The 56,481-nt window shown below is 54.9% G+C and carries 54 protein-coding genes and 7 tRNA genes (2 of these 61 cut by a window edge); 17 read left to right on the top strand and 44 right to left on the bottom strand.

Annotated features, from left to right (window positions below):
* Positions 1-39: the 3' end of a GNAT family N-acetyltransferase gene (locus tag PGH32_RS01935; RefSeq protein WP_337893046.1), read on the top strand. 1,029 nt of this gene lie to the left of the window's left edge; the window shows 39 of its 1,068 coding nt (coding positions 1,030-1,068); the start codon falls outside the window, past its left edge; the stop codon is at positions 37-39.
* The gene (locus PGH32_RS01940) at positions 15-965 is read left to right on the top strand and encodes an arginase family protein (protein WP_337893047.1); all 951 of its coding nucleotides are present in this window, start codon (positions 15-17) and stop codon (positions 963-965) included. The genes PGH32_RS01935 and PGH32_RS01940 overlap by 25 nt, the downstream gene beginning before the upstream one ends.
* On the opposite strand, the gene PGH32_RS01945 is transcribed toward PGH32_RS01940, so the two are convergent.
* The 5 genes from PGH32_RS01945 to PGH32_RS01965 are packed head-to-tail and all read right to left on the bottom strand — an operon-like array spanning position 869 to position 4,461.
* The gene (locus PGH32_RS01945; RefSeq protein ID WP_337893048.1) at positions 869-2,122 is read right to left on the bottom strand and encodes a DegT/DnrJ/EryC1/StrS family aminotransferase; all 1,254 of its coding nucleotides are present in this window, start codon (positions 2,120-2,122) and stop codon (positions 869-871) included. The two genes, PGH32_RS01940 and PGH32_RS01945, sit on opposite strands and share 97 nt — an antisense overlap.
* Complete coding sequence (locus tag PGH32_RS01950; protein ID WP_337893049.1) at positions 2,119-2,538, bottom strand: DMT family transporter; 420 nt, start codon at positions 2,536-2,538, stop codon at positions 2,119-2,121. The genes PGH32_RS01945 and PGH32_RS01950 overlap by 4 nt, the downstream gene beginning before the upstream one ends.
* Entirely contained in the window at positions 2,538-2,894 is a 357-nt protein-coding gene (locus PGH32_RS01955; RefSeq protein WP_314418242.1) for an EamA family transporter, read from the bottom strand. The genes PGH32_RS01950 and PGH32_RS01955 overlap by 1 nt, the downstream gene beginning before the upstream one ends.
* The gene (locus PGH32_RS01960) at positions 2,891-3,748 is read right to left on the bottom strand and encodes an alpha/beta hydrolase (protein WP_337893050.1); all 858 of its coding nucleotides are present in this window, start codon (positions 3,746-3,748) and stop codon (positions 2,891-2,893) included. Before PGH32_RS01960 ends, PGH32_RS01955 begins: the two co-directional genes overlap by 4 nt.
* Complete coding sequence (locus tag PGH32_RS01965; protein WP_337893051.1) at positions 3,745-4,461, bottom strand: MtnX-like HAD-IB family phosphatase; 717 nt, start codon at positions 4,459-4,461, stop codon at positions 3,745-3,747. Before PGH32_RS01965 ends, PGH32_RS01960 begins: the two co-directional genes overlap by 4 nt.
* Positions 4,462-5,503: 1,042 nt before the next feature.
* On the opposite strand from PGH32_RS01965, the gene pagP reads away from it, so the two are divergent.
* From pagP to tatE, 5 genes are all read left to right on the top strand, one after another.
* Positions 5,504-6,073 (top strand): lipid IV(A) palmitoyltransferase PagP, encoded by a 570-nt coding sequence (gene pagP / locus PGH32_RS01970; protein ID WP_337893052.1) that lies wholly within the window; start codon positions 5,504-5,506, stop codon positions 6,071-6,073.
* 150 nt (positions 6,074-6,223) lie between these two features.
* Positions 6,224-6,433 carry a transcription antiterminator/RNA stability regulator CspE gene (gene cspE, locus PGH32_RS01975; protein ID WP_004156612.1) on the top strand — a complete coding sequence of 70 codons (210 nt, stop codon included), beginning with the start codon at positions 6,224-6,226 and terminating at the stop codon, positions 6,431-6,433.
* Positions 6,434-6,914: 481 nt separating this feature from the next.
* Positions 6,915-7,340 (top strand): GNAT family N-acetyltransferase, encoded by a 426-nt coding sequence (locus PGH32_RS01980; protein WP_314418228.1) that lies wholly within the window; start codon positions 6,915-6,917, stop codon positions 7,338-7,340.
* Positions 7,341-7,343: 3 nt separating this feature from the next.
* Positions 7,344-8,144 (top strand): deaminated glutathione amidase, encoded by an 801-nt coding sequence (locus tag PGH32_RS01985; protein WP_314418226.1) that lies wholly within the window; start codon positions 7,344-7,346, stop codon positions 8,142-8,144.
* 108 nt (positions 8,145-8,252) lie between these two features.
* A complete protein-coding gene (gene tatE, locus PGH32_RS01990) occupies positions 8,253-8,456 on the top strand; it encodes a twin-arginine translocase subunit TatE (RefSeq protein WP_337893053.1) in 204 nt (67 codons plus the stop codon).
* Positions 8,457-8,519: 63 nt separating this feature from the next.
* Here the strand turns inward: tatE and lipA are convergent, their stop codons facing one another.
* The 13 genes from lipA to leuS all read right to left on the bottom strand — a co-directional run bounded on the left by lipA (position 8,520) and on the right by leuS (position 22,125).
* Positions 8,520-9,485 carry a lipoyl synthase gene (gene lipA, locus PGH32_RS01995; protein ID WP_314418222.1) on the bottom strand — a complete coding sequence of 322 codons (966 nt, stop codon included), beginning with the start codon at positions 9,483-9,485 and terminating at the stop codon, positions 8,520-8,522.
* 224 nt (positions 9,486-9,709) lie between these two features.
* Positions 9,710-10,378, bottom strand: a complete 669-nt coding sequence (lipB, locus tag PGH32_RS02000; protein ID WP_337893054.1) for a lipoyl(octanoyl) transferase LipB — start codon at positions 10,376-10,378, stop codon at positions 9,710-9,712.
* Positions 10,379-10,462: 84 nt separating this feature from the next.
* Entirely contained in the window at positions 10,463-10,726 is a 264-nt protein-coding gene (ybeD, locus tag PGH32_RS02005) for a DUF493 family protein YbeD (RefSeq protein WP_105591029.1), read from the bottom strand.
* A gap of 157 nt (positions 10,727-10,883) precedes the next feature.
* Entirely contained in the window at positions 10,884-12,095 is a 1,212-nt protein-coding gene (gene dacA, locus PGH32_RS02010) for a D-alanyl-D-alanine carboxypeptidase DacA (RefSeq protein ID WP_314418219.1), read from the bottom strand.
* 99 nt (positions 12,096-12,194) lie between these two features.
* Positions 12,195-13,322: an endolytic peptidoglycan transglycosylase RlpA gene (gene rlpA / locus PGH32_RS02015; RefSeq protein ID WP_337893055.1), complete on the bottom strand. Its 1,128-nt coding sequence runs from the start codon at positions 13,320-13,322 to the stop codon at positions 12,195-12,197.
* Positions 13,323-13,333: 11 nt separating this feature from the next.
* Positions 13,334-14,446 carry a peptidoglycan glycosyltransferase MrdB gene (gene mrdB, locus PGH32_RS02020; RefSeq protein ID WP_314418216.1) on the bottom strand — a complete coding sequence of 371 codons (1,113 nt, stop codon included), beginning with the start codon at positions 14,444-14,446 and terminating at the stop codon, positions 13,334-13,336.
* A gap of 5 nt (positions 14,447-14,451) precedes the next feature.
* Complete coding sequence (gene mrdA, locus PGH32_RS02025) at positions 14,452-16,356, bottom strand: peptidoglycan DD-transpeptidase MrdA (RefSeq protein ID WP_337893056.1); 1,905 nt, start codon at positions 16,354-16,356, stop codon at positions 14,452-14,454.
* Between the two features lie 33 nt (positions 16,357-16,389).
* Positions 16,390-16,860, bottom strand: a complete 471-nt coding sequence (rlmH, locus tag PGH32_RS02030; RefSeq protein WP_105591034.1) for a 23S rRNA (pseudouridine(1915)-N(3))-methyltransferase RlmH — start codon at positions 16,858-16,860, stop codon at positions 16,390-16,392.
* Positions 16,861-16,863: 3 nt separating this feature from the next.
* Entirely contained in the window at positions 16,864-17,181 is a 318-nt protein-coding gene (gene rsfS, locus PGH32_RS02035) for a ribosome silencing factor (protein WP_123336635.1), read from the bottom strand.
* A 49-nt stretch (positions 17,182-17,230) separates the two neighbouring features.
* Positions 17,231-17,911, bottom strand: coding sequence for a nicotinate-nucleotide adenylyltransferase (gene nadD, locus PGH32_RS02040; protein WP_337893057.1), 681 nt, complete (start codon positions 17,909-17,911; stop codon positions 17,231-17,233).
* Positions 17,901-18,935 (bottom strand): DNA polymerase III subunit delta, encoded by a 1,035-nt coding sequence (holA, locus tag PGH32_RS02045; RefSeq protein WP_337893058.1) that lies wholly within the window; start codon positions 18,933-18,935, stop codon positions 17,901-17,903. Before holA ends, nadD begins: the two co-directional genes overlap by 11 nt.
* Positions 18,932-19,528, bottom strand: a complete 597-nt coding sequence (lptE, locus tag PGH32_RS02050; protein WP_314418208.1) for an LPS assembly lipoprotein LptE — start codon at positions 19,526-19,528, stop codon at positions 18,932-18,934. Before lptE ends, holA begins: the two co-directional genes overlap by 4 nt.
* 14 nt (positions 19,529-19,542) lie before the next feature.
* A complete protein-coding gene (gene leuS, locus PGH32_RS02055) occupies positions 19,543-22,125 on the bottom strand; it encodes a leucine--tRNA ligase (protein ID WP_337893059.1) in 2,583 nt (860 codons plus the stop codon).
* A gap of 227 nt (positions 22,126-22,352) precedes the next feature.
* Between leuS and PGH32_RS02060 the strand changes: the two genes are divergently transcribed.
* Complete coding sequence (locus PGH32_RS02060; RefSeq protein ID WP_314418204.1) at positions 22,353-22,835, top strand: zinc ribbon-containing protein; 483 nt, start codon at positions 22,353-22,355, stop codon at positions 22,833-22,835.
* Positions 22,836-22,921: 86 nt separating this feature from the next.
* On the opposite strand, the gene PGH32_RS02065 is transcribed toward PGH32_RS02060, so the two are convergent.
* From PGH32_RS02065 to miaB, 9 genes are all read right to left on the bottom strand, one after another.
* The gene (locus PGH32_RS02065; RefSeq protein WP_314418202.1) at positions 22,922-23,647 is read right to left on the bottom strand and encodes an amino acid ABC transporter ATP-binding protein; all 726 of its coding nucleotides are present in this window, start codon (positions 23,645-23,647) and stop codon (positions 22,922-22,924) included.
* Positions 23,648-24,325, bottom strand: a complete 678-nt coding sequence (gene gltK / locus PGH32_RS02070) for a glutamate/aspartate ABC transporter permease GltK (protein WP_314418200.1) — start codon at positions 24,323-24,325, stop codon at positions 23,648-23,650.
* A complete protein-coding gene (locus tag PGH32_RS02075; RefSeq protein ID WP_337893060.1) occupies positions 24,325-25,065 on the bottom strand; it encodes an amino acid ABC transporter permease in 741 nt (246 codons plus the stop codon). Before PGH32_RS02075 ends, gltK begins: the two co-directional genes overlap by 1 nt.
* Positions 25,066-25,259: 194 nt before the next feature.
* Complete coding sequence (locus PGH32_RS02080) at positions 25,260-26,183, bottom strand: amino acid ABC transporter substrate-binding protein (protein WP_337893061.1); 924 nt, start codon at positions 26,181-26,183, stop codon at positions 25,260-25,262.
* A 458-nt stretch (positions 26,184-26,641) separates the two neighbouring features.
* Positions 26,642-28,183, bottom strand: a complete 1,542-nt coding sequence (lnt, locus tag PGH32_RS02085) for an apolipoprotein N-acyltransferase (protein ID WP_337893062.1) — start codon at positions 28,181-28,183, stop codon at positions 26,642-26,644.
* Between the two features lie 7 nt (positions 28,184-28,190).
* Positions 28,191-29,069, bottom strand: a complete 879-nt coding sequence (gene corC / locus PGH32_RS02090; protein ID WP_314418194.1) for a CNNM family magnesium/cobalt transport protein CorC — start codon at positions 29,067-29,069, stop codon at positions 28,191-28,193.
* A gap of 83 nt (positions 29,070-29,152) precedes the next feature.
* Complete coding sequence (ybeY, locus tag PGH32_RS02095) at positions 29,153-29,620, bottom strand: rRNA maturation RNase YbeY (RefSeq protein ID WP_314418192.1); 468 nt, start codon at positions 29,618-29,620, stop codon at positions 29,153-29,155.
* Positions 29,617-30,681 (bottom strand): PhoH family protein, encoded by a 1,065-nt coding sequence (locus tag PGH32_RS02100; protein ID WP_314418190.1) that lies wholly within the window; start codon positions 30,679-30,681, stop codon positions 29,617-29,619. The genes ybeY and PGH32_RS02100 overlap by 4 nt, the downstream gene beginning before the upstream one ends.
* Before the next feature lie 204 nt (positions 30,682-30,885).
* Complete coding sequence (gene miaB, locus PGH32_RS02105) at positions 30,886-32,310, bottom strand: tRNA (N6-isopentenyl adenosine(37)-C2)-methylthiotransferase MiaB (RefSeq protein WP_314418188.1); 1,425 nt, start codon at positions 32,308-32,310, stop codon at positions 30,886-30,888.
* A gap of 179 nt (positions 32,311-32,489) precedes the next feature.
* Here miaB and ubiF point away from each other — a divergent pair, with 179 nt between their 5' ends.
* On the top strand, positions 32,490-33,668 hold the full coding sequence (gene ubiF / locus PGH32_RS02110; RefSeq protein ID WP_337893063.1) for a 3-demethoxyubiquinol 3-hydroxylase: 1,179 nt from the start codon (positions 32,490-32,492) through the stop codon (positions 33,666-33,668).
* Between the two features lie 132 nt (positions 33,669-33,800).
* On the opposite strand, the gene PGH32_RS02115 is transcribed toward ubiF, so the two are convergent.
* From PGH32_RS02115 to nagB, 12 genes are all read right to left on the bottom strand, one after another.
* Positions 33,801-33,875: transfer RNA gene (locus PGH32_RS02115), tRNA-Gln, on the bottom strand.
* Positions 33,876-33,943: 68 nt separating this feature from the next.
* Positions 33,944-34,018: transfer RNA gene (locus tag PGH32_RS02120), tRNA-Gln, on the bottom strand.
* Between the two features lie 6 nt (positions 34,019-34,024).
* A tRNA-Met gene (locus tag PGH32_RS02125) sits at positions 34,025-34,101 on the bottom strand.
* 28 nt (positions 34,102-34,129) lie between these two features.
* Positions 34,130-34,204, bottom strand: a tRNA-Gln gene (locus PGH32_RS02130).
* A gap of 54 nt (positions 34,205-34,258) precedes the next feature.
* Positions 34,259-34,333: transfer RNA gene (locus tag PGH32_RS02135), tRNA-Gln, on the bottom strand.
* Positions 34,334-34,359: 26 nt separating this feature from the next.
* A tRNA-Leu gene (locus tag PGH32_RS02140) sits at positions 34,360-34,444 on the bottom strand.
* A gap of 11 nt (positions 34,445-34,455) precedes the next feature.
* Positions 34,456-34,532, bottom strand: a tRNA-Met gene (locus PGH32_RS02145).
* 219 nt (positions 34,533-34,751) lie between these two features.
* Positions 34,752-36,416: an asparagine synthase B gene (gene asnB / locus PGH32_RS02150; protein WP_314418184.1), complete on the bottom strand. Its 1,665-nt coding sequence runs from the start codon at positions 36,414-36,416 to the stop codon at positions 34,752-34,754.
* A gap of 266 nt (positions 36,417-36,682) precedes the next feature.
* Positions 36,683-37,435: an HAD-IIA family hydrolase gene (locus tag PGH32_RS02155; RefSeq protein ID WP_314418182.1), complete on the bottom strand. Its 753-nt coding sequence runs from the start codon at positions 37,433-37,435 to the stop codon at positions 36,683-36,685.
* 17 nt (positions 37,436-37,452) lie between these two features.
* Positions 37,453-38,673 carry a DNA-binding transcriptional regulator NagC gene (gene nagC / locus PGH32_RS02160; protein ID WP_337893064.1) on the bottom strand — a complete coding sequence of 407 codons (1,221 nt, stop codon included), beginning with the start codon at positions 38,671-38,673 and terminating at the stop codon, positions 37,453-37,455.
* 7 nt (positions 38,674-38,680) lie between these two features.
* Positions 38,681-39,829, bottom strand: coding sequence for an N-acetylglucosamine-6-phosphate deacetylase (gene nagA, locus PGH32_RS02165; protein ID WP_337893065.1), 1,149 nt, complete (start codon positions 39,827-39,829; stop codon positions 38,681-38,683).
* Positions 39,830-39,926: 97 nt separating this feature from the next.
* Positions 39,927-40,727 carry a glucosamine-6-phosphate deaminase gene (gene nagB / locus PGH32_RS02170; protein ID WP_314418177.1) on the bottom strand — a complete coding sequence of 267 codons (801 nt, stop codon included), beginning with the start codon at positions 40,725-40,727 and terminating at the stop codon, positions 39,927-39,929.
* 331 nt (positions 40,728-41,058) lie between these two features.
* Between nagB and nagE the strand changes: the two genes are divergently transcribed.
* The 4 genes from nagE to PGH32_RS02190 all read left to right on the top strand — a co-directional run bounded on the left by nagE (position 41,059) and on the right by PGH32_RS02190 (position 49,211).
* The gene (nagE, locus tag PGH32_RS02175; RefSeq protein ID WP_337893066.1) at positions 41,059-43,014 is read left to right on the top strand and encodes a PTS N-acetyl glucosamine transporter subunit IIABC; all 1,956 of its coding nucleotides are present in this window, start codon (positions 41,059-41,061) and stop codon (positions 43,012-43,014) included.
* Positions 43,015-43,171: 157 nt separating this feature from the next.
* Positions 43,172-44,839, top strand: a complete 1,668-nt coding sequence (gene glnS / locus PGH32_RS02180; protein WP_314418175.1) for a glutamine--tRNA ligase — start codon at positions 43,172-43,174, stop codon at positions 44,837-44,839.
* 260 nt (positions 44,840-45,099) lie between these two features.
* Positions 45,100-46,503 (top strand): chitoporin ChiP, encoded by a 1,404-nt coding sequence (gene chiP / locus PGH32_RS02185; RefSeq protein ID WP_337893067.1) that lies wholly within the window; start codon positions 45,100-45,102, stop codon positions 46,501-46,503.
* A 47-nt stretch (positions 46,504-46,550) separates the two neighbouring features.
* A complete protein-coding gene (locus PGH32_RS02190; protein ID WP_337893068.1) occupies positions 46,551-49,211 on the top strand; it encodes a beta-N-acetylhexosaminidase in 2,661 nt (886 codons plus the stop codon).
* Here the strand turns inward: PGH32_RS02190 and PGH32_RS02195 are convergent.
* On the bottom strand, positions 49,198-50,115 hold the full coding sequence (locus tag PGH32_RS02195) for a LysR family transcriptional regulator (RefSeq protein WP_314418170.1): 918 nt from the start codon (positions 50,113-50,115) through the stop codon (positions 49,198-49,200). The two genes, PGH32_RS02190 and PGH32_RS02195, sit on opposite strands and share 14 nt — an antisense overlap.
* A gap of 86 nt (positions 50,116-50,201) precedes the next feature.
* Between PGH32_RS02195 and PGH32_RS02200 the strand changes: the two genes are divergently transcribed.
* The 3 genes from PGH32_RS02200 (at position 50,202) to mtr (ending at position 53,307) form a co-directional block, all read left to right on the top strand.
* The gene (locus PGH32_RS02200) at positions 50,202-51,557 is read left to right on the top strand and encodes an MFS transporter (RefSeq protein WP_337893069.1); all 1,356 of its coding nucleotides are present in this window, start codon (positions 50,202-50,204) and stop codon (positions 51,555-51,557) included.
* A complete protein-coding gene (locus PGH32_RS02205) occupies positions 51,554-51,943 on the top strand; it encodes a hypothetical protein (RefSeq protein WP_337893070.1) in 390 nt (129 codons plus the stop codon). Before PGH32_RS02200 ends, PGH32_RS02205 begins: the two co-directional genes overlap by 4 nt.
* A gap of 116 nt (positions 51,944-52,059) precedes the next feature.
* Complete coding sequence (mtr, locus tag PGH32_RS02210; RefSeq protein ID WP_337893071.1) at positions 52,060-53,307, top strand: tryptophan permease; 1,248 nt, start codon at positions 52,060-52,062, stop codon at positions 53,305-53,307.
* A gap of 55 nt (positions 53,308-53,362) precedes the next feature.
* Here mtr and fur read toward each other — a convergent pair whose 3' ends face one another.
* From fur to ybfF, 4 genes are all read right to left on the bottom strand, one after another.
* Positions 53,363-53,809, bottom strand: coding sequence for a ferric iron uptake transcriptional regulator (fur, locus tag PGH32_RS02215; protein WP_314418163.1), 447 nt, complete (start codon positions 53,807-53,809; stop codon positions 53,363-53,365).
* Between the two features lie 393 nt (positions 53,810-54,202).
* Positions 54,203-54,733, bottom strand: a complete 531-nt coding sequence (gene fldA, locus PGH32_RS02220) for a flavodoxin FldA (RefSeq protein WP_123336569.1) — start codon at positions 54,731-54,733, stop codon at positions 54,203-54,205.
* A gap of 145 nt (positions 54,734-54,878) precedes the next feature.
* Entirely contained in the window at positions 54,879-55,160 is a 282-nt protein-coding gene (ybfE, locus tag PGH32_RS02225; RefSeq protein ID WP_123336567.1) for a LexA regulated protein, read from the bottom strand.
* A 146-nt stretch (positions 55,161-55,306) separates the two neighbouring features.
* Positions 55,307-56,071 carry an esterase gene (ybfF, locus tag PGH32_RS02230; RefSeq protein WP_337893072.1) on the bottom strand — a complete coding sequence of 255 codons (765 nt, stop codon included), beginning with the start codon at positions 56,069-56,071 and terminating at the stop codon, positions 55,307-55,309.
* 262 nt (positions 56,072-56,333) lie between these two features.
* On the opposite strand from ybfF, the gene seqA reads away from it, so the two are divergent.
* Positions 56,334-56,481, top strand: partial view of a replication initiation negative regulator SeqA gene (seqA, locus tag PGH32_RS02235; RefSeq protein ID WP_337893073.1) — the beginning only. Its footprint extends 395 nt past the window's final position; 148 of the gene's 543 nt are visible here — the first part of the coding sequence; the start codon lies at positions 56,334-56,336; its stop codon lies beyond the right edge, outside the window.

Below are 56,481 nucleotides of genomic sequence, written 5' to 3' on the forward strand. Positions count from 1 at the left end.
GAGAGCGATAACAAATGGGCCGGTTCTCCCCCTACCTGACGGCTGACGATCCGCCACTGGTGCTGGACTTTGATGGTTCGGTGGCGGATCTTGATGGCGCAACGGTACTGCCGCTTTCCCTCTGGCAGCAGCGTATTCGCTTTGGTGCCCGCTGGCCGCACTGGCGACAGTTAACGGCCGAGAGTCAAAAACTGCTGCCGGAACGCTACGGCTGCGTGTTTACCGGCAGCGGCGATTACCATCACCTCAGTTATCTGTTGCTGCAGCGCCTGAAGGTGGATCGGCCGGTGCAGCTGATTGTTTGTGATAATCATCCGGACAATATGATCTACCCGTTTGGCATTCACTGTGGGTCATGGGTTTACCATGCCAGCCGGCTGCCGCAGATTGATAAAATTCACGTGCTTGGCATTGGTTCACCGGACATTGGACTGGGGCACGCGTGGGAAAATCATCTGCGGCCCCTGCTGACAAAAAAGCTCCATTACTGGAGTATTGGTGTGGATACCCGCTGGCTCAACTGGCTGGGGGGGCGGGAATGTAACCATCGCTTTGATAATGCCGACGGCCTGATGTCGGCGTTTTTACGCCAGCTGGGGCGGGATCCTGTTTATCTTTCGCTGGATAAGGACGTTCTCAGCCCCCGTGTCGTACAAACCAACTGGGATCAGGGGAGTTTCGAGGTGAAACATCTCGAACTGCTGATTCAGGCCTGTGCCGACCGGCTGGTAGGGATGGACGTGACCGGGGAAGTCTCCTCCTGCAACTATCAGAGTCGCTTCAAACGCTGGCTGAGTGCAGCCGACGGCCAGCCGCTGGTTTCTGCCCGTGAGGCTGGCGAATGGCAGCGGGAACAAAATCGGCTCAATCAGCAGCTGTTAACCTTTCTGCGCGACACGCTGCGCGATAATGCATCCCTTAACACAGCGATAATCTGCTCAAAATCACGGTCTTCAACCCAGTGACTGTTGCTGATGCTCAGTGAACGTGCGGCGAAATCCTCCGCATTGGGTGTGGCTGTTGGCAGGCAAAAGGGCAGAACGGTCGGATAACCGGACAGCGCATGAATAAACAATCGGGTGACCCCCAGACCGGCAGACCACAGGCGCTGCATGGCGTAGTCTCGTGTGGTGCTGTCAGGCATCAGCACCAACAAAAACGGCCACACCCCCTGCTGTTGAGGACCATCCTGCAGTACCGTTACGCCCGGAAGCTGTTCGAGCTCACCGATGCGGCTTTGCGCGCGCAGGCGGTTCTCCTGCTGCCAGGCGGGGAATCGTGCCAGCGCGGCGGCGGCCACGTTCTGGCGATAGCCGCCTAAAGTATGCAGAGGAATATCGTTGACGGTGAAGTCGTCGCCAACGGCGGCAACCGCATCCCCCCGGCTCAAAGCACGGCGCTGCTGGCGGCCATACACCCAGTCCAGCCGATCGGGGTGGTACATCAGCCGGTATCCCCAGAGTTCAGCGATGCGGCGGAGTTCCCAGCCCCTGTGCGAGGGTAAATCGTCGGCGATCTGCCGGGCCATAGCGCGCTGTATTTCGGCAGAATGACTGAACAGGACGCCCCCTTCAACCGTCGTCAGGCCTTTACCCATTGCCAGGCTGAAGAACCCCATATCTCCCGCCAGGCCGACACTTTTCCCCGCATTTTTAGCCCCCATTGACTGCGCCGCATCCTCAATCACCGCAGCCCTTTGAGGCTTTGCGATGTTGAGAACCGCTTCCGTGTCGGCAATGCGCCCGGCAAGGTGAGTCACCACTACCGCCAGCGTTTGTGGGCCGCAGAGCTGCGAAAGCTGCTGCCGGTCAAAATTGATGCTGCCGAACGCCAGATCGCAGGGAACAATTTTAAGCGGCGGGCAATGATGGGCTGCCAGCGCCACCAGCGGGCAGGTCCATGCGGGGACGATAACCTGGCACCGATCGGGCTGCCGCTGCTGCAGCGTTCGCAGGGCAATAATCAGCGCAGCGGTGCCTGAGCAGGTCAGCAGCGGGGGAGGAATGCCGAGTTCCTGCGCCAGGCAAGCCGAAAAATCCGCGCGTTTGCCTGCAAGGTCGCGCCATTGCAGCGTTAATCCGGCAGTCGGTGGGAGCTGGCGTCGGGCGGAGAAGAGCGTCATCGGTTCGGGTGCCCACTCTCCGCGCCCGCCTCACTCTCAGCCGCAACGGCCGTCATTTCACCTTTTGCCAGGAAGAGGATACCGGCAAGGATCAGCAGCCCGCCCATCATTTTGGTCAGCGTCAGGGTATCGTCAAAGAGCCAGACTGAAAGCAGCGTGACGCTGATGATTTCGAGGTGTGAGGCGGCAAATGCCGGGCCGATCGGAGCGTACTTGAGCAGCGTCATCCAGGTGAAAAACGCGCCGATGTAACCCACGAATGCTCCATAAATCCACGGATGGCTGAATACGCGTGACAGCCACGCAGCGTCCATCGTCAGCGGCAATGCGTGAATAGCGGCCGATTTAAAGCTGATTTGCGCCAGCGTATCAAATACCATTAACGTCAGAAAACCAACAAGATAAAAACGCTTCATCAGTTAATCCCTATGATCCCTACGCCCAGCGTAATCAGCAAAATGCCGGTCAGACGCCAGCGGGTGAGTGATTCCTTAAACCAGATCCGGCCTGCCAGCATGATCGTCACGATGCTGGTGCAGCCCAGCAGCATGCCCACCGAGAGCGGAACGAGCGTGAGAAAAGCCAGCCAGAGCACAAACTCCAGGATGTAACAGGCCATCCCCAGCCATATCCACGGCCTCAGCAGCATGTACCGCCACTGCTGCATTCCCTGATAGTGTGCGCTGCCGCTGGCCGCAGCCTTAAATGACAGCTGGCCAAGGCTGTCAACGATCACATTTAGCAGCCAAAGTAGCAGGGTGAGGTTGCTCATAGCGCCTCGCTCAGTGCGGGGAAAATGTCTGATTCGATGCCGGAACTGTAGCGGCGGATAAAGGCAATCGAGCGCTCAAACAGCTCCTGGCGATCGTTGTCGATCGTAATCATGTGATAGCTGTTGGCCAGCAGGACCATCTCGACGGGACCGCCAACCCTGTCACGCACCAGTTCGGCATTACGACGGTGCGAAATATCGTCATCGGCAGCATGTAACAGCAGGCAGGGCGTGTGAATGTGGTGCAGCTTGCGTCGGACATTGCGCGACAGCAGCAGGAATTCGTTGAGTGAAGGCCACGGGTTGCCGGGCAGTCCGGCGGCGGCGCTGTTACCGCTGAGCATTTTGTCGGCTATTTTTTTGCGCAGCAGCTCATTTCGAATGCCGTAAGGCGGTTCTTCATTAAACATCTTACGACGGCCGACATTTAACATACCGGCCAGAGGGAGCAGCCAGGGTGCAGCAAAGCGTGACAGCGGTGGGATGCTCCATCCGTCGTAGCGAAAGGTGACGCTATAAGCCAGCACGCCGGCGACGTTATCGGGCCAGGAGGCGGCATATTTCAGGGCAAGAACGGCCCCCATCGAGAGACCACAAACGAAAAGCGAATCAACCTGCTTTAGAAGTTTTTCCGCACCGTCTACCACGCTCTGGTACCAGTCCTGCCAGCGGGTCGCGATGAGATCTTCCACGCTGCCGCAGTGCCCGGCTAGCTGTAGTGCGTAGACGGTACATCCTGCGCGATGAAATTCACGCGCCACGCCCCGCATTTCGTTAGGCGTTCCCGTCAGTCCGTGGATCAGCAGCACCCCAATACGCCCACCGGGCAACAGATAGTCGTGACGCGCGTTCATAACGTCTCCTGCGATGAAACACGCACGGCTTTCGCGATCTGTTTTTCAAGACAGGAACGGGCCTCAGCGAAACTTTCAAAAGGCGTGTGAGCAATACCGGCCCTGCGGCACTGCGCCAACAGCCCTTTCTTGGCCAGTACGTGGTCAGCCCTGGAGGCAACGCAGAAATCGGAGCGCCCGTCACCGATGACTAAAAAAGCGTGCGGGTTAAGTTTCTCTGCCACCCGACACTTGCAGGTGCCGCTTGCAAACCGACAGTCGGGGTTAAAATGCGGAAAGCTGATGTGCCAGCGTCGTTCACCGACCTGTTCGAGATGGTTCGCAATCACCGGCAGGCCTGCGATATTATTGTTGCGTAAAATTCGCTCGATGGCGTAATCAAGGCCATCGCTAACGATATAAAGTGGGATTGACTGAGCTTTAGCCCAGCGAGCAAAATCACAAAATGCCTGGTCAATTTTAATCTGATCCAGGCAGGCATCCAGTTGCTGGCGTGTTGCATCAAGTAATGATATTTGACCACTCAGGCAGTCACGGGACCCTATTTTTCCTTTTTCCCAGCGCGACTCCAGTAATTTCCAGTCAGGATGACCAAACTCTTCCATTAATGTATCAGTGACATCGGCACAACTAATTGTGCCGTCAAAATCACATACAATAATCCAGCGTGAATCTGCGTGCTTGATAATGCCGGATAATCCTTGCTGTTCCATATATAGCGTCCGACGAGTGAGTAGCGAAATAAGCCATTAAACAGGATGGCAAATTTCAACATATAATGAGAAGGTTATTTTATAAGGAATAAGATAAATAAGATGTAAACGGAGTCCGGGCATTAACTCTTCCCCGCAGAATCACGCGTCAAAAGGCACAAATTGCATTTTTAGTGGGAGCGGATTGAGAAGTTTGGAATGATAATTTCCGTGCGTGACGAAACGCGGGTGTGGGAATAGCATGGCCAGCCTGAAATCTTAACGCCCCATCCAGTCCTTACCGCACGGGGATAACCTGGAAGGAGGATTATTTCTTTCTCATACGGTTGAGAATTTTTTCAGCAATCACGGCCGGTAGTGCGTTAGAAAGTGCGGATAAGCCTGTCCGCGCATCGTGGCAGTTAAGCCTTTTACGACAGCAGGCACAAATGGCACCGTGATGCCCACCGCCGTTGTTTCCCATAGTAAAGATGAACTTTGTACTTCCACATTGTCCGCACCTTAACATTTTAATCACCACAGCCTCCCTGTTTCCTCATGGGTAAGAATTATCTTATCAAATTCACACCGGAGATCCATAAATAATATTAACTGTTTTCAAGTTGCGTAATTTAAATGTAAATAATTGAAAAATATCAATAAATTATTTATTTTGCGTGTTTTTTGCCCCAGTGTAAGATGTCGATTCGTAAATTAATTGAGATTTATATGATTTGGCATAAATTTTGTTCATTTTGGCAATAAAAGTGATGGGAAATCACGAGGGTGAATGTCAATTACGACGTCTCTTACGGGTCTTTTCATCTTTGAGTATTTTTTGAGCTGAACGTTCGGCGGTTTTTTTTCATCAATATTTTCATAGGGTTTGATTTATCTGTGATACCGAAAAAGAGCCATAAAGTAAGAAAAAACCGGAGTTAATGAAGTGTTTAAGCGGAAACGCTATAATTAGCATTATTAGTCTAACGTTGACCTGGCCGAAGTTTTTGGCCCTTACAGGAAGTTGATTCTTAATCATTCCCGGGGAGAAGTGAGAATTATTATGGCAAGCCTGAAGAAATATCTCTTTTTACTGCTGCTCAATGGCCTTCTTTCGACAGGTGTGCAGGCCTCAAAGTTGAACGATGCGGTAGCGGAAGGGTGGCAATCGCTTACTGATAACGTCAGCCAGACCTGGCACGATCCGCAAACGGTGGACCTCTACATACCCGCGATTACCTGGCATAACCGCTGGACCTACGACAAAGAGAAAACCGATCGTTATAACGAACGGCCGTGGGGGGCGGGTTTTGGGATCAGTCACTACAACGAGCAGGGAAACTGGAACGGCCTCTACGTGATGGCATTCAAAGATTCCTATAACAAGTGGGAACCCATTGGGGGATACGGCTGGGAGAAAACCTGGCGGCCACTGGCCGATGACAATTTCCATCTGGGTGCCGGGTTTACGGCGGGCGTCACGATGCGTGACAACTGGAATTATATTCCTATTCCGCTGGTATTACCCCTTGCATCAGTAGGTTATGGACCCGCAACATTTCAGATGACCTATATTCCTGGTACCTACAATAACGGTAATGTTTATTTTGCCTGGCTTCGCTGGCAGTTCTAATGGAAGAAAAGTGCGAAAAAAATGAGGGAGGATAAAAAAAGTCGATATTTATCACTTTTTCATCATTGTCCACTGGACAAAAGCCTCCGCAATTGCTGTACTAGATACCGACACAGTTTAGTGTCCATTTTTCATGTAAAGGTAATATAGATGTCTAAGATCAAAGGTAGCGTTAAGTGGTTTAATGAGTCCAAAGGATTCGGTTTCATTACTCCTGAAGATGGTAGCAAAGATGTGTTCGTACACTTCTCTGCCATCCAGAGCAATGGTTTCAAAACTCTGGCTGAAGGTCAGCGCGTAGAGTTCGAAATCACCAACGGTGCCAAAGGCCCATCTGCTGCTAACGTTGCCGCTATTTAAGTTATCAGACAGAATTTTTAAAACCCGCCTCGTGAGGCGGGTTTTTTTTCGCCTGAAAAACGTGAATCACGTCTCAGGCAGCGGCACAGGCACTCTGACAGCACCCCGGCCGGGGGAACATCATGCCGCGGGCCACTATGTTAGTGCGCGAAGAACAGTACCAGCCAGGCGACAGCAGCGGTAAAGGTCAGCAGCGTAGCGAAGCTTTCAGTGGGAGTGCGGGGAAGCCAGTTCATCTTGAGCGCCTTTTACTGTGGGATAAACTGAGTCTGCCGTAAGAGTATTAAGGAAACATTAATCTGACGGCGCGCCGGCAATAAACGTGAGTGAATTCACTTAGGATTACACTTATCAGCATTTGTAACATTACCGTGTGATCTGGCCCCTTGCGAGGATAGCCTGGCTGAGGCTATAAACAATGACAGGAATTATTTCTGTTCGCGTTGATCGTATTAACCGCTGGCCTGTGTGGAGAGTGTGGATGAATATTCGTCTTGCCGAATCGAGAGATGCTTTTGCCCTGAGCGCGCTGCTGGCGGAGCTTGGCTATGAGGGCACCGCCCCGTTTATTGAACGCCGTCTGGCGCAGCTGATAGCAGATGATACGGAACGCCTGCTGATGGCAGAACATGGACACACGGTGTTGGGTTTCCTGTCGTTGCATTTTATTCCTCAGCTGGCGCTGTCCGGCGATTTCGCCCGTATCAGCTATTTTTGTATTGCTGAAGGAGAACGAAGTAAAGGAGCCGGTCAGCAGCTGCTGGCCTATGCTGAGAAGCTGGCCCGCGATCGCGGCTGTGACCGGATGGAAGTCCACTGCCACGAGCGACGCGAGAAAGCTAACGCGTTTTATCTGCGCGAAGGATTCACCGAATCACCGCGTTATCATATTAAGGAGCTGGACTGACGGATGAAAGTTGCTGCCGGGCAGTTTGCCGTGCGCCGCGAATGGCAGGAAAACGCGGCTATATGTATCGGCCTGATGATGGATGCCGCTCGTGAAGGCGCTCGCCTGCTGGTTTTACCGGAGGCCGTGCTGGCCCGGGACAACAGCGATCCCGACTGGGGGGTACGCTCCGCGCAGCCGCTGGACGGTCCGTTTGTCAGCCAGCTGCTGGCAGCCAGCCGGCAAAATACCCTGACGACTATTCTCACGCTGCACGTGCCGGATGGCGAAGGGCGGGTATTCAATGTGCTGATCGCCATCAGCAACGGGCAAATCATTGCGCGCTATAACAAACTGCATCTGTACGACGCTTTTGCCATGCAGGAGTCGCGTAACGTCAGTGCAGGAGATGAGCTGCCGCCGCTGCTTGATATCGACGGCATCAGGGTTGGACTGATGACCTGCTACGATCTCCGTTTTCCAGAGATGGCGCGCAGGCTGGTACTGGACGGTGCTTCGCTGCTGGTTCTGCCCGCTGCATGGGTCAGAGGCCCGCACAAGGAGATGCACTGGGACGTTCTGGTGACCGCCCGGGCGCTGGAAAATACCTGCTACGTGGTGGCGGTAGGGGAGTGTGGCCCGCGCAATATTGGCAACAGTCTGGTGGTGGACCCGTTAGGAATGGCGATTGCCCGAGCCGCTGAAGTCCCGGCACTGTTAACGGCGGAGGTCGACCCGCAGCGCATAGCCGCAGTACGCCAGGCCCTGCCGGTACTGGAAAACCGCCGTTTTTGTCGCCCCGAGCTTTCCGCTAAACGTGACTGAAAGTTCTTATCCTGTTACAGATTGCCGCTGCACTCCGGGCTTCCACGCGCGTTAAAATAAGTGGAACTGGGGTAGGTTACCCTGCTATTTAACGCAAAGAAGGTAGATATGGAAGGTTTAAGTATCGGCAAACTGCTGATTGTCGGCGCGCTGATCGTTCTGCTTTTTGGCACCAATAAATTACGCACGCTGGGCGGTGATTTAGGGGCGGCTATCAAAGGCTTTAAAAAAGCGATGAATGATGATGATGCAGCGGCGAAACCCTCAACGACCGATGAGAACTCTGCCGGTCAGCCCGCCCGTAAAGAGTAGGCTGGGCTTAGGCGAAAAAAAACGGATGACGACGGTCATCCGTTTTTTTTATGCCTGCCGGAATTACTTCACTTCCAGACCTTTTGCCTGCATGTCCGCATGATAAGACGAACGTACAAACGGGCCACAGGCGGCATGGGTAAAGCCCATATCCATGGCGGCGGCTTTCATTTCATCAAACTCAGCCGGGCTGACGTAGCGCTGAACCGCCAGGTGGTGACGGCTTGGCTGCAGATACTGGCCCAGCGTTAACATGGTTACGCCGTGGCGACGCAGATCGCGCATCACTTCAACGATTTCTTCGTTGGTTTCACCCAGTCCGACCATCAGGCCGGATTTGGTCGGAATATCGGGATGCGCTTCTTTAAAGCGTTCCAGCAGCTTGAGTGACCACTCATAGTTCGCCCCCGGACGAACCTGGCGGTAAACGCGCGGCACGTTCTCCAGGTTGTGGTTGAACACGTCAGGTGGGGAAGTGTTGAGGATCTCCAGCGCACGGTCCATACGACCGCGGAAATCCGGTACCAGCGTTTCGATTTTGATGTTCGGACTTTTTTCACGGATGGCCGTGATGCAGTCGGCAAAGTGCTGGGCACCGCCGTCGCGCAGATCGTCACGGTCAACGGAGGTAATCACCACGTAGCGCAGCGCCATATCGGCAATCGTCTGGGCCAGTTTACCCGGCTCGTTGCTGTCCGGGGTGACGGGACGACCGTGGGCAACGTCGCAGAACGGGCAGCGGCGCGTACAGATTGCCCCGAGGATCATAAAGGTCGCGGTACCGTGGTTAAAACATTCAGCAAGATTGGGACAGGAAGCCTCTTCGCAGACGGAATGCAGACCATTTTTACGCATTGCGGCTTTAATGCCCTGAATGCGGCTGGAATCTGCAGGGAGTTTGATTTTCATCCACTCTGGCTTACGCAGTATTTCAGTACGCTCGGTCATCACGGTTTTCACCGGGATCAACGCCATTTTGTCTGCATCGCGGTATTTAACACCGCGTTCCATCAGAATCGGTTTACTCATAGTCTTGCTAGTTCCAGGTTGGATTGCGGCGAAAATACCCGCTAAACACTAAATGAGTTTGTGGTACACCCTTTTAACTTTCGGACATCAGCCTGTCTGACCGTCTGCTCCGACGTAAAATTGTTTGGGTGAATTCAACTTTTTTTGAAAAAGCATAAAAATTATATCATCTCTCGTTTACAGAAACAGCCTGCCAGTGCGAGAAAGCGTTACAGAATTGTAAATCAGAGCGCACATTTTAGCGGTAAATCGCACTCTTTGCTCCACTGCACGTCGCTAATTGCCAGCTGGCGTGCAAAATTGTCAATCAGCAGCGGTTGAACCGATTCCAGGCTGACTTCCGGGCGCAGCGCGTGAATGTGCGTCATCTCCAGGCCAGCGTAGCCGCAGGGATTGATCCGCAGGAAGGGGGTGAGGTCCATATCAACATTTAGCGCCAGGCCGTGGAAAGAGCAGCCATTGCGGATCCGCAGACCCAGGGAGCAAATTTTTCTGCCGTCAACATACACACCGGGCGCATCAGGGCGCGCGCTGGCCACGATATCAAAGTGGGCAAGCGTGGTTATTATCGTTTCTTCAAGCGCGGTGACGAGCTGACGAACACCGACTTTGCGGCGTTTGAGGTTGATCATCACATACATCACCTGCTGACCCGGGCCGTGATAGGTCACCTGGCCGCCGCGATCGCTCTGCATCACCGGGATATCGCCCGGCATCAGCAGATGTTCAGTTTTCCCTGCCTGCCCCTGAGTAAAGACCGGCGAATGCTCTACCAGCCAGACTTCATCGGGCGTGTTTTCACTGCGCTGGTCGGTAAACTGATGCATAGCGTGGGAGACAGGCGCCCAGGGCTGGAGGCCCAGCTGGCGAATAATCAGAGTATCAGGAGACAAAACGCACGATCCGGTTAGAAAAGCAGGAGGGCAGTATAGCGCTGGTGCGGGGCAAGAACCAGTATGCCCGCACCAGATATGGGGTTACAGCACCATCCGAACAATTTCTATTTTGCCCAGCTCTTCGTACAGCGTTTCAACCTGCTCGATATGCGTGGCGGTAATGGTGATAGAAACGGAATGGAAGTTGCCTTTGCTGCTCGGTTTAACGTCCGGAGAGTAGTCGCCCGGCGCGTGACGTTGCACGACTTCAACCACTTGATCGACCAGCTCTGGCTGTGCCAGCCCCATTACTTTGTAGGTAAAGGAGGTTGGGAATTCGAGCAGGTCTTTAAGGTTGGTTTTCATATGGACTCCGGTAACACATACAAGGAACCCCGTCGCTGCGGGAGTTCACAGATACTTATAATATGGGGATATTGTGGGATAATTTCAAGAGACGAGCGTATGACCAGACTGCTGTCCCGCAGGGGCCGATCGACGATCGGCCCCTCAACGTGGGGAATTAACCGAACCAGTGGTGGAACATCAGTTTGATGTAGTCCACGAGGCGGCCGAAGATGCCACCTTCCGGTACCTCATTGAGCACCACCAGCGGATGCTGCTCAATGGTTTTCCCGTCGAGCTGGAAGTTAATGCTACCTACCACCTGATTTTTCTGTAATGGCGCATGCAGCTCGGTGTTAGTGAGCGTGTAGCTGGCTTTCAGGTCTTTCATCCGGCCGCGTGGGATGGTCAGATAAACGTCTTTTTCCACGCCCAGCTGGACGCGATCGCTGTTACCAAACCAGACCGGCTCGGAGGCGAACTCTTTCCCGGCCTTCAGCGGTGCGACGGTTTCAAAGAAACGGAAGCCCCAGGTGAGCAGTTTTTTACTTTCGGTTTCACGGCCTTTATAGGTACGGCCACCCATCACCGCAGAGATCAACCGCATCTGACCTTCGGTTGCTGAAGCCACCAGGTTGTAGCCTGCCGCATCGGTGTGGCCGGTCTTGATGCCGTCCACGTTGAGGCTGGTATCCCACAGCAGACCGTTACGGTTCATCTGACGGATATTGTTAAAGGTGAATTCTTTCTCGTGATAAACCGCATACTCATCCGGTACATCGCGGATCAGCGCGCGTCCAATCAGTGCCATGTCGCGCGGAGAGCTGTACTGACCTTCCGCATCCAGACCGTGCACCGTCTGGAAATGGGTATTCTGCAGGCCAAGCGCCTTAACGTAGTTATTCATCAGGCCAACGAACGCATCCTGGCTACCGGCAACGTAGTCGGCCATGGCAACACAGGCATCGTTACCCGACTGCAGCACGATGCCGCGGGTCAGCTGGGAAACCGGCACACGGTCACCGGGCTTGAGGAACATCAGCGAAGAGCCTTTGAACACCGGATTACCGGTGGCCCATGCGTCTTTACCGACGGTAACGATATCGTCCTGATGGATTTTACCCGCCTTAACGGCCTGTCCGATGACGTAGCTGGTCATCATCTTGGTCAGGCTGGCCGGATCGCGACGCGTATCGGCGTTTTTCTCCGCCAGCACCTTACCGGAGTTATAGTCGATCAGGACGTAGGCTTCAGCATCAATCTCCGGTACGCCCGGGATCATGGTTTTAATGTTTACATCATCAGCATAGGCGACAACGTTGAGGCTGAGGGCGATTAGCGATCCTACCGTCAGGCGTTTGATCAGTCGAGAAGGGGTCAGATTGCGCATGTTAAGAACGACAACATCCTGGCTAAGTTAAAAAAAGTGACTCACTATAGCAAAATCCTCTGGCAGCGACCCGCGCTAATTGTTGCGGGTCGGGCAGAATCACATTGCATTGGGTGCGACGGTAATAAACGACTGCTGGTTCGCTTCATTCGCCAGACGCTGCTGCAGTGCGGCGGCCTGCTGGCGTGAACTGAAGCGTCCAAGCTGTACGCGATAAACGTTGCCGCGGCTGTCAACCGAGCCACGGACGCCAAACTGTTTGCCCAGGCTGTTAGCAAGCTGCTGGGCGCGGGTGCCATCGCTCAGTGCGCCTACCTGCACCACGTAACTGCCGCTGCCGGAAGCGGCGGGCTGTGAGGCAGCCGCGGCGGCGACAATGGCCGGAGGGGCTGAAGACGCAGACGACGCGACCGGAGCGCTAACCGGTTCGCTGCCTTCCAGTACGCCGTTACGCAGTGGCTGGGCGGCACCCAGGAAACCACCGCCGCGCACCGGCGCACCGATAGTGTCGTCGCTGCTCAGCGTGCTGTTATCCACCGCGCGAACATTCTGCTGCTCGTTCTGCTCCACCGGCGCGACAGAGGTCTGCGGCTGCGACATCGCTGCACCACCACCCATCGTCATGCCCGCACCAATTTCCGGACGGGCAGGCAGGGCATAGCTTTGTTTTGCCACCGTGGTACCAATGGTACCCGGGCCAGAGAGCGTGCCATCAGGGGCAACGGCGATGTAGTCGAGGCGAACCCGGGTATTATTCGAGGTATTCAGGCGATCGGCCGCCGCACGCGACAGGTCGATAATGCGATCGGCAGTGTAAGGGCCGCGATCGTTAACGCGCACCACGATCATCCGGCCGTTTGCCAGGTTGGTTACGCGCACGTAGCTCGGCAGCGGCAGCGTGGGATGCGCCGCGGTGAGCGCGTTGGGATCAAAAGTTTCACCCGTTGCGGTACGATTGCCCCCGACTTCTTCACCATAGGAGGTGGCCAGTCCGACCTGGCTGAAGTTGGAGGGATCCTTGATCACTTTATAGGTTTTGCCATTGACCGAGTAGTCCTGGCTGGTGCCGGGATTGATCGGTTCATAGCGAGGTTCTGCCCCGCCGATTTCCACCACCGGACCATTATAAGCCTGCTGTTGTGGGGCAGGAGCCTGCTGTTCTGTATCGGTAGTACAGGCTGCCAGCATGGCTGATGCCAGGGCAATCCAAAGCCAATCCTTACGCATGTCTATGCCTCTTAAACGCTCTTCGACAACAGTTTTCGATGGGTGTGAATCGACATAATGATCCCGAACCCGGCCATCAATACAATCAGGGCCGATCCCCCGTAGCTTACCAGCGGTAACGGTACCCCTACCACCGGTAAAATACCGCTGACCATGCCAATGTTAACAAAAACATAGACAAAGAAGATCAGCATCAATCCTCCTGCCATCACGCGACCAAAGGTGGTCTGCGCCCGGGCGGCCATCATCAGCCCACGCATGATCAGCAGTACGTAGAGTATAAGCAGGACCAGCACGCCGACCAGTCCCAGCTCTTCTGCCAGCACGGCAAAAATAAAGTCAGTATGGCGTTCGGGCAGGAATTCCAGCTGTGACTGGGTGCCGTGCAGCCAGCCTTTGCCGCGCAGGCCACCGGAGCCGATAGCAATTTTCGACTGGATGATATGATAGCCGGCCCCAAGCGGATCGCTTTCGGGGTCCAGCAGCATCATGACGCGATCGCGCTGATAGTCATGCATCAGGAAGAACCACAGTACCGGAATAAAGGCCGCGACCAGCAGAACCGCAATAGCAATCAGACGCCAGCTCATTCCGGAAAGGAACAGCACGAACAGTCCGGAAGCCGCAATCAGAATGGATGTCCCCAGGTCAGGCTGAGCGGCAACCAGCAGCGTGGGCATAAAAATCAGCACCAGCGCGATAGCGGTATTTTTCAGCGTGGGCGGGCAGACGTCGCGGTTAATAAACCGCGCCACCATCAGCGGTACGGCAATCTTCGCAATTTCAGAGGGCTGGAAGCGCACAAAGCCCAGATCCAGCCAGCGCTGTGCGCCCTTACTGATATGGCCGAACGCATCCACGGCTATCAGCAGGATCACGCAGACAATATACAGGTAGGGTGCCCAGCCTTCGTAAACGCGCGGAGGGATCTGCGCCATCACCAGCATCACCAGGATGCCCATAGCGATTTGGCCGATTTTACGCTCCATCATGCCCGGATCCTGGCCGCTGGCGCTCCACATCACCAGCGCGCTGTAAATCAGCAGCGCGGCAATAATCAGACAAAATGTTGGGTCGATATGGATTCGGGTCCAGATTGACCGTTTCTGACGGCTATCATTCATACCGGTTATTCACCTTCATAGCCCGGCGGCGTAGGCGCAGCGTCAGGCAGGTTGGTATTGTTATCGCCCAGAATAATATGGTCGAGGATCTGGCGCATGATGGTGCCGACGGCCGGTCCTGCGCCGCCGTTCTCCAGGATCATAGCCACCGCAACGCGGGGGTGATCGTAAGGGGCAAAGGCGGTCATCAGCTTGTGGTCGCGCAGACGCTCGGTCAGCTTATGGGCGTTATACGTTTCATTGGCCTTCAGGCCGAAGACCTGAGCCGTACCGGACTTAGCGGCGATCTTATACGGCGCATCTTCAAAGCTTTTACGTGCGGTTCCGTTCGGGCGGTTTGCCACGCCGTACATACCGTCTTTGGCGATTTCCCAGTAGCCGGTATGAATATCGGCGATGGGAGGCTGAACGGGCTGCCGCCAGGGAACTTTCGTCTCACCCTGCATGGTATCCATCATCAGATGCGGCGTCTTAATCACCCCGTCGTTAATCAGGATCATCAGAGCCTTATTCATCTGCACCGGCGTAGCGGTCCAGTAGCCCTGGCCGATACCGACCGGAATGGTATCACCCTGGTACCAGGGTTTTTTAAAGCGTTTCATTTTCCAGTCGCGGGTTGGCATATTGCCCGCCGTCTCTTCCACCAGGTCAATGCCGGAGAGATGACCGTAGCCGAATTTACTCATCCATTCGCTCAGGCGATCGATGCCCATATCGTAGGCAACCTGATAGAAGAAGGTATCCGCCGACTCCTCCAGCGATTTCGTCACGTTCAGGCGACCGTGGCCCCAGCGCTTCCAGTCGCGGAAGCGTTTTTCAGAACCGGGCAGCTGCCACCAGCCGGGGTCAAACAGGCTGGTATTGCGGGTAATCACGCCTGCGGTCAGCGCCGATACGGCAATATAAGGTTTCACCGTTGAGGCCGGAGGATAAGCACCCTGGGTGGCCCGGTTAATCAGCGGACGGTTTTCATCATGCAGCAGGCCGTTGTAGTCCTTGCTGGAGATGCCGTCGACAAACAGGTTAGGGTCGTAGCTCGGCATGGAGACCATCGCCAGCAGCTCACCGTTGCGCGGATCGGACACCACGACCGCAGCTCGGCTTCCCGCCAGCAGCGTTTCAATGTACTGCTGTAGCTTGAGGTCGATAGTCAGATGAATATCGCGACCGGCCTGCGGCGACTGTTCGTGAAGCTGGCGGATAACCCGGCCACGGTTGTTCACCTCAACCTCTTCGTAACCGGTTTTTCCGTGCAGCACGTCCTCGTAATAGCGTTCGATACCCAGCTTGCCGATATCATGGGTCGCGGCGTAGTTTGGCCACTTGCCCTCTTTATCCAGGCGCTCGACATCGCGATCGTTAATCTTGGAAACGTAGCCGAGTACGTGCGTCAGTGCCGAACCATACGGGTAGTAGCGGCGCTGGTAGCCTTTAACCTCAACGCCGGGGAACCGGTACTGATTTACGGCAAAGCGTGCCACCTGGACATCGTTCAGCCCGGTTTTCAGGGCAATAGAGGTAAAGCGCCGCGAGCGCTTACGTTCTTTCTGGAAGGCTTCGATATCGTCGTCGGTGAGGTCAACGATTGGTTTTAACGCCTGCAGCGTCTGCAGCAGGTTATCAACTTTTTCCGGCACCAGTTCAATCTGATAAATGGTGCGGTTCAGGGCCAGCGGAATGCCGTTGCGATCGTAAATGATGCCGCGGCTGGGGGCGACCGGCACCAGCTTGATGCGGTTTTCATTAGAACGGGTGCTGTAATCTTCAAAGCGGACGATTTGCAGGTGGTAAAGATTCACCACCAGCACACCGGAGAGCACAAGGATGCCCAAAAATGCGATAAGCGCACGGCGAACAAACAGCGTCTGTTCGGCGGTATAGTCACGAAAGGAGTTACGTTGTAATTTCATCCGCTGCTTTGTTTGTCCGGTTAACCCAGTTCGTTATTCACGATGATAGGGGTGGTTCGCAGTAATGCTCCATGCACGATACAAACTCTCTGCAACCAAAACGCGTACCAGCGGATGGGGCAGGGTCAGCGCTGAGAGTGACCAGCTTTGTTCCGCCGCAGCCTTGCAGGCGGGTGACAGGCCTTCCGGTCCGCCGATCAGCAGACTGACATCGCGTCCGTCCTGCTTCCAGCGTTCCAGCTGACTGGCAAGCTGTGGGGTTTCCCACGGCTGGCCGGGTATGTCCAGCGTAACGATGCGGTTGCCTTTACCGGTAGCGGCCAGCATCATTTCACCTTCTTTTTCCAGAATGCGTTTGATGTCGGCATTCTTACCGCGCTTCCCGGCAGGAACCTCGACCAGCTCAAACGGCATATCTTTCGGAAAACGCCGCAGATATTCCATAAATCCAGTCTGTACCCAGTCGGGCATTTTTGTGCCGACGGCAACCAGCTGCAGCTTCACGGCTTAACTCCAGAGCTTTTCCAGTTCGTAGAGCTTGCGGCTCTCTTCCTGCATAACGTGAACAATAATTTCGCCCAGATCGACAACGACCCAGTCGGCTGCGGCGCGGCCATCAACGCTGAACGGGCGCAGACCTGCCAGGCGAGCTTCCTGCACAACGTGTTCTGCAATGGAAACCACGTGACGGGTTGAGGTGCCGGTGCAGATCACCATGCAGTCGGTGATGCTGGATTTGCCCTGGACGTCGATAGCAATGATGTCCTGGCCTTTCAGATCGTCAATTTTATCAATGACGAAGTCTTGGAGTGCTTTACCTTGCAAAAGGTTCCCCCTTGGGATTGAGTTCGGGTTGGGCTGATGCCCTGAAAAATTAGCGGCGAAGTATAGCATGCGGATTCGGGTTCCGATATAAACCCTCGCGCATGATAAATTCACTGACCGACGACGGTAGCAAATCGGCATCCGACCGGCCCTGATGGAGCCGTTCGCGGATTTCCGTCGCGGAAATGGAAACCAGCGGCGTGTCGGCAAGCAGAATGTGACCCGCCGGTTTTTGGTGTAGTTCCTCTGGCCGGTCGGTCAGATGCTGCTCCAGCCAGTGCTGCTGTTCCGGCGTGTCCATTGTCTGACTGTATCCCGGGCGTCTTAGTACCAGCAGATGGCACAGCGACAGCAAATCCTGCCAGCGATGCCACTTGTGCAGGGAAAGCAGGGAATCCTGTCCGATGATGAAGGCCAGCGGCTGGTCAGGTCCGCGCTCCTGACGAAGTTCGTCCAGCGTATCAACCGTAAACGAGGGCGTATCCCGCCGCATTTCCCGCAGATCGAGACTGAATAACGGATTGCCGGCAATCGCCAGCCTGACCATCTCGATTCGCTGCGCGGGAGACGCTTCCGGCTGCGGGCGATGGGGAGGAACGTTGTTGGGCAGCAGCGTCACGTTTTGCAGCCCGACCCGTGCCGCCAGAGCTTCAACGGGCTTCAGATGACCGTAGTGAATCGGGTCGAACGTGCCGCCGTACAGCGCATGAAGTTGACTGTTATCCGGCATCACAAAAGCTCGTCGGGAAGGCCGGATGACAAAGCAGCAGCGCCAGCGTTTCCAGTTCGGACCACACAGACTGGCCGTAATCCTGCTTGAGCGTGAGTTCGATGCGCGCCAGCAGATGAATGCCCTGAGTCAGGGTTGCGGGTGACAGCCGCTGTAGCGCCTCGCTGAACAGCGCCCGGCGGTTTTGCCACACGCGATGCTGATCGAACAGCGTGCGCATCGGGGTCTGCGCCATCTGGCGCTTCAGCGTTGCCAGCAGCAGCAGATCGCGCTGCAGGGTACGCAGCAGTATCACCGGCTCACTGTCTTCATTGCGCATCTGGCGCAAAATATGAAGTGCGCGCTTACTTTTCCCGGCAAGCAGGGCGTCAACCCAGTGATAAGGGGTGAAGTGCGCCGAATCGGTCACCGCCTGCTCAACCCGCGGCAGCGTCAGCTTTCCGTCCGGCCACAGCAGGGCCAGCCGCTCAAGCGCCTGCGAAAGCGCCAGCAGATTGCCTTCGTAGCAGTAGCAAAGCAGGTGGCTGGCGGCCTCGTCGAGCGTGAGCTGCATTTTTTTTGCCCGGGCGCTGACCCAGCGCGGCAGCTGCGCCTGTTCCGGCGTCTGGCAGGGGATCGTGGCACCCTGGTGGCTTAATGCCTTGTACCAGGCGCTGTTTTCCTGCGCTTTGGTGAGTTTTGCCGCGCGAAGTATCAGTAATATATCGCTGTGCAGCAGACCCGAGAGCGTCAGTAGCTGCTCGTTCATCGCCGCATTGGGACCGTTCTCCGGCAGGATCAACAGCAGCGTCTGGCGGGTAGAAAACAGGCTGAGTTCCTGACAGGTGGCAAAAATTGCCTGCCAGTCAGTACTGGTATCCAGCGTAGCACTGTGGTGCTCGGTAAAGCCCTGCTGCTGCGCGGCGTCACGGATGACATCCTGCGACTCCTGCAGCAACAGCGGCTCGTTACCGCTTAATAAGTAGCAGGCGCGCAGCCCTTCACGGAGCTGCGCGCCAAGCTGTTCAGGATAAATCCTGATCATCGGGTGTAGGAATCGTCCGACACTGCATTATTGGAATGCAGGTGATCAACCGATGACGGCGTATGATCCAGCGTGTTAATCGATGAATCATTCTCCGCCGCATGGACCGTCAGCAGCTTGCGAACCAGCTGCTGAGATGCCTGAGTACGCATTTCACTAATGATAATCTGCTGTTCTGAATCTTTTGCCAGTGCGGCCAGCGGGTTATCAAAGAATGAACGATAAACGGTTGTGCTGATCGGGTAGATACCTTTATTCGGTACCAGTACCTGAGCGCTCACGACCATCATCATCGAGTATTCAGCGGTTTTACCGTCCTGGAAGATAGACGCGGTATCACGAGTGATGCGTTCACCCTGAAGTCGCAGCGACGGCACTTCGGTATTATTGTCCGTGCTATCCAGGATCTTAACATCATTCAGACGCAGCTGTTCGCGCACCGAACGTGCCAGCGGACCGTAAGGATCTGACGTATCCAGCACCAGCGTTTTCATTTCCGCCGGAACCGATGTGGTACCGCGGAGATGGTAGCCACAGCCAGCGGTGATTAACACCGCCAGGCCAACAAGCAGAGAGACTATCGGATGTCGCACAATTCCTCCTGACATCAACCCACAACCAGGTTAAGCAGTTTACCCGGGACGTAAATAACTTTACGAATGGTAACGCCGTCGAGATATTTCGCCACCAGATGTTCCTGTGCCGCACGCGCCTGCACCTGCTCCTGGGTTGCGTCGGCGGCAACGGTAATTTTACCGCGAACCTTGCCGTTGACCTGCACAACCACCAGCAGCGAGTCTTCAACCATCGCTGACTCATCAGCCTGTGGCCACGGGGCATTGTCCACTTCGCCTTCACCGCCCAGCGCCTGCCACAGTTCGAAGCTGGCGTGCGGGGTAAACGGATACAGCATACGAACAACGGCCTGCAGCGCTTCCTGCATCAGTGCGCGGTCCTGTGCCGTTTCCTGCGGGGCGCGAGCCAGCTTGTTCATCAGCTCCATAATTGCGGCAATCGCGGTGTTAAAGGTCTGACGACGACCGATATCATCGCTGACTTTGCTGATGGTTTTATGCAGATCGCGACGCAGCGATTTCTGATCGTCGTTCAGTGAGTCGATATCCAGCGCTTCGGTGGCGCCTTTTTCACTGTGTTCGAAGGCCAGTTTCCAGACGCGCTTCAGGAAGCGGTTCGCCCCTTCAACGCCGGATTCCTGCCATTCCAGAGTCATATCCGCCGGAGAAGCAAACATCATAAACAGACGAACGGTATCCGCACCGTAGCGCTCAACCATCACCTGCGGGTCGATGCCGTTGTTTTTCGACTTCGACATCTTGCTCATGCCCGCGTAAATCAGTTCGCGGCCTGCGGCATCCGATGCTTTGGTAATACGACCTTTTTCGTCGCGCTCAACGGTCACATCGACCGGAGAAACCCAGTTACGCTCGCCGTTGTTGCCGGTGTAGTAGAAGGCATCGGCCAGCACCATACCCTGGCACAGCAGGCGTTTGGCCGGCTCGTCGGACGTCACCAGACCCGCATCGCGCAGCAGCTTGTGGAAGAAGCGGAAATAAAGCAGGTGCATGATAGCGTGCTCAATCCCCCCAACGTACTGATCGACCGGCAGCCAGTAGTTGGCAGCGGCCGGGTCCAGCATGCCTTTATCATAGTCCGGGCAGGTGTAGCGTGCGTAATACCAGGACGATTCCATAAAGGTGTCGAACGTGTCGGTTTCACGCAGCGCAGGCTGGCCGTTAACCGTAGTTTTGGCCCACTCAGGGTCCGCTTTAATTGGGCTGGTAATGCCATCCATCACCACGTCTTCCGGCAGGATAACCGGCAGCTGATCTTCCGGAGTTGGCATTACGGTGCCGTCTTCCAGCGTCACCATTGGAATTGGTGCACCCCAGTAACGCTGACGGGAGACGCCCCAGTCTCGCAGACGGTAGTTCACTTTACGCTCGCCGACGCCTTTCTCAGCCAGCTTGTTGGCAATGGCGTTAAAACCGTCTTCAAACGACAGACCGTCAAATTCGCCGGAGTTAAACAGCGTGCCTTTTTCGGTCATTGCCGCCGCGCTCAGGTCCGGCGCTGTGCCGTCTGCAGCCAGAATGACCGGCTTCACGGTCAGGCCGTATTTGGTAGCAAATTCCCAGTCGCGCTGGTCGTGGCCGGGGACCGCCATCACCGCACCGGTGCCGTATTCCATCAGCACAAAGTTTGCCACCCATACCGGAACCTGCTCGCCGGTCAGTGGATGCACCGCAAAGCGGCCGGTGGCCATGCCTTTTTTCTCCATGGTGGCCATATCCGCTTCGGCAACCTTGGTATTACGGCATTCAGCAATAAAGTCAGCCAGCGCCGGGTTAGTGGCCGCTGCTGCAGCCGCCAGCGGATGGCCCGCGGCCACGGCCAGGTAGGTCACACCCATGAAGGTATCAGGACGCGTGGTGTAAACGCTGAGTTTCTCTTCGCTGTCCGCAACGTTAAACTCGATTTCCACCCCTTCAGAGCGGCCAATCCAGTTACGCTGCATGGTTTTAACCTGCTCAGGCCAGCTTTCCAGCGTGTCGAGGTCGTTCAGCAGTTCGTCAGCGTAGGCGGTGATTTTCACAAACCACTGCGGGATCTCTTTACGCTCAACTTTGGTGTCGCAGCGCCAGCAGCAGCCATCAATCACCTGCTCGTTGGCCAGCACCGTCATATCGTTCGGGCACCAGTTCACTGCCGAGGTCTTTTTATAGACCAGACCTTTTTCGTACAGCTTGGTGAAGAACCACTGTTCCCAGCGGTAGTACTCAGGCTGGCAGGTTGCCAGTTCACGGCTCCAGTCGTAGCCAAAGCCCAGCAGCTTCAGCTGGTTCTTCATGTAATCGATGTTGGAGTAGGTCCACGGAGCCGGGGCGGTATTGTTTTTTACCGCTGCGCCTTCCGCAGGCAGACCAAATGCATCCCAGCCGATCGGCTGCAGCACGTTTTTACCCAGCATGCGCTGGTAGCGAGAAATCACATCACCGATGGTGTAGTTTCGCACGTGGCCCATATGTAGGCGGCCAGAAGGATAGGGCAGCATTGAGAGGCAGTAATACTTCTCTTTACCTTCCTCTTCGGTCACTTTGAACGTTTGCTTCTCATCCCAGTGTTTCTGGACGTGGGATTCTATCTCTTCCGGGCGGTATTGCTCTTGCATGGCTGCCAGTGGTCCTTTTTGAATAGCGCTAAGCTTATTTCTGATTTCATTAAGATCCGCATAGCATAGCTGATCCCCCCCCAACGCAACAACAGTAAGCGAGCGGCGAGGCGGCATTTCTCTTTAAGCTGGAAGCGCTGCGGCAAATTTGTACAATGAAAAGCCGGATCCTTTGTACAGGAACTAGAATGATAGGGAAATGCTTTCGTTATCAATAAGGAGAGTCTATGAACAAGGTTGCTCAGTACTATCGCGAGTTTATTTCATCCTTAACAAAGCGTCTGGAGCAGGGCGAGCGAGACATTGACGCCCTGGTAGACAGCGCGCGGCAGCGGATGAATAACCGTGGCGAACTGACCCGCAGCGAAATTGATGACGTGACGCGTGCGGTTCGCCGCGATCTGGAGGAGTTTGCCCGCAGCTACGCTGAAAACGAGCAGGAGCTTGGCGACAGCGTGTTTATGCGGGTGATCCGGCAGAGCCTGTGGAAAGAGCTGGCCGATATTACCGATAAAAGCCAGCTTGAGTGGCGTGAGGTGTTCCAGGATTTGAATCACCACGGGGTTTATCAAAGTGGTGAAGTGGTCGGGCTGGGAAATCTGGTCTGTGAGAAATGCCATTTTACCCGCGCGATTTATACTCCCGAGGTGTTAACCCGCTGTTCGTCGTGTGGGCACGATCAGTTCCAGCGCCAGCCTTTTGAGCCATAAGCGCCGGCCTGAACGGGGACAGGGCGGTATCCGGATAAAGTTAAAAGCGTTTTCCGGATACCGTTGTTTACTGATGAGAAGCCAGCTTAATGCAGGATTTTCGCCAGGAACTCTTTTGCGCGCTCAGACTGTGGGTTGTTGAAGAAGTCATCTTTCGGTGAATCTTCCACAATTTTACCTTCATCCATAAAGATCACCCGGTTGGCCACTTTGCGGGCAAAGCCCATCTCGTGGGTCACCACCATCATCGTCATTCCTTCGTTAGCCAGTTCAACCATCACATCCAGCACTTCGTTGATCATTTCAGGATCCAGTGCCGAGGTGGGTTCATCAAACAGCATGGCGATGGGATCCATACAGAGCGCACGGGCGATGGCCACGCGCTGCTGCTGACCGCCGGAGAGCTGTCCCGGGAATTTGTTGGCATGAGCCCCCAGACCGACGCGCTCCAGCAGCTTCAGCCCTTTCTGACGCGCCTCATCTTTATTACGCTTGAGCACTTTTACCTGCGCCAGAGTCAGGTTTTCAACGATGGACAGATGCGGGAACAGCTCGAAGTGCTGGAACACCATGCCAACGCGCGAACGCAGCTGTGCAAGATTGGTGCGTTTATCATTCACCGCCGTGCCGTTGACTTCAATTGTACCCTGCTGGATAGGTTCCAGACCGTTGACGGTTTTAATCAGGGTAGATTTGCCGGAGCCGGATGGGCCACAGACCACCACCACTTCACCTTTCGTCACTTCCGTTGAGCAGTCGGTCAGCACCTGAAATTGACCATACCACTTAGAAACATTTTTCAGGGTAATCATTTAAGCAGTCCTTTTTTTCTTTAAATAACTGACCAACAGCGAAGCACTGAGGCTGATAACGAAATAAACCGCTCCGGCAAACAGCACCATTTCAATTTCCGTACCGTTATTAATACCGATGGTATCCGCGGTACGGAAGAAATCGGCCAGGCTCAGAACGTAAACCAGCGAGGTATCCTGGAACAGGACGATGCCCTGAGTCAGCAGCAGCGGCACCATGGCGCGAAACGCCTGAGGCAGAATGATCAACTGCATTGACTGCCATTTTGTCATCCCCAGCGCCAGTGCGGCGTTGCCCTGACCACGGGCAATGCTGAGGATACCGGCGCGGATAATTTCAGAGTAGTACGCGGCTTCAAACAGGGAGAAGGCCACCATCGCGGATATCAGACGGATGTCCGTTTTTGGCGACAGCCCCAGCACCTGCTGCAGGAAGCTCGGCACAACCAGATAGAACCACAGCAGCACCATTACCAGCGGCACTGAACGGAACAGGTTGACGTACAGACGGGCAAACCAGCTGACCACGGTAATAGACGACAGCCGCATCACCGCCAGCAGCGTGCCCCAGATGATGCCAAAAATCACCGCGGTCACGGTGATTTTTAGCGTAACAAGCATACCGTTCCACAGATACGGCAGGTTAGGAACAATGGTGCTCCAGTCAAATTCGTACATTATTTTCCTCCCGTGTTGCCGGGCAGGCGCACTTTACGTTCAACCAGACTCATCAGCAGCATAATGACCGCATTAATCGCGATGTAGGCCAGGGTGATCGCCGTAAAGGATTCGTAGGCGTGCGCGGAGTAATCCAGTAGCTTGCCTGCCTGCGCCGCCATGTCTACCAGTCCGATGGTTGATGCGATCGCCGAGTTTTTCACCAGGTTCAACATCTCAGAGGTCATTGGCGGCACGATGACGCGATAGGCATTAGGCAGCAGGACGTAACGGTAGGTTTGCGGCAGCGTCAGCCCCATGGCGAGGCCGGCGTTTTTCTGCCCTGACGGCAAGGACTGAATGGCGGCGCGAACCTGCTCGCAGACGCGCGCGGCGGTAAACAGCCCCAGGCAGAGGACCGAACAGGTGAAGAACTGAATATTGGGGTCCAGCTCCGACTTGAACCACATGCCGATGCTTTCGGGCAGCAGTTCCGGAATAACCAGATACCAGATAAAGAACTGAACGATCAGCGGTACGTTACGGAAAAGCTCAACGTAGCAGGTGCCCAGCATAGACAGCCAGCGGTTTGGCACGGTGCGCAGAATGCCAAACAGTGAACCCACCAGCAGGGCGATTATCCAGGCGCAGACTGAGACGGCGACGGTGACCTGGAAACCAGACCATAGCCAGCCAAGGTAGGTGGTATTACCGAACGGGGCCTGTTGCAGGAAGATTCCCCAGTTCCAATCAATAGACATAAACGACTCCGGTAAAAAAAGGGTAGCGACTGCTACCCTGAAGATTGATGAGAGGCCCTGATGTATGCGACGGGGAACGACCGTTTTATACCTTAACCAGGCCGCGTGGCTTAACTGCCACATCGGGCTGGCCGTGTCTGTCCGGGCCTGTGTTCAACAATCGTAGGGCAGCAGGCTGCCCTTTATTTTCGTTATTAATTCATTGCCTTGTCGTTAGGAGACTTGAACAGCGCTTTCATGTCGTCTGACAAATCGAAGTCCATGGTCATGTTTTTTGGTGGGATTGGCTGCTTAAACCATTTATCGAACCATTTCGCCGCTTCGCCGGAAGTCTGCGCCTGCGCGATGGTGTCATCCATCAGCTTCTTAAATTCGCCATCACCCTTGCGCAGCATGCAGCCGTAGGCTTCGTGTGACTGCGGTGTACCGAGAATTTCCCAGTTAGACGGTTTCTTGGCTTTCGCACGTTCACCGGCCAGCAGAGCATCATCCATCATAAAGGCCACGGCACGCCCGCTTTCCAGCGTACGGAATGAGTCGCCGTGATCTTTGGCGCTGATGATGCGCATTTCCATTTTCTTCTCGTCATTCAGCTTGTTCAGCAGAATTTCAGAAGTGGTGCCGGAGGTGACTACGACGCTTTTCCCTTTCAGATCGGCGAAGTCTTTAATCGGGCCACCTTTTTTTACCAGCAGGCGGGTACCGACAACGAAGATGCTGTCAGAGAAGGCGGCCTGTTTCTGACGTTCCAGGTTATTGGTGGTTGAACCGCATTCGAAGTCATAGGTGCCGTTTTGCAGCAGCGGGATGCGGTTCTGAGAGGTGATTGGCAGCAGCTTAACCTGCAGGTCAGGCTTGTTGAGTTTCTTTTTGACCGCTTCAACGATGGCGTCGGAATACGCCTGAGAATAACCCACCACTTTTTGCTGATTATCGTAGTAGGAGAACGGGACGGATGATTCACGGTGGCCCACGACGATCACGCCGTTTTTAGCGATTTTTTCCAGGGTCTGAGTTTGTGCATCTGCTGCCTGCGGTGCCGCAGCTTCTTCAGCCTGGGCAATACCGGAGGCGAAACCCGCCAGTGCAAGGCAAAGCCCCAGTTTCCGTAATTTCATGTTCCAACTCCTTTGCTGTTGTGGCGTTAATTACACTACGCCTGCGTGATGTTGTGTGTATTTCCAGCTGTTTATCTGTTTTTTGTACAGCGGTTAACGTGGTCTTTCTCAAATAACATAGCCGAATGTTAACGGCAGGATACGAAAAAGTTTTCTTTTTGCGAGTCATGCCGCACCAATATGACGCTGAATATCTCCACTCGCCCCGTAAAGGTGCGCGAGGTGCGCCATTATGGTGCATTCGGTGTTTCATCATGACTTCACTGAGGGCGACGCACGTTTTCACGGAAATATTTTGCAATCATCGTGCCAACGGCGGCTTTTTAACAAAACTGCAGCATAAACGGCGAACCGCGTGAAGGACGCAGGGGCAGGGGGTAGGGAGCAGGGCAAAGAAAGAGAGCGGCCTGAATCAGGCAAAAAAAAGGAGCCAGCGCACAGGCTGGCTCCGGACTGGGTTAACGCACCGATCGGCGAGCACGCAAGCAGCACACGCCACCCACCGCGGCGAAGAGCAGCGAGATAAACCACACGCCCCAGTTACCAATACGCGCGTAAGGCGTCAGGCCGGAAGTCGGCGTGACGTTGGCAGACAGCACCTCAGCGGTAAATTGAGGAATCATCTGGCTGATATTCCCTTTGGCATCAACGATGGCCGTTACGCCATTATTGGTGCTGCGCAGCAGCGGGCGACCGAGTTCCAGCGCACGCATCTGCGCCATTTGCAGATGCTGCCATGGGCCAATGGAATGGCCAAACCAGGCATCGTTAGAGATAGTTAGCAGGAAGTTAGTATCCGGCCGGAAATTATCCCGCACCTGCTGGCCCAGTACGATCTCGTAGCAAATCGCGGCCGTCAGATTAAAGCCCGCCACTTTGAGCTGCGGCTGAACGTAACTGCCACGGCTGAAAGAGGACATCGGCAGGTCGAAGAACGGAGCCAGCGGGCGAAGCAGCGATTCCAGCGGGACGAACTCACCGAACGGCACCAGATGGTTCTTCTGGTAGCGGTTGCCGCTGAAGTAGTTGTAAGGCTCCGGTCCGCCCAGCACGATAATCGAGTTGTAGTCGTGGTAGCGATTATTTTCCAGCCGAGAGTCAACAATGCCGGTAATCAGGCTGCTGCCCCCGCTGCGAAGCTGCTCGTCAACCTCTTTCAGGAACGGCTGCTGGCGCGTTTCCAGATCGGGAATGGCCGACTCAGGCCAGATAATAATCGGCGCTTTACCAACGTAGGGGCGGCTGAGCGCGGTGTAGGTTTTTAGCGTATTAACCAGCTGGTTAGGATCCCACTTCATCGATTGCTCGATATTACCCTGCACCAGCGCAACATCGACAGCGCGCTCCGGTAAGGGCTGGAACCAGTTGATCAGGCGCAGCGGCCACGGCAGTAAAAGCAGAGCCAGCGCGATAATGCCGGCACTCCAGCGGCGCTGATGGACGGCGAAGACCAGCAGGCCTGCAATTACCATCAGCAGGAAGGTGATGCCTTCCACGCCGACCAGCGGGGCCAGCCCTTTAAGGGGGCCGTTGATCTGGCTGTAGCCGAACTGGAGCCACGGGAAGCCGGTTAAGATCCAGCCGCGCAAAAACTCCGTTGCCTGCCACAGAACCGGTGCCACCAGCACCAGACGCAGCAGCGTGGCCTGACGGAACAGGCGATTCAGCAGGGTGGTGAACAGCATCGGGTACAGCGACAGATAGGCCGCCAGCAGAACCACGAGGAAGATATTGACCGGGCCGGGCATACCGCCAAAGGTGGCGATGCTGACGTAGACCCAGTTAATCCCGCTGCCAAACAGGCCGAATCCCCAGACGAAACCAATTGCACAGGCCTGGCGCGTGGTGCGGTTCAGCGTCAGTGCCTGCAGTCCGATTAAGGACACAAGGGCGGCTGGCCAGAAGTCGTATGGGGAGAAAGAAAGGGTGCCAGCGGCACCCGTTAACAGCGCCAGCAGCAGGCGAACCCGCTGGCGCTGGAAAATTGAAGCAATTGCCATAAGGTCATTACTCTTCCAGAGTGGGCTGTGGCGAGTTTTCCGGAACCCTGACGTGGACCTGGATAATGCGGCGGCTGTCGGCCATCGCAACTTTAAACTGATAGCCGTCTATCTCGATGCTCTCTCCGCGTGCCGGGAGGTGGCCGAAGCCCTGCATCACCAGCCCACCAATGGTATCCACTTCTTCATCGCTAAAGTGGGTGCCGAAGACTTCATTAAAATCTTCAATCGGGGCCAGCGCGCGAACGGTATAGGTATGACGACTCAGCTGACGGATATCACGATCTTCTTCATCGTCATATTCATCCTCAATCTCACCGACAATCAGTTCGAGAATATCTTCGATGGTCACCAGGCCGGAAACGCCGCCAAACTCGTCAATGACGATGGCCATATGGTAGCGCTGGGAGCGGAATTCTTTCAGCATGCGGTCAACACGCTTACTTTCCGGCACCACAACGGCCTGGCGCAGGACTTTTTCAATACTGAACGGCTCGGACTCGCTGCTCATAAATGGCAGCAGATCCTTGGCCATCAGGATGCCTTCAACATGGTCCTTGTCTTCACTGATCACCGGGAAGCGCGAGTGGGCTGAGTCAATAATCACCGCCAGACACTCCTCAAGCGACATATTGCGCTTCAGGGTGACCATCTGGGAACGGGGGATCATAATGTCGCGTACACGCTGCTCGGCGATATCCATCACCCCCTCCAGCATGTCCCGGGTATCCGGATCGATCAGTTCGTTCTGCTCGGAATCGCGGATTAGCTCAAGCAGGTCATCACGGTTTTTAGGCTCACCGTGGAACAGCTGGTTGAGGATCAGGCTAAAAAATCCCTTTTTACTACTGGGACTGTCGTTATTCTGTGAATGGTCATCGCTCATGGCGTTTTTGAGTTAGTCTCTCTGTTAAGGGATCGGCTGCCCCCGCAGGGGCAAGGCGTACAGCAAGCTGGATACGCCAGGACTTATTCTTTCTCCGAAATGTACGGATCGGGATAGCCAAGAGCAAGCATTATCTCGGTCTCCAGCGATTCCATCTCTTCGGCTTCATCATCTTCGATGTGATCGTAACCTAATAAATGCAGGCTGCCGTGGATCACCATGTGCGCCCAGTGCGCCTCCAGCGCTTTCTCCTGCTCCTGCGCTTCCTGCTCAACAACCTGACGGCAAATAATCAGATCGCCCAGCAGGGGCAGTTCAATGCCCGGCGGCGCTTCAAACGGAAAAGACAGCACGTTGGTTGGCTTGTCCTTACCGCGATACGTATGGTTTAACTCATGGCTTTCCGCTTCATCCACCACGCGAATGGTGACTTCACTTTCCGGCTGGAACTGCGGCAGCACCGCTTCCAGCCAGCGGCGGAAATCAGCTTCAGCCGGTAATCCCTGTTCGCTTTCACAGGCTAACTGCAGGTCAAGAATGACTGTACTCATTTGCTCTCCTGTGAAGCGGCCTGCTGCAGGGCAAGCGCTTCACGTTTACGTTCTTCTGCCAGGGCATCGCGTCGTTTTTGATCGGCGCTTTCCCAGGCTTCATAGGCAATAACAATGCGGGCAACGACCGGATGGCGCACCACGTCTTCGCTGTGGAAGAAGTTGAAGCTCAGTTCCGGTACGTCAGATAACACTTCAATCGCATGGCGCAGGCCGGATTTCAGATTACGCGGCAGGTCGATCTGCGTAACGTCACCGGTGATCACCGCTCGCGAGTTGAAGCCGATACGGGTCAGGAACATCTTCATCTGTTCGATGGTGGTGTTCTGGCTCTCATCCAGAATGATAAAGGCATCGTTGAGCGTACGGCCGCGCATGTAGGCCAGCGGAGCCACTTCGATAACGTTGCGCTCAATCAGTTTCTCTACGCGCTCAAAGCCCAGCATCTCAAACAGGGCGTCATACAGCGGACGCAGGTAGGGATCGACCTTCTGGCTGAGATCGCCGGGAAGAAAGCCCAGCTTCTCGCCGGCTTCCACTGCCGGACGGGTCAGCAGAATACGGCGGATCTCCTGACGCTCAAGCGCATCTACCGCAGCGGCCACCGCCAGGTAGGTTTTACCGGTACCCGCAGGGCCAATGCCAAAGGTCACATCGTGGTCAAGAATGTTGGCAATGTACTGCGCCTGATTAGGCGTACGCGGCTTGATAACGCCACGCTTGGTCTTAATGTGAATCGCCTTGCCAAAATCGGGTACGCTCTCCGCGGTCTGCTCCAGCACCCGGCTCTCTTTAATTGCCAGATGAATCTGTTCCGGGTCGATATCCGGGATGTGGCCACGCACGGGGGCGGTATCCACATACAGATCGCGCAGGATATCCACGGCGGCATTAACGCAGAGTGCCCGGCCTACCAGCTTAAAGGCATTATCCCGGCGGTTTATTTCAATCCCAAGACGGCGCTCCAGCTGCTTAATATTGTCATCGAATGGGCCACAGAGGCTCAGCAGTCGGGTGTTATCGGCCGGGTCTAAGGTAATTTCACGTGTTTCAATATTCAAACTAATCCTTTGGGTCACTCAGGGCCAGGTTGAGAAAAGTGGATTTCACCGACTTAAACGCCAGTGCCATAAGGGAATTATTTATGGCGAGGCGCAAAGGTGCAAGCGTCTCAACCGATATTTGGGCTGAGATTTCAGAAACCAACCGTCGTTGCATGAAATAATGCGGCGAACTGGAAGCCTCGCCGCATTTTAAGAAGGGGATCAGGGCTGGAAAGATCCTACGCCCAGCTCGTTTTCTTTGCGGGTACGGGCAATGACCGAGGCAGGGGACTCATTGATGCGCAGGCCCATCTGTTCTTCACTGCGCAGCAGCACGCCGCGCAGAGAGTTGGCGTAAATATCGACAATTTCAACATCGACAAACTTGCCGATATGTTCAGGCGTGCCCTCAAAGTTGACCACTCGGTTGTTTTCCGTACGGCCGGACAGCTCCATCACATTTTTACGCGAGGTGCCTTCCACCAGAATCCGCTGAACGGTGCCGAGCATGCGGCGGCTCCACGCCATCGCCTGCTGGTTAATGCGGTCCTGCAAAATATACAGGCGCTGTTTCTTCTCTTCTTCCGATACATCGTCCGGCAGGTCGGCGGCGGGCGTACCGGGACGCGCAGAGTAGATAAAGCTGAAACTGACGTCGAAGTTGATATCGCCAACCAGCTTCATGGTCTGCTCAAAATCGGCCTGGGTTTCGCCAGGGAAGCCGATGATAAAGTCGGAACTCATCTGAATATCTGGACGGGCGGCCAACAGTTTACGCACGATCGCCTTATATTCCAGTGCGGTATGTGAACGCTTCATCAGCGTCAGGATGCGGTCCGCACCGCTCTGAACCGGCAGGTGCAGGAAACTGACCAGCTCCGGCGTATCGCGGTAGACGTCAATAATATCGTCGGTGAACTCGATCGGGTGGCTGGTGGTAAAACGAAGGCGATCGATACCATCAATGGCCGCTACCAGACGCAGCAGTTCGGCAAAAGTACAGATTCCGCCATCGTAAGTTTCGCCCCGGTAAGCGTTAACGTTTTGCCCCAGCAGATTCACTTCCCGCACGCCCTGCGCGGCCAGCTGGGCGATCTCAAAGAGAATATCATCCGACGGGCGGCTAACCTCTTCACCGCGCGTATAGGGCACCACGCAGAAGGTACAGTACTTGTTGCAGCCTTCCATAATTGACACAAACGCGGTAGGGCCGTCCGCGCGCGGTTCCGGCATGCGGTCAAACTTCTCGATTTCCGGGAAGCTGATGTCAACGACCGGACTTTTGGTGCCGCGAACGGTGTTGATCATTTCCGGCAGGCGGTGCAGGGTCTGCGGGCCAAACACAATATCCACGCAGCTGGCGCGCTGACGAATATGCTCGCCCTCCTGCGATGCCACACAGCCCCCGACGCCGATAATGACGTCAGGACGGGCTTCTTTCAGCTTTCGCCAACGGCCAAGCAGATTGAAAACTTTTTCCTGAGCCTTTTCGCGAATCGAACAGGTGTTGAGCAGCAGTACGTCAGCGTCTTCCGCCTCTTCGGTCAGGGTGTAACCGTGGGTGCTGTTTAACAGGTCTGCCATTTTGGATGAGTCATACTCATTCATTTGACAGCCCCAGGTTTTAATATGCAGTTTTTTTGTCATCGACTTGCCATTTGTCATGCAGAAAAGAGTGCTGGGCGCGTATCCTGTTGTTTCGCGACCAGTGAAACTGAGGTAACGGGGTTAAAATCCGGTACACTTACTAACTATCAGGATACCAGAATTCGCCCGGCGAGGTGTAGCCGTAGAGCATGATTGGCAACGTCGGTGAAGGAAAAATAATGACAGAAAATGAGCAGAGGGTAGATGTCGCCATCGTCGGTGGTGGCATGGTGGGGGCCGCGCTGGCCAGTGGTCTGGCGCAGCATGGATTTGAGGTAGCGGTACTGGAGCAGGAAGCCCCTGCGGCATTTGACCCGGCCAGCCCTCCTGACTTACGTATCTCGGCCATCGGTGCTGCCTCCGTCGCCTTACTCAGGCAGCTTGACGTCTGGCCTGCGGTCAGCGCTATGCGCTGCGTGCCTTATCGCCGGCTGGAAACCTGGGAGTGGCAGGCGGCTCAGGTTTCGTTTGATGCCGCCTCACTCGGGCTGCCGGAGCTCGGCTATATGGTGGAGAACAACGTGCTGCAGCGTGCGCTGTGGCAGCGTCTGCAGCAGCAGCCCGTGCGGATGATGTGCCCTGCACGGCTGCAGGGTCTGCAATCCGTCAACGGGGGCTGGCAGCTGACGCTGGACGATGGCCAGCGGCTGAATGCGCGCCTGGTCATTGGCGCCGACGGGGCCAATTCGCAGGTTCGCCAGATGGCCGGGATAGGGATTCGCGGCTGGAACTATGCCCAGTCGTGTATGCTGATCGGCGTGCGCTGTGAACAGGATGCGGGTGATACCACCTGGCAGCAGTTCACCCCACAGGGACCGCGTGCTTTCCTGCCGCTGTTTGATAACTGGGCATCGCTGGTCTGGTATGACAGCCCGGCGCGTATTCGCCAGCTGCAGGCGATGCCGCTCCCCCAGCTGCAAAAAGAAATTGCTGCACATTTCCCGGCGCGATTAGGCAAAGTGACCGCCGTGGCTGCCGGATCGTTCCCGCTGGTGCGCAGGCACGCCATCGACTACGTTAAGCCCGGCCTGGCGCTGGTGGGCGATGCGGCCCACACCATTAATCCGCTGGCCGGGCAGGGCGTGAATCTCGGCTATCGTGACGTCGATGCGCTGACTAACGTGCTGAGCGCATCGCGGCTGCGTGCGGAGGACTGGGCTTCTGAAGCGGTGCTGCTGCGCTATCAGCGTCAGCGCCAGAAAGATAATCTGCTGATGCAGAGCGGGATGGATCTGTTCTATTTCGCCTTCAGCAATCAGCTGGCTCCGTTAAAAATCGTTCGCAATCTGGGCCTGATGGCGGCACAGCATTCGGGCGGGCTGAAGCGTCAGGCCCTGCGTTACGCGCTGGGGCTGTAGGTCAAAACCGGGTAGGTTAACAGCCTGCCCGATAGGATCGTGGCGCGGCCCGTTTTGATTCCGGGGTGTGTGACTGGAATGAGATAATAAGCAGACGTAAAAAAGCCCGCTTTAGCGGGCTTTTTTACTATGTGGCTGGGGTGCAGGGATTCGAACCCCGGAATGCTGGTATCAGAAACCAGAGCCTTACCACTTGGCGACACCCCAATTTTTACTGCGACTGGCGAACCAGGCGACTTTTACTTTGCGACTTATAACAACCAGCCGTCTTTATATGGCTGGGGTGCAGGGATTCGAACCCCGGAATGCTGGTATCAGAAACCAGTGCCTTACCGCTTGGCGACACCCCAAAAATTTGGTGGCTACTACGGGAATCGAACCTGTGACCCCAGCATTATGAGTGCTGTGCTCTAACCAGCTGAGCTAAGTAGCCGTACTTTACTGCTTTACTACTTTCTGACTGGCTGGGATACCTGGATTCGAACCAGGGAATGCCGGTATCAAAAACCGGTGCCTTACCGCTTGGCGATATCCCAATGTCCGCATCACGATAACGTGACAGTCAGAACTAAACATCTTACTACAAAAACTGGCTGGGGTACCTGGATTCGAACCAGGGAATGCCGGTATCAAAAACCGGTGCCTTACCGCTTGGCGATACCCCATCCTTGCTGCAAACCTTTGTCGGAAATGGTGCGGGAGGCGAGACTTGAACTCGCACACCTTGCGGCGCCAGAACCTAAATCTGGTGCGTCTACCAATTTCGCCACTCCCGCGCAAAAAGAAGTGGTGGCTACTACGGGAATCGAACCTGTGACCCCAGCATTATGAGTGCTGTGCTCTAACCAGCTGAGCTAAGTAGCCTTCTTTTTTTGCGTAACCTTCATCGGCGTTGCGGGGCGCATTATGCGGAGTTAGCCCAAAAGCGTCAACTGGTTTTTTCCCGTTTTTTGCCATAAACGTGTTGTTTGCATGGCTTGTGACCATTATGTCGATAAAATCAACAAATTCTGAGGCTAAACAGCATTCTGGCAAAAAAAAACGGGCCATTAAGGCCCGTAAGTCGTTGTGAAACGGTAAGGATTAGTAGGCTGCCTGATGCACGCCAACGGCACGTCCTGACGGATCGTCCATGGTTTTGAACGCTTCGTCCCATTCGATGGCTTTAGCCGACGAGCAGGCTACTGATGGGCCGCCAGGCACGCATTCAGCCGCGCTTGGGACCGGGAACAGCTCTTCAAAGATTTCACGGTACAGATACGCTTCTTTAGAGGTCGGCGTGTTGTACGGGAAGCGGAAGTGCGCGGTTTGCAGCTGCTGGTCGGTAATCTGCTCTGCGGCCACTTCTTTCAGGGTATCAATCCAGCTGTAGCCCACACCGTCAGAGAACTGCTCTTTCTGGCGCCATGCAACGCTTGCCGGCAGGTAGGATTCAAAACACTCGCGCAGGATGTGTTTTTCCATTTTGCCGTTGCTACCGCACATTTTGTCTTCCGGGTTGATGCGCATCGCCACATCCAGAAATTTTTTGTCCAGGAACGGTACGCGAGCCTCAACGCCCCATGCGGACATCGCTTTGTTAGCACGCGCACAGTCAAACATGTGCAGGGCATGCAGTTTACGCACGTTCTCCTCATGGAATTCCTGCGCGTTCGGTGCCTTATGGAAGTACAGGTAGCCACCGAAGACCTCATCTGCGCCTTCGCCAGACAATACCATCTTGATGCCCATCGCTTTGATCTTGCGTGACATCAGATACATTGGGGTAGAGGCACGGATGGTCGTTACGTCATAGGTTTCAATGTGATAAATCACATCGCGAATCGCATCCAGACCTTCCTGCACGGTGAAATGAATTTCATGGTGCACGGTACCCAGATGTTCGGCCACCGCTTTTGCGGCTTTCAGATCCGGTGAACCTTCCAGACCCACAGCGAAAGAGTGCAGCTGTGGCCACCAGGCTTCGCTCTTGTCGTGATCTTCTACGCGCTTGGCGGCAAATTTCTTGGTTACCGCTGAAATGATGGAGGAGTCCAGACCGCCGGACAGCAGCACGCCATAAGGGACATCTGACATCAGGTGGCTTTTCACGGATTCTTCCAGCGCGCTTTTCAGAGCCGCTGCATCGGTGGTGTTGTTAGCCACGGCGGCATAGTCAAACCAGTCGCGCTGCCAGTAGCGTTTGATCTCACCGTCGGTGCTGGACATATAGCTGCCCGCCGGGAACTCTTTAATCGTGCGGCAAACCGGCACCAGCGCCTTCATTTCAGAAGCAACATACAGGTTGCCGTGCTCATCGTTGCCCATATACAGCGGAATGATACCGATGTGGTCACGGCCGATCAGCCAGGTTTTTTTCTCAGTGTCGTACAGAATGAAAGCGAACATTCCCTGCAGTTCATCCAGGAAGTCGATACCTTTTTCCTGATACAGGGCAAGGATCACTTCACAGTCGGAATCCGTCTGGAATTCGTAACGATCGCTCAGTTCAGCGCGCAGTGCCTGATGGTTGTAGATTTCGCCGTTAACCGCCAGTACGTGGGTGTGCGCGGCGTTGTACAGTGGCTGTGCGCCATTGTTAACGTCAACGATCGACAGACGCTCGTGGGCGAGGATGGCATAGTCATCGGCATAAATGCCGGACCAGTCCGGGCCACGGTGGCGCATCAGTCGAGAAAGCTCCAGCGCTTTCTTACGCAGTTCAGTAGGATCGGTTTTCAGATCGAGTACACCAAAAATAGAACACATACACAGCTCCCTAAACGACTACCTTGCGGTATTGATATTGGTTTGAGGCGAGAGTTGCCGCCTGATGTATAAGAAAATGCGCTAACAGAGCAGACTATGCAAGCAATTTAGCCAATACCTGAAAAATTGCCCGTCGACTTGGCTGGATCTTTAGAGAATATGCAATAAATTGGCGTTTTTATTGATGAATCATCAAAAAGTGGCAAAAATCGGCTGAATTTTGCGCGGTGCAGGAAGACAAAGCCCGGCGCTGGCCGGGCTGAGGATTAAAATATGTCGATATCCGCAACGGAGGGGTAAACCCAGGTAGGGCGGAACGGCATGGCATCAATATCGCTCAGGCTGGACACGCCGGAAAGGACCAGTATGGTTTCCAGCCCGGCCTGGAATCCGGCCAGAATATCGGTGCGCAGGTTGTCGCCAACGATAACCGTTTCCTCTGAATGGGCCTGCATCTTGTTCAGCGCGGCGCGCATAATCCACGGGCTGGGCTTACCCACGTAAAAAGGCTGCCGCCCGGAGATGCGCTCAATCCCCGCGCACAGCGCGCCGCAGGCAGGGGAGTGGCCGTGACCGTGGCTGTCCGGATTAGTGGCAATGAAACGCGCGCCGTTGGCCACGAAGAACGCGGCTTTATGCATCATGTCCCAGTTAAAGGAGCGCGTTTCTCCCACGATCACAAAGTCCGGGTTTATATCGGTAATGGTAAAACCTGCCTTGTACAGCTCATGGATCAGCGCACCTTCGCCCACGACGTAGGCTTTTTTCCCTTCCTGACGTTTCAGAAAATCGGCGGTCGCCATGGCGGAGGTGTAAAACACGCTGTCCGGGAGGTCGATCCCGGCAGACGCAAAGCGGTTGGCCAGATCCATCGCAGTTTGAGAAGGATAGTTAGTCAGCACCACCAGCGGCATATGATTTTCCATGATCCGCAGCAGGAACTCGCGCGCACCGGGCACGGCGGTATTGTCATGCATTAATACGCCGTCAATGTCACAGATTACGTTTTTAATCGTCATGCACTTACTGTCCTTCATTACGCTTCTAAAAGTCGCTGAAGCAGGATGCCATTCAGCATGGCCCGTTTTGCCAGCGCAAAAGCCCCAATTGCCGAGCGATGATCGATCTCTGAACGCACGACCGGCAGGTTTTTGCGGAACGCCTTCAGCGCCTGAGTATTAATGCAGCTTTCAATAGCGGGCAGCAGAACTTTATCGGCCTCGGTTATCTCACCGGCGATAACCACCTTCTGCGGATTAAACAGGTTAATCGCAATCGCAATCGCCTTACCCAGGTGGCGGCCCACATGCTCAATCACTTCGGCGGCCAGTGCATCACCCCGATTGGCGGCACTGCAGATATGCTGGATCTGGCAATTATCCAGGCTCAGGCTGCTGGGATAACCTTGCGTGAGCAGGTGACGTACGCGATTTTCAATCGCGCTGTTAGCGGCGATAGTTTCCAGGCAGCCGAAATTACCGCAGTGGCAGCGTTCTCCGAGTGGATCAACCTGAATGTGTCCCAACTCGCCGACGTTGCCGTTGCTGCCGAGGAAAATATGGCCGTTGGCAATAATCCCCGCCCCCGTTCCGCGATGAACGCGCACCAGAATGGAGTCTGCGCAGTCGCGAGAGGCACCAAAATAGTGCTCTGCCAGCGCCAGACTGCGAATGTCATGGCCCACAAAGCTGGTGACGTTGAAGCGTTTTTCAAGGTTAGCAACCAGCGGCCAGTGGCTGACGCTGATATGCGGCATATAGCGGATAACGCCGTTTGTCGGGTCGACCAGGCCGGGAAGGATGACCGAGATAGCGATGAGTTCGCGCAGCTTGCGCTGATGCTGCTCATGGAAGCTGGCAATCGCATTAAACAGCGCGTGCTCCAGCGTTTCCTGGCTGCGCTCTGGCAGAGGATAGTGCTCCTCCGCCAGGGATTTTCCACTGAGATCAAACAGGGTCAGCGTGGCATCATTGCGCCCGAGGCGAACGCCAATCGTATTGAATCCGCGGGTTTCGCTCACAATGGATATTGCCCGGCGACCGCCGGTGGAAGCCTGCTGCTCAACTTCTTTAATCAGCCCACGCTCAATTAACTGTCGGGTGATTTTGGTTACGCTGGCGGGTGCAAGCTGGCTGTGTTCAGCAATCTGAATGCGCGAGATGGGTCCCTGCTGATCGATAAGCCGGTAAACGGCCGCGCTGTTCAGTTGTTTAACAAGATCAACATTCCCAATTTGGGCCTGGCCGCCAGTGGTCATTAAATATCTACTCGCTAAAGACCTCGTTACCGTTAACGATGGTCCGGGTGATTTTATAATCGCGGGTGAATACCGTCAGGTTAGCCACTTTTCCGGCTTCAATTGAACCTAACTGGTTATCAACCCCCATTGCACGGGCCGGATAAAGCGTCGCCATACGCAGTGCCTCATCCAGGGCGATGCCAACATGTTCGACGCTGTTCTCAACAGCTTCAATCATTGTCAATGCAGAACCACTCAGTGTTCCGTTTTCATCCACGCACAGCCCGTTACGATAGTATATTGTTTTACCAGCAAAAATGAACTGGTCAATATCAGCCCCAGCCGGCGCGGTGGCATCGGTGACCAGCACCAGCTTGTCGCCTTTGATGCGTTTTGCGTTCCGAATATTGGCAAAATGAACGTGTAAACCGTCGGCAATGACGCCGCACCAGACGTCCGGAGAATCAAACAGCGCGCCAATTAAACCGGGTTCACGACCGGAGGTAGTTGGCATGGCGTTATAAAGGTGGGTGGCGAAGCTGACGCCCGCGGAGATGCCGCTGCGGGCTTCATCATAGGTGGCATGAGAGTGACCAGCGGAAACGACGATCCCGGCCGCGCGCAGCTGGCGGATGACTTCCGCTCCCACTTTCTCAGGGGCCAGCGTAATTTTGGTAATGACGTCCGCATTTTCGCAGAGGAAGTCGACCAGCGCTTTATCCGGGGCACGGATCAGGGCCGGATTATGCGTGCCCTTTTTCAGCGGATTCAGCCATGGCCCTTCCAGGTGCAGGCCCAGCGCCTGATTGCTGTTTTGCGCCAGCCAGGCTCGCATGACTTCAACCGCGCGCTTCATCAGCTCGTCGGTGCTGGTGATCAGCGTCGGCAGAAAGCTGGTACAGCCGGATTTTTCATTGGCCTTCTGCATGATGCTCAACGTTTCTACGCTGATTGCCGCAGGGTCGTCATTAAACTGCACGCCGCCGCAGCCGTTAAGCTGCAGGTCGATAAAACCCGGCGCAATAATGGCGCCGCGGACGTCGCGGATTTCAATGCCGGCAGGCAGCTCGCCCTGTGGGCAAATACGGTCGATCAGGCCATTTGCGATCACCACCGCATGCCCGTCGAGGACTTCATGGCCGGTGTAGATACGACCCTGAGTTAACGCATACATAGTCATTCTCCTGACTTTTGTTACTGATACCATCCGACCGGCGTAAAAACGTTACCCGGCCGGAGGCGATCGGTGAAGGGGGAGAAACCTCCCGGCCTCACAGACCGGTAATATTTTCCGCTTCCATTTCGCGGAAGTACTTCACGGTCTTCACTTTCAGTTCCATGGTGGCGGGCTCATCGCATACCACAACGGATTTAGCATGCAGCTGCAGACAGCTAATGGTCCACATATGATTCACGTTACCTTCAACCGCCGCACGCAGAGCGTGGGCCTTCAGGTGCCCGGTAACCAGAATCATCACTTCTTCCGCATCAAGCAGCGTACCGACGCCCACGGTCAGTGCGTATTTAGGCACCTGATCAACGTCACCGCCAAAGAAACGGGAGTTGGCGATACGGGTATCGTGGGTCAGCGTTTTAATACGGGTACGCGAAGCCAGAGAGGAAGCGGGTTCGTTAAAGGCGATATGCCCGTCGTTGCCCACGCCGCCCATAAACAAATGGATTTTGCCGTAGGCGCGGATTTTTTCCTCATACTGACGACATTCTGCGTCAATGTCCGGCGCATTACCATTCAGAAGGTTGATGTTTTCGCTTTGAATATCAACGTGATCAAAAAAGTTACGGTGCATGAAGCTGTGATAGCTTTCCGGGTGCTCTTTGGGCAGGCCAACATATTCGTCCATATTGAACGTGACGACATGTTTAAAGCTAACCTGGCCCGCTTTGTGCATCTCAATGAGGTACTTGTAGGCTTCCAGCGGCGTGCCACCGGTCGGCAGACCCAAAATGAACGGACGCTCTGCGGTGGGTTTGAAAGCGTTGATACGGTTAACGATATGGCGTGCCGCCCATTTGCCGACCTGAGGAGATGTTGCCAGTGGAATCAGTCTCATGATGAACCTCGTAAATTGAGCAATATAAAAGGGGTCTAAAACGTCACTCTGCTAACTAAGAATAATCGTAACGTGATTACGAACAGATAACAGAGGAATAAGTCCGTTTTGATTTTTCGTATCATAAAATAAGTTTGTTCTGTTGACCAGTATGACAGTAGAGAAAATGCTTTTTTTGGTGATTATGGTCACATAAGTAGCGATATAATTTGCGAAGCGAATTAATTTTTTTTTACACTTATGACTGTGGTGTATACTGTCACTCAGACTGCAGAAGACCGTAAAAAAACAAACGATTTCTGGCACCTTAACGGGTTCAAAGGGGGAAAAGGTGAATATTTTAGGATTCTTTCAACGACTGGGGCGCTCATTACAACTGCCCATAGCCGTACTGCCGGTTGCAGCGCTGATGCTACGCTTTGGTCAGCCTGACTTACTGAATATGCCGTTCATTGCTCAGGGCGGCGGTGCCATCTTCGATAACCTGGCGCTAATCTTTGCTATCGGCGTGGCGTCTACCTGGTCCAAAGACAATGCCGGTGCGGCTGCACTGGCCGGTGCAGTCGGTTACTTCATTCTTACCAAAGCGATGGTCACCATCAATCCCGCGATCAATATGGGTGTGCTGGCGGGGATCATCACCGGTCTGGTGGCGGGTGCAACCTACAACCGCTGGGCCGATATCAAACTGCCTGATTTCCTCAGCTTCTTTGGCGGCAAACGTTTTGTGCCGATCGCGACCGGCTTCTTCTGTCTGGTGCTGGCCGCTATTTTTGGCTACATCTGGCCGCCGGTGCAGAACGCCATCCATGCCGGTGGCGAATGGATTGTTGCTGAAGGTGCCTTTGGTGCGGGTGTGTTCGGCTTCGTTAACCGTCTGCTGATCCCAACCGGTCTGCATCAGGTGCTGAATACCATTGCCTGGTTCCAGATTGGTGAGTTCACCAACGCGGCGGGTACCGTCTTCCACGGCGACATCAACCGTTTCTACGCCGGTGACGGCACCGCAGGGATGTTCATGTCGGGCTTCTTCCCGATCATGATGTTCGGTCTGCCGGGTGCGGCGCTGGCGATGTATATGGCTGCCCCTAAAGCGCGTCGTCCGATGGTCGGCGGGATGCTGCTGTCCGTTGCGGTGACCGCTTTCCTGACCGGTGTGACCGAGCCGCTTGAATTCCTGTTCATGTTCCTGGCTCCGATGCTGTACCTGATCCACGCATTGCTGACCGGTATCAGCCTGTTTGTGGCAACCCTGCTGGGTATCCATGCCGGCTTCTCCTTCTCGGCGGGTGCTATCGACTATGTGTTGATGTATAACCTGCCGGCAGCCAGCCAGAATGTCTGGGTGCTACTGGTGATGGGCCTGGTTGCCTTTGTGGTGTACTTCGTGCTGTTCAGCGCGGTTATTCGCATGATGAACCTGAAAACGCCGGGCCGCGAGGATGCCGCTGACCTGGTGGTAAACGACGAAGCGAACAGCAACACCGAAGAGGGGATGGATCAGCTGTCCCGCCAGTACATTGTGGCGATTGGTGGCTCCGATAACCTTAACGTGATTGATGCCTGTATTACCCGTCTGCGCCTGTCGGTTAAGGATGCGGGACTGGTCAACGATGCGGCCTGTAAGCGTTTGGGTGCCTCGGGCATTGTCCGACTGAACAAACAGACGATTCAGGTGATCGTCGGTGCGAAAGCAGAATCTATCGCTGAAAGCATGAAAAAACTGATTGCCAAAGGGCCAATCGCGGCGGCAGCGCCTTCCGCGGCGCCGGTTGCTCCTGCTGCGCCCGTCGCGGCCCCGCAGGCGGTATCGAATGCCAGCAAAGGTATTGTCGGAACGCTGGTGGCGCCGGTAAGCGGCACCGTGGTGGCGATTGACCAGGTGCCTGATGAAGCCTTCGCCAGTAAAGCGGTCGGTGACGGCCTGGCGATTAAACCGACCAGCAGCACCGTCGTGGCTCCCGCAAGCGGCACGCTGGTGAAAATCTTTAACACCAATCACGCGTTCTGTCTGGAAACGGAAAAAGGCGCGGAAATTGTGGTGCACATGGGGCTGGATACCGTGGCGCTGCAGGGTAAAGGCTTTACCCGACTGGTGGAAGAGGGTGCCCAGGTGGTGGCCGGTCAGCCGGTGCTGGAGATGGACCTGGCCTTCCTTGAGGCCAATGCCCGCTCGATGATCAGCCCGGTTGTGGTCAGCAACATCGAGGATTTCTCGGGACTGACGCTGCTGGCGGGCGATACCGTGGTTGCCGGTGAGAGCCGTATCTACGAGATCAATGGCTAAAATACGATACTCACGGTAGCAGAAAGGGCGGCGAGCAATTCCCGCCCTTTTTTTATTGGATTTCCGTAACAAACGGTTGTCTCAGTCCCCCGCTTTGTGGATCATACTCCGTTATTTCGTAGCGAATTTATTCCAGGCATTAATTGAGGAAATTGAGATGAGTGAGGCTGAAGCCCGCCCAACGAACTTTATTCGTCAGATTATCGACGAAGATCTGGCGTCCGGTAAGCACAAGAGCGTGCATACCCGCTTCCCGCCTGAGCCAAATGGCTACCTGCACATTGGCCACGCTAAGTCGATCTGCCTGAACTTTGGTATCGCAAATGATTACCAGGGCCAGTGCAATCTGCGTTTTGATGACACCAACCCGGTGAAGGAAGACCTGGAGTTCGTTGAGTCAATCAAACGTGACGTGCAGTGGCTCGGCTTCGAGTGGAGCGGCGAGGTGCGTTACTCATCTGACTATTTCGACCAGCTGCATCACTATGCGGTAGAGCTGATTGAAAAAGGGCTGGCGTATGTGGATGAACTTTCCCCTGAGCAAATCCGCGAATACCGTGGCAGCCTGACCGCGCCGGGTAAAAACAGCCCTTACCGCGATCGTAGCGTGGAAGAGAACCTGGCCCTGTTCGAGAAAATGCGCAGCGGCGGATTCGAAGAAGGTAAGGCCTGTCTGCGTGCCAAAATCGATATGGCTTCCAACTTTATCGTGATGCGCGATCCGGTGCTGTATCGTATTAAGTTCGCTGACCACCACCAGACCGGTTCGAAGTGGTGCATCTATCCGATGTACGACTTTACCCACTGCATTTCCGATGCGCTGGAAGGGATCACCCATTCCCTGTGTACGCTGGAGTTCCAGGACAACCGTCGCCTGTATGACTGGGTGCTGGATAACATTACTATCCCGGTTCATCCGCGCCAGTACGAATTCTCCCGTCTGAATCTTGAATACGCCATTATGTCCAAGCGTAAGCTGAGCCAGCTGGTGAGCGAGAAAGTGGTTGAGGGCTGGGACGACCCGCGCATGCTGACCGTTTCCGGTCTGCGCCGTCGTGGCTACAGCGCGGAGTCCATCCGTGAGTTCTGCCGCCGCATCGGCGTGACCAAGCAGGACAACAACGTTGAGATGGCCGCACTGGAATCCTGTATTCGTGACGATCTCAATGAAAACGCGCCGCGCGCCATGGCGGTGCTGGACCCGGTTAAACTGGTGATTGAAAATCTGCCTGCTCATCATGAAGAAACGATCAGCATGCCCAATCATCCAAACAAGCCGGAAATGGGCACACGTGAAGTGCCGTTCAGCCGCGAAATCTATATCGATCGTGCTGACTTCCGCGAAGAAGCCAACAAGCAGTACAAGCGTCTGGTGCTGGGTAAAGAAGTCCGCCTGCGTAACGCCTATGTGATTAAGGCAGAGCGCGTGGCGAAGGATGAGGAAGGGAACATCACCTGCCTGTTCTGTACCTGCGACGTAGACACCCTGAGCAAAGATCCGGCCGACGGTCGTAAAGTGAAGGGCGTTATCCACTGGGTTTCCGCAGAACACGCGCTACCGGCCGAGTTCCGTCTTTACGACCGGCTGTTCAGCGTGCCAAATCCGGCGGCGGCGGAGGATTTCCTCGCCAGCATCAACCCTGAGTCGCTGGTGATTCGCCACGGTTTCGTGGAGCCGGGTATGCAGAGTGCTGAAGCTTCAGCGGCGTTTCAGTTTGAACGTGAAGGCTACTTCTGCGCTGACAGCGTGTATTCTTCAGCCAGCAATCTGGTATTTAACCGCACCGTTGGCCTGCGCGACACCTGGGCTAAAATCGGCGAATAAACCGATACCGTTTAATCTTTAATAAAAAGGGCGATGATTCGCCCTTTTTTTTCGCCTTATCACTCTGCAAATCCTTTTACATTCCTTAAATGTGCTGTCGATCATACTTTGCACTTTATGCATTATTTAGTGATTGATAATTCGCGACGCGAAAAATATTCTGGTCGGATAATGACGCAGTTAAGAATTTATCTGCGTGAGATTTTCCTGTCGTAATTAGCTGACAGAAATGGATTTTTTCTGGGATAAAAGGATTTTTTATGCAGCTCAAGCGAGTGCTCAGTCGGGCATTGACGACTTTTTTCGCCGTTTATACAGGGTTAAGTGCAACTCTGATAACTCTGCCCGCTGCGGCCAGCGGATTTATTGATGATTCCTCCCTGTCTGGCGGAGTGTATTACTGGCAGCGCCATCGCGAACGCAAAGATCTGCAGCCTGATAGCGAAAAATATAATCACTACACGTCAAACCTTCACCACTCCACAATCAATGCCAATCTTGATTTCTCCTCGGGCTTTGCCGGTGACTGGATTGGGATCGATCTGGCTGCCTTTACCGCCCTGGAAATCTCGAATAAAGGCCCGGGAGCACCGAACGAAATAGGTTTCAGCGACGGCGACAGCCGCTGGGACGAGCCGTGGAGCGGGGACCGAAATGGCCTGAGCCTCTATAAAGCCGCATTAAAACTGAAGTATAACGACAGCTGGTTACGGACCGGATATCTGCAGCCCAGCGGACAAACCCTGATGTCACCCCACTGGAGTTTACTGCCCGGTACCTATCGTGGAGTGGAGATCGGAACGGCGGGTCACTTTACGTCCGCAGGCGAACTGTCCGTTTCTTATATGTGGTCCGATAAATACAAGGCACCGTGGTATCAGCATATGTACGACTTCCGCAAGGCGGACGGGAAGACGAAACTGGACTACATGCATTCGCTGGGTGCTAAATTCTCGTCGGAAAATAAGTGGCAGCTGGAAGCGGCTGTGGGGCAGGCGGACAGCTATATGGACCAGTTTTTTACTAAGGCCAGCTATGCCGTCCCGCTGCTGGGGAACGATCTTGAAACCAGCTGGCAGTTTTATGGCGCACACGATCGCGAACACGGCGGCGCCGCGAACAGCAATGATGTGTATTCCGGGCTGGCCTGGCTACAGGCGTTGACGTTGGGTTACCGCAGCGGCCCGTTCCAGTTTCGGCTGGAAGGCACCTGGGTCAAAGCCGATGGCAATCAGGGATATTTTTTGCAGCGTATGACGCCCTCTTATGCCAGTTCAAACGGTCGCCTCGATGTCTGGTGGGACTCCCGTTCCGACTGGAATGCGAACGGCGAGAAAGCGGTGTTCGCCGGGGTGATGGCTGACCTGGACGGTCTGCACCTTCCCGGATGGCAGGCAGGCACCTCATTTGCCTGGGGGTGGGATGCTAAACCCAGCAGTAACCCGGCATTCAATCAAAATCAAAGGCTGCGTGAATCCGCGTGGAACCTGGACCTTCTCTATACCCTCCAGCAGGGCTGGGGAAAGGGGACGCAGTTTAAGCTGCACTACACCCACTACGACAACCACAGCACGATCCCAAGCTATGAAGGGGGTTACGGCAATATTTTTCAGGATGAAAAGGACGTGAAGTTTATTGTCACCGCCCCGTTTACCCTTTTTTAAACGGCGGCAGTGCACTCATGGATATGACAACATCAAAGGGGAACAGGATGAAGTTGATTGCAACAGCCATCGCGGCAGCCACTCTGGGTCTGACGGGATGCAGCAACGGTAATAACGACCAGCAGACGGTGCATCGTATCAGCCAGTTTGGCGTCAATTATCAGGTGACGCAGAATGATGCCGCGGCACACGGCGTTGACTGTGCCGCACTGGGGGCCGACTGGGCTGCCTGTAATCGAGCCACTATCACATTGACGAATCCCGGCCCGGCGCTTAACAGTAAAAACTGGGCGATCTGGATGAGCAATGTTCATCAGACCCTCAAAGTCGATAACGATCAATTCCGCATTGTACACATCGTAGGCGATCTCAGTCGTCTGGAACCTACCGCTCAGTTCAGGGGATTTGCCGCCGGTGAATCCGTTGAAATCCCGATTATTAACGAGTACTGGCAGCTGTTTATCACTGACATTATGCCGCGCTGGTATGTCACCGCCGGTCAGGCGAAGCCGGAAATTATCGCCAGCACCAATACGGAAGATCTGACGGCGTTTGTCGCGCCGTTTGGTGACAACTGGAAGCGCAGTGCCGCAGATAACAACGTGCTGATGACGGCGGAAAGCCGCTTTGCGAAAAATGCGGATGTGACTATGCTGCCGGCCGCCTCCCTGCGTACTGAAATCCTGCCAACGCCGCTGAAGTCGAACCGCTCAGGCGGAAATGCAGATCTCAGCCGGGGCGTATCGCTGCATACGGCAGGATTAAACGATCAAGAGGCGCGCGCCGCCGAACAGCGCTTTGCACTGATGGGCGTTCAGATTAATCCTCGCGGATACGCCATCTCTACCCGAGTTGATTCCCGTGGATTTAGCGGCAGCATGGCGGTATCCGGTGCCTACCGCCTGGATATTCAGCCGGGAGGAGCAAAGATTGTCGGCTATGACAGCGCCGGTATTTACTACGGGCTGATGTCCATTCTGTCCCTGGTTCCCGCTTCCGGGGCGCAGAACATCGCGGCGCTGAGGGTGGAAGATGCGCCGCGTTTCGCCTATCGCGGTCTGTTCCTGGATGTTGCGCGCAACTTCCACAGTAAGCAGGTTGTACTCACGATGCTGGATCAGATGGCGGCGATGAAAATGAATAAATTCCATTTTCATCTCTCCGATGACGAAGGCTGGCGTATTGAAATCCCCGGCCTGCCGGAGCTGACGCAGACCGGGGCTAAGCGTTGTCACGATCTCACCGAGCAGCAGTGCCTGCTGCCGCAGCTGGGCTCCGGTCCGTTTAGCGACAACAATGGCAGCGGCTATTTCACGCGTGCCGATTACATCGAAATCCTCAGGTATGCCAGGGCCAGAAATATTGAGGTGATCCCGGAAATTGATATGCCAGCCCATGCGCGTGCGGCGGTGATCGCCATGGAAGCCCGCTATCAACGGCTGATGCGGGAAGGTAAGCCGGAAGCGGCCAGCGAGTATCGTCTGCGCGATCCCAGCGACAGCTCAAATACCACCTCGGTACAGTTTTACGACCGCACCAGCTATCTGAACCCCTGCCTCGACTCGTCGCTGCGTTTTGCCGACAAGATCGTCACGGAATTCGATTTAATGCATCGTGAGGCCGGCGTTCCGCTGACCACCTGGCACTTTGGTGGGGATGAAGCGAAAAATATCCGCTTCGGTCCGGGCTATACCGACATCAGGCATCCTGAAGCCGGTAAGGGCATGAAGGAGATGAGCCGGGAAGACAAGCCCTGGGCAAAATCCCAGGTCTGTCAGCGCATAATCAGGGATGGCAAGGTTGAGGATCTCTCACATCTTCCCAGCTATTTCGGCCTGAAGGTCAGCAGGATCGTCGCAGAGAAGGGCATTGGCGATATGCAGGCCTGGCAGGACGGCCTGAAAGATGCCAGAAGCGCGGCGGATTTCGCAACGCAGCATGTGCGGGTGAATTTCTGGGATACCCTTTTCTGGGGCGGTGCTTCCAGCGTGAACGACTGGGCGAATAAGGGCTATCAGGTGGTGATCTCTAACCCGGATTATGTCTACCTGGATTTCCCTTCTGAGGTTAATCCGCTGGAGCGCGGTTATTACTGGGGCACCCGCTATAACGATGAACGTAAGATCTTCAGCTTTGCACCCGATAACCTGCCGCAGAATGCGGAAACGTCAGTTGACCGCGACGGCAATCCGTTCGACACGCAATCCGATCGCCCGTGGCCGGGGGCTTATGGGCTTTCGGCGCAGCTGTGGAGTGAAACGGTACGCACCGACGGGCAGGTTGAGTCGATGATCTTCCCTCGGGTCATGGCGGTTGCGGAGCGCAGCTGGCACCGCGCCGCCTGGGAGCAGGATTATCAGCAGGGAAGGGCATATCAGGGCGGTAAAACGCATCACGTTGACCGGCAGGAACTGCACCAGGACTGGCAGCGCTTTGCGAACCTGATGGGCCAGCGTGAACTGGCGAAGCTTGAGCTGGCCGGGATTGCTTATCGTTTACCCCAGCCGGGTGCGGTGATTGTCGATAGCTACCTGCAGGCGAATACGGCACTGCCGGGCGTTATGGTGGAATACTCCGTCGATGAAGGGCAACACTGGCAGCGCTACAGCGACAGCCGTCGCCCACGGATTAATGGCGAAGTCTGGGTGCGAACCCGCAGCGCGGACGGTAAGCGCTTCAGCCGGACGGAGCATGTTATGCCCCTGTAGGGACGATCTGGCCCGGCTGCGTCGACAGTTTCTGAGAGAGAAAGTCGATAAACAGCCGGGTTTTTCGCTGCATGTCCCCCTGTCCGGCAAACACGGCGCTGACCGGCTGCTCCGGTAACCGCCATCCCTGAAAAAGATGCTCCAGCCTGCCTGCGGCAATATCCTCGCGAACTAACCACTCCGGCAGCACGGCAACGCCCATCCCGGCCAGTGCCATCTGGCGAACGATTTCCGCGGCGTTGGCGGTAAAAGCAGCCTGGGACTTCAGTTCTGACCGGTGATTATCCGCTCCGTGAAAGGTCCAGCGGCCGGGGTGCGTCAGGTTGCTGTTGTGGATCCACGGCATGGCGGAGACATCCTGCAGCTGCTGTGGGCGGCAGCGGCTGACCAGCGAAGGCGCCGCCACCAGTAAAATGGCATAGTCTGCCAGCCTGCGGCTTTTCAGTGAAGAGTCGCGCAGCGCCCCCAGCCGTATCGCCACATCCAGCTTATTACTCACTAAATCATCCAGTGAAGCCCCGACGCTGTAGTTCAGCTTCAGCAACGGATGGCGCTGGCAGAATTCACTGACCAGCGGCATCACGAACCGCTGGCCGTATTCCCACGTTGACGTGATGCGCAGTTCTCCGGAGAGGGAGTGATGCTCCGTGGTCACCCGTGCGACCGCGAGGTCAATATCCGTAAAAATCCGCTGAAAGTCCTGATAAAACTGCTGGCCGTGCCCGGTCAGGGCCACGCTGCGCGTGTTACGTATCAGCAGCGTGACGCCAAGCAGCTGTTCAAGGTTTTTGATATGCAGGCTGACCATGGCCCGGCTGATACCGAGATTGCTGGCGGCACGGGTAAAACTGCCGCTGTCCACAATCGCAAAGAAGGTGTGGATCTTATCAAGATGTGCGTGCATCAGATTATTCAGTTTAATCAAACAATCATTTAAATTTATGCGTCTTTATTTGTCAGGTCAACCGCCGCTATGCTGCGCGTGGAGGTATGACAATGCACTATGGTTATCGGGTTGCGGCAATTTTTTTGCTCGGCTTTTTTATTGATTGTATTAATATTTTTATGTCGGCCATTGCGCTGCCGTCGATTGCGGCGCAGATGTCCGTGGCGACTGAGTCCATCAGCTGGGTGGCGAACGGCTACATTCTGGGCCTGACGCTGATCGTGCCGCTGAGCGGCTGGCTGGCTTCGCGCTTTGGTGCCCGGCAGATGATTGTCGCGTCGATGCTGATTTTCAGCGCAGCGGCGCTGGGCTGTGCGCGGGCCGACTCCTTTACCACGCTGGTTGCCTGGCGCTTTATTCAGGGCGCGGGCGGCGGGTTACTGATCCCGGTGGGGCAGGCACTGACCTTTAATCTGTTTCAGGGACGAAAGCGCGCCGCTATCTCAACGCTGATTATGTGCGTCGCGTTGATCGCGCCTGCGCTGTCCCCTCTGCTGGGCGGCCTGCTGGTGGATGTACTCTCATGGCGCTGGATCTTCTACAGTAACATTCCCTTCAGCCTGCTGGCCGCACTGCTGGCGGCAATCTGGATCCGTCCTCAGGAAACGGAGCGTGTCCGGGCGGATATCGTCGGGATTATCCTGGTCTGCGGGGCTTTGGGTGCGCTGCTGAGGAGCCTGTCCCTGTTCAGCGAGCAGCAGTCGTTGCTGTATGCCACGCTGTGGCTGGCTGCGGCTTTGCTGCTGGCGTGGGGGTATCTGCGGCATTATCGTCGCCAGCCGTCGGCGATACTTGACCTCAGCCTGCTGCGAAATCGTCAACTTAACCTGTCCATCGCCGTTTACTATGCCGTACCGGGCGTATTTACCGGCGTTAACCTGCTGACTATTTTCTACATGCAGCAGGTTTTGCATTTCAGCGCCGGGCATACCGGCAGCTTTATGATGCTCTACGGTGCCGGAGCGCTGGTGGCGATGCTGGTCGCCGGGCGAATTTATTACCGGGTAGGCGCGCCTCGCTTATTCTGCTGCGGTCTGCTGCTGCACAGCGGCGGCATTGCGCTGCTTTCTCTGGTCGGTCATCCGGGGGATGGGGAGGTGCTGTGTGCGGCCTATCTGCTGATGGGGATCGGGGGTGGGATCGCGGCGAACTGTGCGCAGACCACGGCATTAATTGAGCTGAACGAGCAGCAGATGAGCCGGGGCAGTACGCTGTGGAATATTAACCGCCAGCTGACGTTCAGCCTGGGTACCGCGCTGTTTACGCTGCTGCTGGCGTTACTGAGCCACTATTTTCCCGGTGAAAGGGCATGGCATCTTGCATTTATTATTGCGGCCGTGGTCGGATTACTGCCGCTGTGGCTGATTTATCAACGACGTTTTCATAAGGAAATTCAATGACAGATTTAACCGACAAGGCTTCGCAAAGCGTGATTGTGCTGCACCAGCTGATTGAGGCTGTCTTTCACGGCGACGGCAGTCAGCTTACTGAGCTGCTGACGCATTTTGATGACGATTTTATGATGGTCACACCGGCCGGAAAAACCCTGGCGCTGGCAGAGGTTGAGGCCTTATTCGGCCGCTTAACCGGCGCACGGGAGGGGATGACGATCGCCATTGAGCAGTGCAAAGTCATTTCGCAGCGGGGGGATGAAGTGGTTATTCAGTACCACGAGCTGCAGCATCAGCAGGAGAATCACACTCATCGCATTTCGCTGGCGGTAATTAATTGCGCAACCCAGCCGCCGCGCTGGCGCTATCTGCAGGAAACGATGGTAACAAACTGATTACCGTACTAGTTCGTGAGTGCGTAATTGTGTAGAATGTGCGGCGTTGATGCCGTACATCCAGTGAATAATTCCGGTGATGGCGGCGAGTTTCCGTTTTTTGCTAAGGATTAGTCATGGATTTACCGGTTTCCACCGCCCGCCTGCCTTCGACACTCTGGGGAACCTTAATTATTAGCGGCACCATTATCGGTGCCGGGATGTTCTCACTCCCCGTGGTGATGTCCGGTGCCTGGTTCCTGTGGTCATCTGCGCTGTTGGTTGTCACCTGGTTCTGCATGCTGCTCTCCGGGCTGCTGTTCCTGGAGGCCAGCCTGCATTATCCCGCCGGGGCCAGCTTCGACACCATTACTCGCGATCTGCTGGGCCGGGGCTGGAACCTGATTAACGGACTGTCGGTGGCCTTCGTTCTGGGGATCCTCACCTATGCCTATATCTCCGCCAGCGGAGCCATTATTCAGCACACGCTGAGCCAGCTTTCACTGCCGGTTTCTGCCCGCAGCGCCGGTTTCGCCTTCACGCTGCTGGTGGCGGTGTTTATCTGGCTGGGTACCGCGATGGTCAGCCGTATGACGCTGATTTTCCTCGGCGCTAAGGTGATTACGTTTCTTATCATCTTTGGGGGTCTGCTGTGGCATATCGAACCGGTAAAACTGCTGGACAGCCAGAGTGAAGAGAGCCACTACCTGCGCTATCTGTGGATGGTTATCCCCTTCTGCCTCGCGTCATTCGGCTATCACGGGAATATTGCCGGGCTGGTCAGTTACTATCAGAAGAACGGCAGCCGGGTATGCCGCTGTCTGGTGTTCGGCACGCTGCTGGCGCTGGCGATTTATTTTATCTGGATCGTCGGCACGATGGGGAACATCCCACGGCATGAATTCAAAGCAATTGCCGCTCAGGGGGGGAATATCGACGTGCTGGTTGCCGCACTTTCCGGTGTGTTGCACAGTCCTTATCTCAATCTGCTGCTGGATATTTTCTCGAACTTTGCCGTGGCCTGTTCGTTCCTCGGCGTCAGCCTGGGGTTCTTTGACTATCTTGCCGACCTGTTTAAGTTCGATCGCTCCGCGTTCGGTCGGTTAAAAACGACCGTTGTCACCTTCATTCTCCCTCTGACGGCGGCGATGATTTGGCCAAACGGTTTTCTGGTGGCGATTGGCTACGCCGGGCTGGCGGCAACGCTGTGGGCAGTGATCACGCCGGCGATGCTGGCACGAAAAGCGCGACAGCGTTTTGCCACGGCGGGATGGCAGGTCAGGGGAGGGATGGCTCCGATCGTGCTGGTGCTGATCTTTGGGGCGGTGAATGCGCTGGTGTCTGTATTATCCTACTGGAACGTCCTGCCGGTCTATGCCGGATAACAGGCAAAAAAAAACCGGTGGATAGCCACCGGTTTCATGCTGATTTCAGAACAAATTACTCGTCATCGTGCAGCGTGTCGTCTTCACGGCAGTCGCCCTTAGAGCAATGGCCATAAAGGTACAGGCTGTGGTTGCTCAGTTTAATTCCGTGGCGCGTTGCGATTTCACGCTGGCGCGCTTCAATGTACTCATCACGGAATTCAATAACTTTACCGCAGTCCAGACAGATCAAGTGATCGTGGTGGTGCTGCTGGGTCAGTTCGAAAACGGATTTACCGCCTTCAAAGTTATGACGGGTAACGATCCCTGCGTCATCAAACTGGTTAAGCACGCGGTAAACCGTGGCTAAACCGATTTCTTCGCCCATATCAATCAGGCGCTTATACAAGTCTTCCGCACTGACGTGATGGCCTTCTGGTTCCTGAAGCACTTCCAGAATTTTCAGTCGTGGAAGCGTGACTTTCAGGCCGGCCTTCTTTAATGCGGTATTGTTGTCAGTCATGCGGATATTGTCCTGTTACTTTGCTAGTCACTTAGTGGCTGAAAAGCCCTGAACATCGGTTGACGCTAGAGTTGGATGCGTCACAGTATAGAACTCATACATCGAAATGAAAACAACAGGAATGCCTGAAACCACTGTTGGATGTAAGGATTAATGTCATTACGTCCTGGGAGGCTCGCGTCCAAATCGTACTAAGTTAACATTTCGCTCTATCTCATCCCTTCGCCCGGTGATGGAAAAAGATCGTTCAGAGATGCTGAAGGATGAGAAAGCGGGTAACCGATAGGGTTATTGTACATTTTTACAGGTGGAAGTTACAAATACGTATCTATTACTTCTATAGGAAAAATCACTGACTTGATGTGAGATGTCTCCCACATCAAGCCGTTGGCATCAGGCTTCGATGATTTCTTTCAGCTGAAGTTCATCAAAAATCTGTTTCACCCATTTATCAACGCGCTCATTGGTCAGTTCCGGCTGACGGTCTTCGTCAATGGCCAGTCCAAGGAAGTGGTTGTCATCGGCCAGCCCTTTAGAGGCTTCAAAGTTGTAACCTTCGGTCGGCCACTGGCCTACCAGAATCGCACCGTTTGGCTCAATGATGTCGCGGATGGTGCCCATCGCATCGCAGAAATATTCTGAGTAGTCTTCCTGATCGCCGCAGCCGAACAGGGCAACCAGTTTTCCGTTGAAGTCGATCTCTTCCAGCGTCGGGAAAAAGTCATCCCAGTCGCACTGGGCTTCACCGTAATACCAGGTGGGAATGCCCAGCAGCAGAATGTCGAAGGCTTCAAGGTCTTCTTTGCTGCTTTTGGCAATATCACGAACTTCTGCAACGTCTTTACCCAGCTGTTTCTGGATCATCTTTGCAATGTTTTCCGTATTGCCCGTATCGCTGCCAAAGAAAATGCCTACGATTGCCATGAGTTTAATAACCTCTTGAATCTTAATGATATGGTGGCTGCCAAAATTTTTGCAGATGGCGTTAATGATAGCAGACCGCCGGGAGCGGATAAATGAGTAATCCTGCTGCTTTTGTCGCATTGTGCCCTGAGGGCGCGCGCGACGTTCAGGACTGAAGGTGTTTTAACTGGTTCAGCAACATCTCTTCAATCAGCTCGCTGCGGCTCATATTGCGCGCATCGGCCAGCTGGTTCAGCGCATCAACGGCTTCACTGTTCATTTTCAGCTCGACGCGCTTAAGCCCGCGAACTTTATCGCGCTTAAGCTGATTGCGTTTATTGATGCGCAGCTGCTCATCACGCGTCAGCGGATTAGTTTTCGGTCGTCCCGGGCGACGTTCATCTGCGAACAGATCGAGCGTTGTGCGGTCCGTGTTCTCTTTTGCCATAGAATAGTGATACTGAAAGGCTGGATTTCTGATGTGTCAGGCCGTTATCCGCCGGAAAAATCACCAGCGGAAAAATGTCAGCGCGCATCATACCCCAGTGAAAGTGATGACGACAATGTTTTAACAACATAGGGAAATAATTGTTTTTACAGCACAAAAAATCGACGAATTGCGCGTAAAACTGCATCAGGTTTTTCAGCATGCACCCAGTGCCCCGCCCCCGTTACAACGTGGGCCCGCGCCTGAGGGAATTGCGCCAGCAGCGCGTCACGATATTCATCCGCCAGATAGGGTGAACGTTCACCGCGTATAAATAGCGCGGGATGCGGCCAGGCGGGCTGCGGTTGCCAGCCGATAATCCGGTCGTAGCACTGATACAGCACCGGTACATTGAAGCGCCATTCGCCCTCGTGGAACGATTTTAGCAGAAACTGGATCACGCCTTCTTCCGCCAGCGTCTGGCGCATCAGCGCGGCCGCTTCGCTACGTGAGGCGATCCCTGCATCCGTCACCGCCTGCAGCGCGGAGAAAATATCATCATGATGGCGCGTCGGGTAGGCGACCGGTGCCATATCGATGACCACCAGCCCCGCTACGCGATCCGCTGCCAGGGCGGTTAACTTCATGGCAATTTTACCACCCATTGAGTGGCCGATAACGCCAAAGCGCTCGACGCCCAACCCGTCTAACGTTTCCAGCACGTCCTGCGCCATCAGCGTGTAATCCATCTCCGGCGACCGGGGAGAAAGCCCGTGGTTGCGCACATCAAGCTGAATCAGACGGCGATGCTGTTTTAACTCGCGAGCGAGCACGCCAAGGTTATCCAGGCTGCCAAAAAGCCCGTGAATTAACACCAGCGGTAAATCGTCAGTCGCAGATTGTTCAGATTGCAGGCGGACATTCAAATTCATAGCAAAGTTCTTACAGTTGAAACGAAGGCTTAGGGTATCATGGATTTTACATTTTCTGCCGGGGGTAGCACAGACGGTGCCCGCGATCTTTTTACGGCAAATTCTGACTTTTGCTGGCAAAGAGGGCTTACGCTACACCCGGAGTGGATTTAACTTTATAATCCTGAAGTTAGGATCCAGGTTTCAGAAAACGGACGATCCTGAAGATCGCGCCTGTTTTTATGCCCGATTCTGACAGAAGCAACAACCGTACTGGATAAAGATGAAAACGATAGAAGTCGACGAAGAGCTATACCGCTATATTGCCAGCCATACTCAGCATATTGGGGAGAGCGCATCGGACATTTTACGCCGTATGCTGAAATTCACCGCGGGCCAGACAGCACCAGCGGCACCGGCACCGGCTGCGC

The sequence above is a fragment of the Erwinia sp. SLM-02 genome (assembly GCF_037450285.1).
GTDB lineage: Bacteria > Pseudomonadota > Gammaproteobacteria > Enterobacterales > Enterobacteriaceae > Erwinia.

What these genes read in the sequence shown, in the direction of transcription:
- PGH32_RS01955 (WP_314418242.1), bottom strand. Translation starts at nt 2,894, where the DNA reads ATGAGCAACCTCACCCTGCTACTTTGGCTGCTAAATGTGATCGTTGAC.
- fur (WP_314418163.1), bottom strand. Translation starts at nt 53,809, where the DNA reads ATGACTGACAACAATACCGCATTAAAGAAGGCCGGCCTGAAAGTCACG.
- PGH32_RS02195 (WP_314418170.1), bottom strand. Translation starts at nt 50,115, where the DNA reads ATGCACGCACATCTTGATAAGATCCACACCTTCTTTGCGATTGTGGAC.
- PGH32_RS02060 (WP_314418204.1), top strand. Translation starts at nt 22,353, where the DNA reads ATGAACAAGGTTGCTCAGTACTATCGCGAGTTTATTTCATCCTTAACA.
- PGH32_RS02200 (WP_337893069.1), top strand. Translation starts at nt 50,202, where the DNA reads ATGACAATGCACTATGGTTATCGGGTTGCGGCAATTTTTTTGCTCGGC.
- mtr (WP_337893071.1), top strand. Translation starts at nt 52,060, where the DNA reads ATGGATTTACCGGTTTCCACCGCCCGCCTGCCTTCGACACTCTGGGGA.
- corC (WP_314418194.1), bottom strand. Translation starts at nt 29,069, where the DNA reads ATGAGCGATGACCATTCACAGAATAACGACAGTCCCAGTAGTAAAAAG.
- nagC (WP_337893064.1), bottom strand. Translation starts at nt 38,673, where the DNA reads ATGACCACTGGCGGCCAGGCCCAAATTGGGAATGTTGATCTTGTTAAA.
- miaB (WP_314418188.1), bottom strand. Translation starts at nt 32,310, where the DNA reads ATGACAAAAAAACTGCATATTAAAACCTGGGGCTGTCAAATGAATGAG.
- PGH32_RS01965 (WP_337893051.1), bottom strand. Translation starts at nt 4,461, where the DNA reads ATGGAACAGCAAGGATTATCCGGCATTATCAAGCACGCAGATTCACGC.
- dacA (WP_314418219.1), bottom strand. Translation starts at nt 12,095, where the DNA reads ATGCGCAATCTGACCCCTTCTCGACTGATCAAACGCCTGACGGTAGGA.
- gltK (WP_314418200.1), bottom strand. Translation starts at nt 24,325, where the DNA reads ATGTACGAATTTGACTGGAGCACCATTGTTCCTAACCTGCCGTATCTG.
- PGH32_RS01940 (WP_337893047.1), top strand. Translation starts at nt 15, where the DNA reads ATGGGCCGGTTCTCCCCCTACCTGACGGCTGACGATCCGCCACTGGTG.
- PGH32_RS01950 (WP_337893049.1), bottom strand. Translation starts at nt 2,538, where the DNA reads ATGAAGCGTTTTTATCTTGTTGGTTTTCTGACGTTAATGGTATTTGAT.
- ybfF (WP_337893072.1), bottom strand. Translation starts at nt 56,071, where the DNA reads ATGAATTTGAATGTCCGCCTGCAATCTGAACAATCTGCGACTGACGAT.
- PGH32_RS01960 (WP_337893050.1), bottom strand. Translation starts at nt 3,748, where the DNA reads ATGAACGCGCGTCACGACTATCTGTTGCCCGGTGGGCGTATTGGGGTG.
- ybeY (WP_314418192.1), bottom strand. Translation starts at nt 29,620, where the DNA reads ATGAGTACAGTCATTCTTGACCTGCAGTTAGCCTGTGAAAGCGAACAG.
- nagA (WP_337893065.1), bottom strand. Translation starts at nt 39,829, where the DNA reads ATGTATGCGTTAACTCAGGGTCGTATCTACACCGGCCATGAAGTCCTC.
- PGH32_RS02155 (WP_314418182.1), bottom strand. Translation starts at nt 37,435, where the DNA reads ATGACGATTAAAAACGTAATCTGTGACATTGACGGCGTATTAATGCAT.
- ybfE (WP_123336567.1), bottom strand. Translation starts at nt 55,160, where the DNA reads ATGGCAAAAGAGAACACGGACCGCACAACGCTCGATCTGTTCGCAGAT.
- PGH32_RS01980 (WP_314418228.1), top strand. Translation starts at nt 6,915, where the DNA reads ATGAATATTCGTCTTGCCGAATCGAGAGATGCTTTTGCCCTGAGCGCG.
- ybeD (WP_105591029.1), bottom strand. Translation starts at nt 10,726, where the DNA reads ATGAAAACCAACCTTAAAGACCTGCTCGAATTCCCAACCTCCTTTACC.
- lnt (WP_337893062.1), bottom strand. Translation starts at nt 28,183, where the DNA reads ATGGCAATTGCTTCAATTTTCCAGCGCCAGCGGGTTCGCCTGCTGCTG.
- lipA (WP_314418222.1), bottom strand. Translation starts at nt 9,485, where the DNA reads ATGAGTAAACCGATTCTGATGGAACGCGGTGTTAAATACCGCGATGCA.
- asnB (WP_314418184.1), bottom strand. Translation starts at nt 36,416, where the DNA reads ATGTGTTCTATTTTTGGTGTACTCGATCTGAAAACCGATCCTACTGAA.
- pagP (WP_337893052.1), top strand. Translation starts at nt 5,504, where the DNA reads ATGGCAAGCCTGAAGAAATATCTCTTTTTACTGCTGCTCAATGGCCTT.
- holA (WP_337893058.1), bottom strand. Translation starts at nt 18,935, where the DNA reads ATGATCAGGATTTATCCTGAACAGCTTGGCGCGCAGCTCCGTGAAGGG.
- PGH32_RS02190 (WP_337893068.1), top strand. Translation starts at nt 46,551, where the DNA reads ATGAAGTTGATTGCAACAGCCATCGCGGCAGCCACTCTGGGTCTGACG.
- PGH32_RS02080 (WP_337893061.1), bottom strand. Translation starts at nt 26,183, where the DNA reads ATGAAATTACGGAAACTGGGGCTTTGCCTTGCACTGGCGGGTTTCGCC.
- PGH32_RS02075 (WP_337893060.1), bottom strand. Translation starts at nt 25,065, where the DNA reads ATGTCTATTGATTGGAACTGGGGAATCTTCCTGCAACAGGCCCCGTTC.
- mrdB (WP_314418216.1), bottom strand. Translation starts at nt 14,446, where the DNA reads ATGAATGATAGCCGTCAGAAACGGTCAATCTGGACCCGAATCCATATC.
- fldA (WP_123336569.1), bottom strand. Translation starts at nt 54,733, where the DNA reads ATGGCAATCGTAGGCATTTTCTTTGGCAGCGATACGGGCAATACGGAA.
- tatE (WP_337893053.1), top strand. Translation starts at nt 8,253, where the DNA reads ATGGAAGGTTTAAGTATCGGCAAACTGCTGATTGTCGGCGCGCTGATC.
- PGH32_RS01945 (WP_337893048.1), bottom strand. Translation starts at nt 2,122, where the DNA reads ATGACGCTCTTCTCCGCCCGACGCCAGCTCCCACCGACTGCCGGATTA.
- ubiF (WP_337893063.1), top strand. Translation starts at nt 32,490, where the DNA reads ATGACAGAAAATGAGCAGAGGGTAGATGTCGCCATCGTCGGTGGTGGC.
- rlpA (WP_337893055.1), bottom strand. Translation starts at nt 13,322, where the DNA reads ATGCGTAAGGATTGGCTTTGGATTGCCCTGGCATCAGCCATGCTGGCA.
- mrdA (WP_337893056.1), bottom strand. Translation starts at nt 16,356, where the DNA reads ATGAAATTACAACGTAACTCCTTTCGTGACTATACCGCCGAACAGACG.
- chiP (WP_337893067.1), top strand. Translation starts at nt 45,100, where the DNA reads ATGCAGCTCAAGCGAGTGCTCAGTCGGGCATTGACGACTTTTTTCGCC.
- nagB (WP_314418177.1), bottom strand. Translation starts at nt 40,727, where the DNA reads ATGAGACTGATTCCACTGGCAACATCTCCTCAGGTCGGCAAATGGGCG.
- glnS (WP_314418175.1), top strand. Translation starts at nt 43,172, where the DNA reads ATGAGTGAGGCTGAAGCCCGCCCAACGAACTTTATTCGTCAGATTATC.
- cspE (WP_004156612.1), top strand. Translation starts at nt 6,224, where the DNA reads ATGTCTAAGATCAAAGGTAGCGTTAAGTGGTTTAATGAGTCCAAAGGA.
- leuS (WP_337893059.1), bottom strand. Translation starts at nt 22,125, where the DNA reads ATGCAAGAGCAATACCGCCCGGAAGAGATAGAATCCCACGTCCAGAAA.
- PGH32_RS01985 (WP_314418226.1), top strand. Translation starts at nt 7,344, where the DNA reads ATGAAAGTTGCTGCCGGGCAGTTTGCCGTGCGCCGCGAATGGCAGGAA.
- PGH32_RS02065 (WP_314418202.1), bottom strand. Translation starts at nt 23,647, where the DNA reads ATGATTACCCTGAAAAATGTTTCTAAGTGGTATGGTCAATTTCAGGTG.
- PGH32_RS02205 (WP_337893070.1), top strand. Translation starts at nt 51,554, where the DNA reads ATGACAGATTTAACCGACAAGGCTTCGCAAAGCGTGATTGTGCTGCAC.
- nadD (WP_337893057.1), bottom strand. Translation starts at nt 17,911, where the DNA reads ATGCCGGATAACAGTCAACTTCATGCGCTGTACGGCGGCACGTTCGAC.